This is a genomic window from Desulfovibrio desulfuricans DSM 642, assembly GCF_000420465.1.
Lineage (GTDB): Bacteria > Desulfobacterota > Desulfovibrionia > Desulfovibrionales > Desulfovibrionaceae > Desulfovibrio > Desulfovibrio desulfuricans.
Genome location: NZ_ATUZ01000004.1, coordinates 1 through 49642, shown reverse-complemented (window position 1 = coordinate 49642; position 49642 = coordinate 1). Strand labels below are relative to the sequence as shown.

The 49642-nt window shown below is 53.0% G+C and carries 40 protein-coding genes and 1 pseudogene; 22 read left to right on the top strand and 19 right to left on the bottom strand.

The features are described 5' to 3' along the window. The coding region (locus G449_RS17990) for an integrase core domain-containing protein (RefSeq protein WP_022657482.1) at positions 1 to 332 on the top strand (332 nt) is incomplete at its 5' end. A 245-nt stretch (positions 333 to 577) separates the two neighbouring features. On the opposite strand, the gene G449_RS0101185 is transcribed toward G449_RS17990, so the two are convergent. Both G449_RS0101185 and G449_RS0101180 read right to left on the bottom strand, forming a co-directional pair. Then, the gene (locus G449_RS0101185; protein ID WP_034604756.1) at positions 578 to 2776 is read right to left on the bottom strand and encodes a tetratricopeptide repeat protein; all 2199 of its coding nucleotides are present in this window, start codon (positions 2774 to 2776) and stop codon (positions 578 to 580) included. A 2-nt stretch (positions 2777 to 2778) separates the two neighbouring features. Next, positions 2779 to 4461 carry a sulfatase-like hydrolase/transferase gene (locus G449_RS0101180; RefSeq protein WP_022657480.1) on the bottom strand — a complete coding sequence of 561 codons (1683 nt, stop codon included), beginning with the start codon at positions 4459 to 4461 and terminating at the stop codon, positions 2779 to 2781. Between the two features lie 437 nt (positions 4462 to 4898). Between G449_RS0101180 and G449_RS18340 the strand changes: the two genes are divergently transcribed. Both G449_RS18340 and G449_RS17585 read left to right on the top strand, forming a co-directional pair. Beyond that, positions 4899 to 5183 carry a hypothetical protein gene (locus G449_RS18340; protein ID WP_159060403.1) on the top strand — a complete coding sequence of 95 codons (285 nt, stop codon included), beginning with the start codon at positions 4899 to 4901 and terminating at the stop codon, positions 5181 to 5183. Between the two features lie 25 nt (positions 5184 to 5208). Next, complete coding sequence (locus G449_RS17585; RefSeq protein ID WP_022657479.1) at positions 5209 to 7869, top strand: bifunctional diguanylate cyclase/phosphodiesterase; 2661 nt, start codon at positions 5209 to 5211, stop codon at positions 7867 to 7869. Here G449_RS17585 and G449_RS0101170 read toward each other — a convergent pair. Continuing rightward, the gene (locus tag G449_RS0101170; RefSeq protein ID WP_022657478.1) at positions 7853 to 9082 is read right to left on the bottom strand and encodes a GGDEF domain-containing protein; all 1230 of its coding nucleotides are present in this window, start codon (positions 9080 to 9082) and stop codon (positions 7853 to 7855) included. The two genes, G449_RS17585 and G449_RS0101170, sit on opposite strands and share 17 nt — an antisense overlap. A gap of 271 nt (positions 9083 to 9353) precedes the next feature. Here G449_RS0101170 and G449_RS0101165 point away from each other — a divergent pair, with 271 nt between their 5' ends. From G449_RS0101165 to speB (G449_RS0101130), 8 genes are all read left to right on the top strand, one after another. Continuing rightward, positions 9354 to 10085, top strand: a complete 732-nt coding sequence (locus G449_RS0101165) for a sulfite exporter TauE/SafE family protein (protein WP_022657477.1) — start codon at positions 9354 to 9356, stop codon at positions 10083 to 10085. Positions 10086 to 10356: 271 nt separating this feature from the next. Next, positions 10357 to 11193 (top strand): transporter substrate-binding domain-containing protein, encoded by an 837-nt coding sequence (locus tag G449_RS0101160; protein WP_022657476.1) that lies wholly within the window; start codon positions 10357 to 10359, stop codon positions 11191 to 11193. A gap of 85 nt (positions 11194 to 11278) precedes the next feature. Continuing rightward, the gene (gene speB / locus G449_RS15470) at positions 11279 to 12238 is read left to right on the top strand and encodes an agmatinase (protein ID WP_022657475.1); all 960 of its coding nucleotides are present in this window, start codon (positions 11279 to 11281) and stop codon (positions 12236 to 12238) included. Positions 12239 to 12491: 253 nt separating this feature from the next. Further along, the gene (locus tag G449_RS0101150) at positions 12492 to 13133 is read left to right on the top strand and encodes an amino acid ABC transporter permease (RefSeq protein WP_022657474.1); all 642 of its coding nucleotides are present in this window, start codon (positions 12492 to 12494) and stop codon (positions 13131 to 13133) included. Further along, a complete protein-coding gene (locus tag G449_RS0101145) occupies positions 13133 to 13813 on the top strand; it encodes an amino acid ABC transporter permease (protein ID WP_022657473.1) in 681 nt (226 codons plus the stop codon). Before G449_RS0101150 ends, G449_RS0101145 begins: the two co-directional genes overlap by 1 nt. 68 nt (positions 13814 to 13881) lie before the next feature. Then, on the top strand, positions 13882 to 14679 hold the full coding sequence (locus tag G449_RS0101140) for an amino acid ABC transporter ATP-binding protein (RefSeq protein ID WP_022657472.1): 798 nt from the start codon (positions 13882 to 13884) through the stop codon (positions 14677 to 14679). A gap of 80 nt (positions 14680 to 14759) precedes the next feature. Beyond that, a complete protein-coding gene (locus G449_RS0101135) occupies positions 14760 to 15359 on the top strand; it encodes a DUF1989 domain-containing protein (protein WP_027180591.1) in 600 nt (199 codons plus the stop codon). A 148-nt stretch (positions 15360 to 15507) separates the two neighbouring features. After that, positions 15508 to 16398 carry an agmatinase gene (speB, locus tag G449_RS0101130; protein WP_022657470.1) on the top strand — a complete coding sequence of 297 codons (891 nt, stop codon included), beginning with the start codon at positions 15508 to 15510 and terminating at the stop codon, positions 16396 to 16398. 155 nt (positions 16399 to 16553) lie between these two features. Here speB (G449_RS0101130) and G449_RS0101125 read toward each other — a convergent pair whose 3' ends face one another. The 5 genes from G449_RS0101125 to G449_RS0101100 all read right to left on the bottom strand — a co-directional run bounded on the left by G449_RS0101125 (position 16554) and on the right by G449_RS0101100 (position 22163). Next, positions 16554 to 17156, bottom strand: coding sequence for a DJ-1/PfpI family protein (locus tag G449_RS0101125; protein ID WP_022657469.1), 603 nt, complete (start codon positions 17154 to 17156; stop codon positions 16554 to 16556). Then, on the bottom strand, positions 17153 to 18127 hold the full coding sequence (locus tag G449_RS0101120) for a GlxA family transcriptional regulator (RefSeq protein ID WP_022657468.1): 975 nt from the start codon (positions 18125 to 18127) through the stop codon (positions 17153 to 17155). Before G449_RS0101120 ends, G449_RS0101125 begins: the two co-directional genes overlap by 4 nt. A 197-nt stretch (positions 18128 to 18324) precedes the next feature. Beyond that, positions 18325 to 19368: a tetratricopeptide repeat protein gene (locus G449_RS0101110; RefSeq protein ID WP_022657465.1), complete on the bottom strand. Its 1044-nt coding sequence runs from the start codon at positions 19366 to 19368 to the stop codon at positions 18325 to 18327. Between the two features lie 3 nt (positions 19369 to 19371). Then, a complete protein-coding gene (locus G449_RS0101105) occupies positions 19372 to 21099 on the bottom strand; it encodes an LIC12162 family transferase (protein WP_022657464.1) in 1728 nt (575 codons plus the stop codon). A gap of 2 nt (positions 21100 to 21101) precedes the next feature. After that, on the bottom strand, positions 21102 to 22163 hold the full coding sequence (locus G449_RS0101100; protein WP_022657463.1) for an N-acetylneuraminate synthase family protein: 1062 nt from the start codon (positions 22161 to 22163) through the stop codon (positions 21102 to 21104). A gap of 198 nt (positions 22164 to 22361) precedes the next feature. Here G449_RS0101100 and rdgB point away from each other — a divergent pair, with 198 nt between their 5' ends. From rdgB to G449_RS0101075, 4 genes are all read left to right on the top strand, one after another. Continuing rightward, on the top strand, positions 22362 to 22991 hold the full coding sequence (rdgB, locus tag G449_RS0101095) for an RdgB/HAM1 family non-canonical purine NTP pyrophosphatase (protein WP_022657462.1): 630 nt from the start codon (positions 22362 to 22364) through the stop codon (positions 22989 to 22991). A gap of 604 nt (positions 22992 to 23595) precedes the next feature. Then, the gene (fliD, locus tag G449_RS0101085) at positions 23596 to 26700 is read left to right on the top strand and encodes a flagellar filament capping protein FliD (RefSeq protein ID WP_022657460.1); all 3105 of its coding nucleotides are present in this window, start codon (positions 23596 to 23598) and stop codon (positions 26698 to 26700) included. A gap of 54 nt (positions 26701 to 26754) precedes the next feature. Further along, on the top strand, positions 26755 to 27402 hold the full coding sequence (gene fliS / locus G449_RS15465) for a flagellar export chaperone FliS (RefSeq protein ID WP_022657459.1): 648 nt from the start codon (positions 26755 to 26757) through the stop codon (positions 27400 to 27402). Between the two features lie 327 nt (positions 27403 to 27729). Continuing rightward, positions 27730 to 28746, top strand: coding sequence for a GGDEF domain-containing protein (locus G449_RS0101075; RefSeq protein WP_159060402.1), 1017 nt, complete (start codon positions 27730 to 27732; stop codon positions 28744 to 28746). Between the two features lie 104 nt (positions 28747 to 28850). On the opposite strand, the gene G449_RS15460 is transcribed toward G449_RS0101075, so the two are convergent. The 4 genes from G449_RS15460 to G449_RS0101050 all read right to left on the bottom strand — a co-directional run bounded on the left by G449_RS15460 (position 28851) and on the right by G449_RS0101050 (position 34660). Further along, complete coding sequence (locus G449_RS15460; RefSeq protein ID WP_022657457.1) at positions 28851 to 29408, bottom strand: phosphatase PAP2 family protein; 558 nt, start codon at positions 29406 to 29408, stop codon at positions 28851 to 28853. Positions 29409 to 29431: 23 nt separating this feature from the next. After that, positions 29432 to 30214, bottom strand: a complete 783-nt coding sequence (locus G449_RS0101065; protein ID WP_022657456.1) for an alpha/beta fold hydrolase — start codon at positions 30212 to 30214, stop codon at positions 29432 to 29434. Between the two features lie 207 nt (positions 30215 to 30421). Then, complete coding sequence (locus tag G449_RS15455) at positions 30422 to 31885, bottom strand: bacteriohemerythrin (RefSeq protein WP_022657455.1); 1464 nt, start codon at positions 31883 to 31885, stop codon at positions 30422 to 30424. A gap of 900 nt (positions 31886 to 32785) precedes the next feature. Further along, a complete protein-coding gene (locus tag G449_RS0101050; RefSeq protein WP_027180588.1) occupies positions 32786 to 34660 on the bottom strand; it encodes an ATP-binding cassette domain-containing protein in 1875 nt (624 codons plus the stop codon). Positions 34661 to 34972: 312 nt separating this feature from the next. On the opposite strand from G449_RS0101050, the gene G449_RS15450 reads away from it, so the two are divergent. Next, complete coding sequence (locus G449_RS15450) at positions 34973 to 35746, top strand: dienelactone hydrolase family protein (RefSeq protein WP_022657453.1); 774 nt, start codon at positions 34973 to 34975, stop codon at positions 35744 to 35746. A 187-nt stretch (positions 35747 to 35933) separates the two neighbouring features. On the opposite strand, the gene G449_RS0101040 is transcribed toward G449_RS15450, so the two are convergent. The 5 genes from G449_RS0101040 to G449_RS0101015 all read right to left on the bottom strand — a co-directional run bounded on the left by G449_RS0101040 (position 35934) and on the right by G449_RS0101015 (position 43492). Further along, positions 35934 to 37634, bottom strand: coding sequence for an LIC_10190 family membrane protein (locus G449_RS0101040; protein WP_022657452.1), 1701 nt, complete (start codon positions 37632 to 37634; stop codon positions 35934 to 35936). 9 nt (positions 37635 to 37643) lie between these two features. Next, positions 37644 to 38729, bottom strand: coding sequence for a bifunctional glycosyltransferase family 2/GtrA family protein (locus G449_RS15445; protein WP_034604750.1), 1086 nt, complete (start codon positions 38727 to 38729; stop codon positions 37644 to 37646). An 810-nt stretch (positions 38730 to 39539) separates the two neighbouring features. Then, the gene (locus G449_RS0101025) at positions 39540 to 41762 is read right to left on the bottom strand and encodes a UvrD-helicase domain-containing protein (protein WP_022657450.1); all 2223 of its coding nucleotides are present in this window, start codon (positions 41760 to 41762) and stop codon (positions 39540 to 39542) included. Continuing rightward, entirely contained in the window at positions 41762 to 42628 is an 867-nt protein-coding gene (locus G449_RS18335) for a hypothetical protein (protein WP_027180587.1), read from the bottom strand. Before G449_RS18335 ends, G449_RS0101025 begins: the two co-directional genes overlap by 1 nt. Before the next feature lie 657 nt (positions 42629 to 43285). Continuing rightward, positions 43286 to 43492 carry a helix-turn-helix domain-containing protein gene (locus G449_RS0101015; protein ID WP_022657448.1) on the bottom strand — a complete coding sequence of 69 codons (207 nt, stop codon included), beginning with the start codon at positions 43490 to 43492 and terminating at the stop codon, positions 43286 to 43288. Between the two features lie 102 nt (positions 43493 to 43594). Between G449_RS0101015 and G449_RS0101010 the strand changes: the two genes are divergently transcribed. Both G449_RS0101010 and G449_RS0101005 read left to right on the top strand, forming a co-directional pair. Continuing rightward, the gene (locus G449_RS0101010) at positions 43595 to 44254 is read left to right on the top strand and encodes a hypothetical protein (protein WP_022657447.1); all 660 of its coding nucleotides are present in this window, start codon (positions 43595 to 43597) and stop codon (positions 44252 to 44254) included. Between the two features lie 56 nt (positions 44255 to 44310). Then, entirely contained in the window at positions 44311 to 44727 is a 417-nt protein-coding gene (locus G449_RS0101005; RefSeq protein ID WP_022657446.1) for a hypothetical protein, read from the top strand. A 117-nt stretch (positions 44728 to 44844) separates the two neighbouring features. Here the strand turns inward: G449_RS0101005 and G449_RS0101000 are convergent, their stop codons facing one another. Further along, positions 44845 to 45447 carry a hypothetical protein gene (locus tag G449_RS0101000; RefSeq protein ID WP_022657445.1) on the bottom strand — a complete coding sequence of 201 codons (603 nt, stop codon included), beginning with the start codon at positions 45445 to 45447 and terminating at the stop codon, positions 44845 to 44847. A 201-nt stretch (positions 45448 to 45648) separates the two neighbouring features. Between G449_RS0101000 and G449_RS0100995 the strand changes: the two genes are divergently transcribed. Continuing rightward, positions 45649 to 46263 carry a hypothetical protein gene (locus tag G449_RS0100995; protein WP_022657444.1) on the top strand — a complete coding sequence of 205 codons (615 nt, stop codon included), beginning with the start codon at positions 45649 to 45651 and terminating at the stop codon, positions 46261 to 46263. Between the two features lie 51 nt (positions 46264 to 46314). Here the strand turns inward: G449_RS0100995 and G449_RS0100990 are convergent, their stop codons facing one another. Continuing rightward, positions 46315 to 46878: a hypothetical protein gene (locus G449_RS0100990; RefSeq protein WP_022657443.1), complete on the bottom strand. Its 564-nt coding sequence runs from the start codon at positions 46876 to 46878 to the stop codon at positions 46315 to 46317. Between the two features lie 843 nt (positions 46879 to 47721). On the opposite strand from G449_RS0100990, the gene G449_RS0100975 reads away from it, so the two are divergent. The 3 genes and pseudogenes from G449_RS0100975 to G449_RS0100960 form a co-directional block, all read left to right on the top strand. Next, positions 47722 to 48558: a hypothetical protein gene (locus G449_RS0100975; RefSeq protein ID WP_022657440.1), complete on the top strand. Its 837-nt coding sequence runs from the start codon at positions 47722 to 47724 to the stop codon at positions 48556 to 48558. Positions 48559 to 48907: 349 nt separating this feature from the next. Further along, the gene (locus G449_RS0100965; RefSeq protein ID WP_022657439.1) at positions 48908 to 49357 is read left to right on the top strand and encodes a hypothetical protein; all 450 of its coding nucleotides are present in this window, start codon (positions 48908 to 48910) and stop codon (positions 49355 to 49357) included. Positions 49358 to 49367: 10 nt separating this feature from the next. Next, positions 49368 to 49625, top strand: a pseudogene (locus G449_RS0100960) (transposase); the annotation flags it as partial. Positions 49626 to 49642: the final 17 nt, after the last annotated feature.

Sequence of the window (49642 nt, the reverse complement as noted above, 5' to 3'; positions counted from 1 at the left end):
TTGATAACGGGCCAGAATTTAGCGGTAACGCCCTGGATACCTGGGCTTTTGAACACGGCGTGCAGATAGAGTTCACTCGTCCAGGGAAGCCCACAGATAATGGACACATTGAAAGCTTTAACGGAAAATTCCGAGATGAGTGCTTAAATCAGAACGTGTTTCTGTCCCTGCACGATGCCCGCAGAACAGTCGAAGCCTGGCGGCAGGATTACAACCAGCGGCGACCGCACAGTTCCTTAGGCTGGCTGACACCGGAAGAATTTCGGGCAAAGAATATAACCTGCAACCCATTGGGAACCACTAACTTACAAGTGGTATACGCAGTGGGGTAAGGTCACGGCTACCTTCCCTTCAGGCTGCGCCAGAAGAGGTTTTACCTAGAATGTAAGCGCCAGCCCCACAACAGGGCCATGCTGAACAGCGTTGACTTTGAAGTTATCCCTGCCGCTGCCTGATTCATAGTTCAGCCCAACCGCACGATAACCCCAAAAATCTTAATTTCCCAAACCGTTACTGTCAAAACTACTGCTGCCTGCATGCACGGCAGCCGCAAATTTCACCCAGCGGCCAGGCAATATCATCTCTCACTGCGCCTGCTTGGCAGAACTTTTGCGCACGCGCTCTCGATATCTGTATTGCCGCTGATCTGGCGGATGGCCTGGGCGTAACGCGGATTGCCGCCTTGCATGTCAGCGGCCTGACACAGATACCCCAAGGCTTTGGCCCGATCTGTTCCGGCAGCAAGGAGACCAAGGTTATAGGCGGCGTCAGACATCGGGGCAAGGCGTAAAGCCTTGAGCAGCATCTGCTCTGCCTCTGCCCTGAGGCCGCGTTCTGCCAGTATCAGGCCAAGATTATAGGCAATGGCGGCATTGTCGGGATCAATCTCGTATGCTTTGCGCAAGGAAGCTTCCGCCCCGGCCATACTGCCCAGACGGGCCAGAGCCATGGCGGAATTGACATGGGCGGCGCTGGCGTCCGGCCGCATGCGCAAGGCGGCTTCATAGGATGAAAGAGCCGCAGCAGGGTCGCCCGAGCGCAGCAGGTAGTTGCCGCGATTATAACTGCCCGCCCAGTCATCGGCTCTGGCAGAAAAGGATTGCTCCAGTTCCTCTCTGGCCTTGGCAACAGCTTGTCGCGAGGATTCAGGGATATCCTGGCTCTGCACGCCGGCCAAGGCCTCGGCGGCCCGAACCCGCACAAGCCTGGAGGGATCGGCGCAGGCTTTGGCAAGGGCGTTCACTGTGGTTGCCTCGCGATTTTCGGCCAGCGAAGCGGCGGCACTGGCGCGAACCAGCTCGGATTCATCGTTCAGGGCAGCGTGAACCACCGGCCACTTGGCGCTGTCCGGGCAGGTGCGCAGCAGGCGCAACATGGATGCCGTGTAGACAGCATCTCGCCCCGGCTCCGTCAGGGAGGCAAGCATGGCTGGCAACTGGCTGAAGTTACGCTGCCGCGCATCCAGAATATGCCGGGCGCGGGCCAGCACAGGTGCCTGATAGTCTCTGGGCCGCCATTGGCGCACAAGGGCATCTGCCCATGCGGCATCCTTGTCCGGGTGGCAACCAAGGCAGGCGTTTGGCGAGCCAAAACTGGCAGTTGCGGCAGGCGTTGGCGGGCGCATGGAGTGGTCGCTCCGGCTCATGCGGGCAAAGTCCGTCTTGGGCATGTGGCATGCAATGCAACGGGAGCCGGGGCTTTCCGGCTTGTGCCGGGTGTGTTTGTCCAGCCCGGCCTCCTTGTCCTTATGGCAAGGCAGGCAGGCCTGATCCGGATCTTTGGACTGACGGAAACGCCCGCTGGAAGTATGACAAAAAATGCATTCCAGTTTGCCCGCGCGTACGCATGGGGCAGACAGCCATGAAGTGAAGGTGAAGTTTTCCCCCAGGTCGCGCCCGTCTGGATAGTAATCCTCATTTTCCAGCAGGATCAGATCAAAGTGGTCAAAAAAGCGCTCGCCCGGGCGGAACGAATCCGTGAGGGGCGACATTTTCGCATGGCACGAGGCGCAGGAATCATCGCGCTGCTGGCGATCCAGATCTTTTTTTATACGAATGATTTTCAGATCCGCAGGCGGCTTTCCCGGTTGCGCGGCAAGGCAAGCGTCATTGTGGGCCTGCGACGGCCCGTGGCATGTTTCGCAGTTGATGCCCGGTTCGCGCCATGTGGTGCTGTAGCTATCGGTTGCCGCATCATAATTGGTGGCCAGCTGACTGACATGGCAGGCGTGGCAGGAGGTATTGAAGGTGTAGGCGCGGTCGCGCCAGTTGAGGCTTTCGCGCCCGCCAGCCCGAAAGTGGGGGCTGCGCCGCGCCGTGCTGTCTGCAACCGCAAACCACTGGCGGTTACGCACGTCAAAAGCCAGAGGCAGGGTCTGCAAACGCCCGCGCTCAAGGGTTGTAAGAAAATAATAAACGTTTTTGCCGCCAAGCACCTGCGTAATGGCGTAGTCGTGCTTGCCGTCCGGGCCAGTCTCACGCACAAAACCCTGCCCCGGCCCGCAATAGGCGCGGTACACCCGCCCGCCGGATTCAATGGCTTTATCCTGCGGGGCCAGTTGCGCGCCAACCGTGGCATCTGAATACGGCTGCATGGCCAGCCCGTGGCGGGATGTGGACCAGAGGGAATAAAATTTTTCGTGGCAGCTCTTGCAGCTTTGCGAACCGGCAAATCCATCAGAGGCATCTGCCGCAAGGGTAGCGTCCGTCCAGCAAACAAGGGCAAGCCCCAGCAACAGGGCCTGCCCGCATCTGCATATATTCGCCGCTATTTTCAAGCCTAGTACCCTGGCAGGCGGAAATTGGGCGGATACTTTTGCAACACTCCACGATAGCGGCCAAATTCCGAATTAATGACATTCCCCACCGGTATGTGGCGAATACCAACGGAATCGTCTTCCTGCGGATTTGTGTACAGGTTGAACATCACAAGGCCGCCGGTTTTTTCCACGATGCCGCCGGTAAAGCCGCCATTGTAACCCTTGCGGGTGATCATGTCGGTGATCTGCACAGCCTTGTGCAGCTTGAACTCGTCAATGCGCACAGCCGCAAAGGTTGTGCCCAGCCAGTACAGAATGCTGCGCCGGTTGGAGTTGCCTTTGTCCGCCAGCAGGAAGGAAAGCTGGTCGATGCCGTCCACATAACGGTCTGGGGGCAGCAGCTTGGCAAGCTCTGTTCCGGGCTTGCCAGCGAGGGAAAGCGCCGTGGGCAAAATGTCCGCCATGTCAAAGAGACCTTCTGTCTTGCGGGGGGAGATCACGCCCTTGAAATAGGCAAACGTAGGCACGCGGGTGCCGCCTTCCCAGGTGGTGCCCTTGTACCCGCGGAACGGCGAACGGCCGTAGGGGGATACTTCGCCTTCCGGCCCGTTATCCGAGGTGAAAATGACCAGCGTATTGTCAATCTGGCCGGAATCTTCAAGGGCCTTCATCAGACGGGCGAAGACATCGTCCATTTCCACCATGCAGTCGGAATACGGCGTGCAGGCGCGGGATCTGCCCAGATACTTGTCGCTGGGATAGTTGTCAAAATGGCATCCGCGCGTACCAAAATACAGAAAGAAAGGCTTGGGATTTTTTGCCTGGGCCTTGATGAAATTTTCGCCGTAGGTCGTCAGGTCGTCATCCAGGTGCTTGATGCTGTCGAGATCAATAACCCGCAGATCCTTGCAGCCTTTTTCGCCTTTTTTGCACTGCACTTCGCTGTGGCTGAAGAGGGCGTTTTCAAACGCGGCAAACCGGGGGGGATTAAGGGCAATCTCGGGATTGGCATTAATGTCGCGCCATTCCGTGTATTCGTCAGAAACTGACAGAAATCCACGAAAATCGTCAAAGCCGACATTGTTGGGCAGGGAGCCTTCGTTTTCACCCATGTGCCACTTTCCTATGCCCTGAGTCACATAACCCTGATCGGAAAGCAGTTTTGCAATGGTGATGGCCCCATCCAGACCGCCTGCCTGCCCATACATGGGCGGGTATTGCAGGCCGTGATGCACCGGGAGCTGCCCGGTCATTATGGTGGCGCGGGTTGGCGTGCAGCTTGGCTGCGAATACGCCGAGGTCATGATAAGCCCTTCGGAAGCGAATTTGTCCAGCGAGGGCGTATCGTTGCCCACGGCTATGCCGCCGCCGTTAAAGCCCACATCCATCCAGCCTACGTCATCAAGCACAAAAACCAGGATGTTGGGCTTTTTACCGAACTTTTTTTCCAGCGCAGCCAGCTTTTCCCGAACGGTCTTGTCCTGCTCCGGATGGGGGATGACAGGCTCCAGATTGTCGGCGATTTTAACGCCTGGGACGGTAAGATACTGGTCGGGGTGAGGATACCCCTTGGCCTGAACGGGGCCGGATGACGTGCCCCTGTCGTTTTGCGCAAGGGAGATTCCTGAAACAAGCGCCATTACCCCCAGCTGCATGAGGGTCAGGGCAGAACACAAACAGATAAAACGCAAAAATTTATCCATGCTTCCTCCGAACAACAGTGCTTAGCTGAAGATGCTCGATAAATAGCATTGTAAATACGGCTTGACTAGATAAAAATATTGTTATTTCGCATCATTTGTAACCATAACAATTCTATAAACTTTATTTTCCCTTTACATTGATGCAATATCATTTCAGTACAAAATTGCTATCACGTTATAAAATATATCACATTAATCAAAATGATATTCTACTTTTTATATCAACGGTTCGCCATATTATTTTTATAAAATCCATAGATCAACACGCCATTCACAACAAACTAAGCGCGTAAATATTAATAAAAAAGATCTTTCACGATACAGTATCGTTACGAATCATAGTCTATAGAAGTCAGAATTTTTAAAAAAAAGACACAATACCATTACTGCACTATTTAACAGCATATTTTTTATGCGCTGCAAAGAGTTGAGCGAGCATGGCATGTATTTTCCAGTTCAGTCATAATGCCCAAACCTGCAGATATTTTATCAAGACAATGCTGTACGCAGAGCAGCTGCCGCCTTTGTATGCTTTGAATGTCGCCGTGCCACGGCAGCGCCGTCTCTTCAACAAAAAGTCTACTATTCTATGTAGTTATATTTTACCCAACTATTTTTATTCAAAAAACATACGGCATCATGTAAACTTGCTGCAACAGCGAGTATTTGGTGCTGCACCCGCACAGCAGCCGGGCGAATCGGCTTTCACAGCACCCGGCTGAATTCCTTCCAAATGATGGTGAGATCATGCCCATAGCAGAGCAAAGCACCAGAGAGAAGAACGGCGCGTTATGCAACTGCAACAGGCGCATGCTTGCCATCACGGCGGCGTCCCTTCTTTTTCTGCTGACGATCATCTGGTCGGCAACCCTGTGGGACATTGCGCGCTCAGAAAAAGAAGTTCAGTCTACCGTTGAAATCACCACCCGCACCCTGGCCCGCGCCCTGAGCGAGCACATGCTGTCCACAATCAAGCGCCTTGAGCTTGCCATCAAGGAACTGGATGCAGCATGGACTCCTGACCAAAATGATATCCGCACAGAAGCAGAGCGGCTGAAAAAAATTATCGGCGATCTGGCGCTGCAAATTTCCATAGTTGAACCCAACGGCCTTGTTGCCTATTCAACCCTGCCGCACATTGCGGGCATAAGCATAGCCGACAGAGAACACTTTAGCGTGCACCTCACCCCGCCCTGGCGGGAAATTCATGTTGGCAAGCCAGTTTTGGGCCGCGTTTCCGGCAAATGGACCATCCAGTTTTCGAGCCCCATTGTCCGGCAAGACAAACTTGTCGGCGTCATTGTTATTTCTGTTGAGCCAGACTACTTTGCCTCATTTTTTCGCAGCCTTGGCCTTGATGCGCAAGATTCCATCGATGTCATCCGCTCTGACGGCGCACTGCTTGTGCGCTCCACAGGAGCGGGCCTCATCTACGGGCATATCATCAGCGGCACAGCCTATCTGAATGCAAACTCCCCCATCAGCGGCAACTTTCGCCGCCCTTCGCAGATTGACGGCATCGAACGGATATTCGGCTATTACAAGATTGGCCAGTATGGGCTGACCTTTGTGGTGGGCAGCGCGGTGGGCAACGCCTTTGCGCCTTTTGAACAGATACGCACCGCCACACTGTGCGCGGCGGCGCTGGTATCTGCCCTGCTGGTGGCACTGGCCTTTCTTGCCTACGACAGCCTGCGCCGCCGCGATGAAGCCGAAAAACAGCTGGAACTTACGGGGCAGGTATTTGATTTCACTGGTGAGGCCATCTGCATAACAGACCGCGAAACAAACATCCTGGCAGTCAACGAATCGTTCTGCCGCCTCACGGGTTTTTCGCAGCCGGAAATTATCGGCAAGACCCCGCGTGTGCTGGCCTCAGGCCGTCACGGGCCGGAATTTTACAAGCACATGTGGGATCAGCTGTTTTCCAACGGCTGGTGGGAAGGCGAAATCTGGAACAAAAAGAAGGATGGCACCTTTTACCTTGAATGGCTGAACATCAAGGCTGTGCGCAATCTGCGCGGGGCCATAACCAACTATATCGGCGTGTTTGCCGACATCAAAAAAATCGCCGTAACCCAAAGACGCATTGAGTTTCTGGCCACGCACGATGAACTGACACAGCTGCCCAACCGTGCCGTGTTTTGCGACCGCCTGCAAAAAGCGCTGGATTGCTACCCGCCCACCAGTTGCCAGTTTGCTGTTGCCTTTATCGACATTGATGATTTTAAAATAGTCAATGATTCCATCGGGCATGCGGCGGGCGACAGCCTGCTTAAAGAAATGGCTATCCGCCTCACCACCGCGGCTGGCGCGGATGCCGTTGTTTCACGCTTTGGCGGCGATGAATTTACCCTGCTGCTGGAAAATGTGGACGACGCCAAGGCTGCGGCCACTGCGCAGCGCATCATTGAATCGTTGCGCCAGCCCATTTCCGTATGCGGCTTTGAAATCTACGCCGGGGTCAGCATTGGCATAGCCGTGTACCCGCAGCACGGCAGCGACATAAGCACGCTTTTGCAAAATGCCGATATTGCCATGTACCATGCCAAGGGGCAGGGCAAAAATACTTTCAGCTTCTTTAATGACGAGTTGCAGATCAAGGCGGCCATCCAGCTGCAGATAGAAAGCGGTTTGCCGCGCGCCATTACAGAAAATGAGCTGGTTTTGCACTACCAGCCACAGGTGGAACTGGATTCCGGGCGCATAATCGGGCTTGAAGCCCTGGTGCGCTGGCAACACCCCAATGACGGGCTGCTGTTCCCCGGCAAGTTCATTCCCCAGGCGGAAAAAACACGCCTTATCGACAAACTGGGCGAATGGGTTGCCGACAGGGCTGCTGCGCAGATCGAGCAATGGCGCGCCGCAGGGCTCAACCCGCCCAAGGTTTCCATAAATATTTCACCATCACAGTTTTTGCGTGGCGCGGCCTTGCCCATGATTGAGCGTATCCTCAACAAATATTCCATCCCGCCGTATCTGCTTGCCATTGAGCTGACGGAAAGCGCCCTTATGACCGACCCCAAGGAGGCTCGCCGCGCTCTGGGCAAGTTCCGCGATATGGGGCTGGAAATTTCCATTGATGATTTTGGCACCGGCTTTTCTTCGCTGTCGTCCCTGCGCCACTACCCCATCAACAGGCTCAAGATCGATCAGTCTTTTGTGCGGGATCTGGACGAGGCCCCGGATGCCTGCGCCATCACGCAGACGGTCATTGATCTGGCAAAATATCTGGGCATAGCATCCATTGCGGAAGGCATTGAAAACGAAGGGCAATTCACCAAAATCAAAATGATGGGCTGCAATATCGGGCAGGGATTCTTTTTCGCAAAGGCGCTTTCCGTGGAAGAGCTGGAAAAAAGAGGATTCGTCAGCACCGGGCCGGCAATTATCACGCGCGACCAGTAGCCCCCTCCGCTCCGGCGGAGTGCATCACTGTATTCTTGCCCCTGGCCTTCGCGGCGTACAGGGCGGCATCTGCCGCGCGCAGCAGCTCACGCCTGTTTTTCTTTCCCGTGGGTTCCAGCACCGCAACTCCGGCGCTCACGGTGACCACATTGCCATGCCTGCCAGTGGCATGCTCAATGCACATCTGTGCAAAAGCCCGCACCACTTCCTCCGCCAGGGCAAACGCCTCTGTAGCCCCCATGCCGGGCAGAATCAGGGCAAACTCCTCCCCGCCATAACGGGCGGCTACATCCGTAGCGCGCCGGGCATGCGCTTGCAGAACCTGCGCCAGCTTGCGCAGACACTCATCGCCTTCCTGATGGCCGTACTGGTCATTGTAGTTCTTGAAGTCGTCAACATCCAGAATCACAATGGCCATGCCAAGCCGCCCACGCACGGCCCGCTTCCATTCGCTCTCATACGCGGCATCAAACTTGCGCCTATTGGCAAGGCTGGTGAGGGAGTCAGTCTCCGACATATCCTGAAGTTCTTCGTTGGCGACCCGCAGTTCCGCTTCCATTCTGGCAAATGTCATGGCGATGATGCTAAAAGTCAAAATTGACGCAATGAACATTGCCATGAGCAACAGGGCCTTGGCCATCTCATCCGGCCCGGAGGGAAGGCACTGCACAGCGTTGAAGGCCTTGTACGCGCGCAGCACAAACACCGCCCCAAGGATAACAAACATCACCGACAGCAGGGATTGCGTCGCATGCCGTTTCCAGCCCTTGACCACATACGGTTCAAACCCGATGCGGAGAAACATGAAAGCCATGCCAAGGGAAAATACGGAAACTCTTGTGCAGGTGTCGAAATCAACAAACATATAGTAGGCTATCACGGCTGAAACAACCGCAAAAACACCATAATTTACTGCCATGCGACGCTTTGGCCTGACACCGCCGTACAGCAACAGGCCACGGAACAGAAAAACCCCGGAGAGCAGCATCAGCACTCCGCTAGTGTAGAGGGAAAGCATCAGATCAAAGGGACGGAAGTAGTTAAGAAACAGCCCTACAGACCAGGAAACCAGCCCGAGCGTCATACTTCCGAACCCAGGATAGGTTCGGCGGTACAGGTACGTGTACACAAGCACGGAAGACAGCGAGAAATAGAGAGCCGCCACGAGAACTGCCATGGTGAAGGCATCAAAGTTGCTCAAAAGATCAATCATTGGCAACTATCCGTAACGGTTGGGAATAAGCCAAAAATTTCAGAATGCCCCTGAAACATTGAGCAAGATTAGCATGTTGATGCACACCTGAAAAGGCGCAATAACTCCTCCGGCCTGCCAGGCACGGGCACGCCTTTTCCGCTACCGCCCCTTTCCGCTTGGTTGACCTGCACCGTGCTTCACGCGTAAGGCCAATAGGTGGCTGCAACCTGCCGTGTTGCCTGTTGAATACGTTCCACCCCGGCCCTGATGCCGGATCAGCGAAGGCCTTATGGATACTCCTGTTCTTGTAGTTGTGCTCGCCTGGTTTGTGGGCGGCTTTGTTTCAGGTGCAAGCGGCATCGGCGGTGCCATGATCGCCCTACCCCTTGCGGCCCTGTTTATTCCCATTCAGGTTGTCATAGCCCTGAGCTGCATACTTAATCTGGTTATGGACGGCGCGATCGCCGCCATGCATTTTCGGTACTGCAAGGTTCGCGCGCTGTACCCCCTGTTTGCCGGGGCCATCCCCGGCTCCATCATCGGTCTTTTCATTCTCCAGATGGTTCCTGGCAGCATGCTCCAGGGCATGACCGGCATACTCCTGCTGGCATTTGTGCTTTGGCAGAGCCGCTCGCGCGTAAGCCAGACCGGGCAGGAATCCTGGCTCAAAGGCGGGCTTGCGGGCTTTGCCTCGGGCGTGCTGGGGTCGGCCATCTCGTTTGACGGCCCCCCTGTGGGAGCCTACGGCCTTTATGCCGGGTGGACTCCACGGATATTTCTCGGCACGCTGGGCGTTTTTTTTATCATCAGGGCTTCGCTGACCTGCGTTCTCCAGGCCGGGGCGGGGTTATACACACCCGAAGTGCTACGCTACGCCGCATACGGCATGCCTGCCACGGTGCTGGGCACGCTGTGCGCTTTCCCTGTGGCGAAAAGAATCAATCCTGAACGCTTCCGCACCGTGCTGCGCGGCATCATTGCCGCTGCGGCTCTCGTCTGCATCTGGCGGGCATGGTTATAGCGCCCAAACCACCTGCAACTTTTCATCATTATTGGCCTCCTCGTGGAGGCCTTTTCTTTGCGGCAAAAGCAAAGCCCGCACCAAACAGGCGATTGCCCCAGCCGCGATACAAATTTGTAATCTACAGTGGCTTTATGAGGACAATAAAACAATATTGTTTTAGTAATCCCCTGTTATTTTAATTAAAAATATTTAATCATTTGGAATAAAACAACTTTTAACTTTGGCAATCATGTTGCAATACCCTCTGCAAAATCTGGAGGGTTTTCGTATGAATATGTTGCTGAAAAAGGTTGTCGTTGGTGCAGCGCTGGCAAGTTCGCTCCTCATGGGCGCCAATACCGCCCGTGCCGACCTGCTTGCGGATATCAAGGCCAAGGGCGAAATCGTCATCGGCACCGAAGCCCGTTTTACGCCGTTTGAATTTATGGAAAACGGCAAAATCGTGGGCTACAGCACCGACCTGCTTGAAGTCATCATGAAGGACATGCCCGGCGTTAAGGTCAAGCGCATGGATATTCCCTTTCAGGGCATTCTGCCCGGCCTGAGCGCCAAAAAATTTGACTATATCGTCACGTCTGTCACCGCCACCAAGGAACGCAACGAACACTACGCCCTGAGCGTGCCCGTAGCTGACGCCACCGTGGCCATGCTGGTACGTTCAGACAGCCCCTTTGCAAAGCCCGAAGACATGAGCGGCAAAACCGTGGGCTGCCAGACCGGCTCCGCCCAGATCAAGGCCATCGACCTGCTTGCCGAAAAACTTGGCGGCAAGGACAAGATCAAGGTCAAGGAATACGTGGCCTTTGACGAAGCATACGCCGACCTTGCCGCAGGACGCCTTGACGGCGTGGCGCAGTCCTATCCCAACCTTGCGGACGTTATCAAACGCCGGCCCGGCGTGTTCAAGATCCTCACCCCGCCCTTCGGCCCCAAGGTCTACTTTACATGGGTGGGCCGCAACGATGCGGACAGTGCAAGCCTTGCGGCTTTCTTTAATGACGGTCTGCGCAAGCTCATCACCAGCGGTAAAATGGCAGAGCTTCAGCAGAAGTGGTTTGGCTTCACCATGGAAATTCCCACAGAGCTGCCCGCTCCCGTTCAATAGCCTTTCCTTCCTTCACACATGGCCCCGGTCTTACGAGGCCGGGGCCTTACTTTACCAGTTTGCACATTATTTCAGGAGAATAGGTATGTGTCCGGTCAATTCCCTGCAATCCCCCCGGTTTTGCGGCATCCGCACCTTCATGCGGCAACCGGCGGCAACGGGCGAAACCCCGCAGGCCGATATTTCCATTATCGGCGTTCCCTTTGACAACGGCGTATCATACCGCCCCGGCACCAGATTCGGCCCTGCGGCCATCCGCGAGGCCTCAACCCTGCTCAAGCCATATTCGCCAGAACTTGATGTGGACGTGAACGAGAGCTTCACCATTGCCGACCACGGCGACATCGACACCATACCCGGCTATATGGAAGACAGCTTTACCGCAATCACCAGCGGCCTGAAGCCTTTTTTCGCCTCCAAAACCCTGCCCGTCATTCTGGGCGGCGACCACAGCATCAGCCTGGCAAACCTGCGCGCCGTGCATGCGGCGCATGGGCCAGTGGCCCTGCTCCATTTTGATGCGCACAGCGACACCATACCAAGCTATTACGGCAAGCCCTACAACCATGGCACCCCCTTTTACTGGGCGCTGAAAGAAGGCCTCATCCTGCCGCAGCATTCCACGCAGATCGGCATTCGCGGGCCGCTCTACAGCCGCAACGCCCTTGATTGGCCCCGCCAGCAGGGCCTGCGCATCATCATGGGGCACGAGGCACACGCAATGGGGCCGGAGGCTGTGATACGCGAGGCCCTTGCACGCATTGGCGACGCCCCGGTGTTTCTGAGCTTTGACATTGATTTTCTTGATGCGGCCTATGCCCCAGGCACCGGCACGCCAGAGGTGGAAGGTTTCACCACCTACGAGGCCATGACCCTTGTGCGCGGCATTTGCAGCAAGTGCCGCGCTGTTGGCATGGATCTGGTGGAAGTGCTGCCCGACAAGGACGTGGCGGGCATTACCGCTCTGGCTGGAGCCTCCGTGGTCTTTGCCTTTCTTGCGGCGCAGGTGGCCTTTCGAAGCGCACAGCCCCAAACCACATTATGATCGCGTGATGAAACAAAAATGTTTTGCATAAATCCAACATTGCGGAATCAAAACATTTTTGTTTTCACAAAGCTCCCCAAAAAATCAATTAAAACTTTGTAACTAGCTGTAAATAAACAATAATTACAAAAATGGCATCCAGTTTGCTCAAAACACCATACTGACAGGCGGGGAGCCGTGCCGCAGGGGAGTCCCTCCCACTGTTCCCCGCCGGAAACGCCCAACCGAGTGGATGCATCCACAGCAGGCTATCATGAACGAATGCAGCTTCATCCTTTCCATTATGCCGGAGCTGCTCCAGGGCGCAATAACTTCGGTTTTTGTGGCTATGGCGGCAATCTCGCTGGGTGTTGTGCTCGGCATTTCGGTGTGCCAGATGCGGCGGTCGCAGTTTTGGGGCTTCAAGCGGGCGGCGGGGCTGTACATCAGCTTTATGCGGGGCATTCCCGTGCTGGTGATTTTGTTTCTGCTGTTCTACCTGCCCTCGGCAGTCAATATTGAAGTGCCCTCACTGCTGGTTGCCGTGCTGGCCCTTGGCCTCAATACCAGCGCCTTTCAGGCCGAAATTTATCGCGGCGGCTTCAACTCCATACCCGTGGGGCAGATCGAAGCGGCCAAGGCTCTGGGCCTCAGCCGCATGCGTATTCTCACGCGCATCCAGCTGCCGCAGGTGCTGTCGCTCACAGGGCCGGAGCTGGTCAATGAATTCATCATCCTGTTCAAGAACTCGTCACTTATTTCTGTTATCGGCGTCACAGAACTCATGCGCCGCAGCGAACAGCTTGTGTCCACAACCTACAAGCCTGTGGAAGTGTATCTGGCAGCAGCCATTATCTATCTGACCCTGTGCCTGATTATTTCTCGCCTGGGCGAACGCCTCAAGGGGAAGCACTGATGGACGCCCTCACCACCTTTCTGGCCCGCTGGCAGAGTTTTTTGATTGAGAACGGCCCGGATTTTGGCGCAGCGCTCTGGGTGACCATCCGCATCAGCATGGTCGCCATAGTGTGCGGTCTGGCGCTGGGTTTTGCCGCAGAACTTGGCCGCCGCATCTGCCCCTGGCTGCGCAAGCCCGTTGCCTGCTATGTGGAGTTTTTTCGCGGTACGCCCCTGCTTATCCAGCTCTATCTGCTCTATTACGGCGGCCCCCGAATCGGCATTGTGCTGGATGCGGAACCCGCAGGCATGCTGGGCATGTCGCTCTATGCTGCCGCCTATTTTTGCGAGATCTTCCGCGCCGGATTCGAGTCCATACCCGAGGGCCAGCGCGAGGCGGCGCACTGCCTTGGCATTCGCCCCTGGCGCAGACTGTGGCGCATAGAATTGCCGCAGATGGCCCAGATAGTTCTGCCGCCCGCAGTCAACCAGATCATCACGCTTATCAAGGATTCAGCGGTGCTTTCCATCATCACCGTGGCGGAACTGACCAAGACTGCCACCCGCATCATGAACATCAGCTTTGAAATTGTCATGCCCCTGTGCCTGCTGGCGTTGCTCTACTGGATCGTTTCCGAGGCAGTGGCAGTTTTATGCGGCAAGGCGGAGGCCCGCCTGACCAGGCATTTGACGCGTTAGCTCAGCATCAGACCAGCACGGATTTTTACAGGAATCCGCGCCGCCAAGGCTCCAAAGGAGAACAGGCCATGAAAGAAACAATCACCCCTGCCATCAGAATATGCGATGTGCGCAAGCGCTATGGGCAGCACGAGGTGCTTCAGGGCATTGATATGGAAGTCATGCCCAAGGAAGTGGTCTGCCTTATCGGCCCTTCCGGTTCCGGCAAAAGCACCCTGCTGCGCTGCGTCAACTTTCTTGAAGTGTACGACGAGGGCGAAATTCTGGTTGAAGGCGCACTGATGGGCTACGAGGTGCAGTACAACGGCACCCGCCGCCGCGCCAGCGAAACACGCATTCGCGAAAGCAGGCGCGACCTCGGCATGGTGTTTCAGCATTTCAACCTGTGGCCGCACATGACGGTCATGGAAAACGTCACCGAGGCGCTCATTTCCGTTGCTGGCAAAAGCCGCGCCACCGCCGAGAAAAAAGGGCTGGAATGCCTTGAACGCGTGGGCCTTGCCGAAAAGCGCAACAGCTACCCCGCCCAGCTTTCCGGCGGGCAACAACAGCGCGTTGCCATTGCGCGCGCTCTGGCAACGGAGCCGCGCATCATGCTCTTTGACGAACCCACATCAGCCCTCGACCCCGAGCTTGTGGGCGATGTGCTGCAAGTCATGCGCAGCCTGGCCAACGACGGCATGACCATGCTCATAGTGACCCACGAAATGGGCTTTGCCGCTGAGGTGGCGGATCGGGTGGTCTTCATGGAAGGCGGTCACGTTGTGGAGCAAGGGCCGCCGGACAAACTTTTTCATACGCCGGAAAGCCCCCGCCTCGCGGCCTTTCTGAAAAGCTGGACGCACCGCAACGGACAGGTTGCCTAGCACCCGCAGCACTGCCCCAATATCCGTTACCAGCGGCTGTCACCATATCTGGCACAAGCATTTGGCAGGAGAACATGCCCATGAGCGAATACACCACCATTCCCGGCCGCTGCGGCGATGCCGCCATTGTGCGCGCCGGGGAACGCATCAAGATCGTCAACATCACGGGGGAGCAGGTGGTGGACACCTGGGCCTTCAACCTGCGCAACCCACAGGAATATATGTCCATGCAGCACATGCGGCCCGACCTCAACAAGGGCATTCCCGGCCCGGGCGACAGGCTGGTGACCAACTGCCGCCGCCCGGTGCTCACCATGCTGGAAGACACCAGCAACGGCGCGCACGACACCTTTATGGCCGCCTGCGACATCTACCGCTACATGGCCCTTGGCGTGCAGGGCTACCACGCCAACTGCACGGACAACATGTATGCGGCCCTGCGCAAACTGGGCATACAGGTGGATTTTTGCCCCTGCCCGCTGAACCTGTGGATGAACACCCCCATTGTGGACAACAAGGCCCACTGGCTGCCGCCCCTGAGCAAGGCGGGCGACTACGTGGTGCTTGAAGCCCATTTTGACTGCGTGGTGGTCATGTCGGCCTGCCCGCAGGATATTCTGCCCATCAACGGTAAAAACTGCGTGCCTTCTGACATCAAATACAAGGTCTACGCGGCCTGATTGCGCGGCAAAAAGACAAGTGGCCCCCATTGCGGCGGCGCACCATAACAGACCGAACTCTTCCGGCCCAAACATCGAGGTTTATATGGCTTCCATGCAACCACCCAGCGCGTCTTCGTCCCCACGTTTCTGCAACACCGGCAGCTTCATGCGCATGCCACGTATGGACGACCCCACGGGCATGGATTTTGCCGTTTTCGGCATTCCCTTTGATACGGGCAGTTCCTACCGCACGGGTTCGCGCTTCGGGCCTTCGGCTATCCGGCATATTTCAAGCATGATCAAACCCAACAACGTGATCTTCGAGGTCAATATTCTCAACGAGCTGACGGGCGGCGACTTTGGCGACGTCAATATTGTGCCCGGTTACATCGAACCTTCGTACGCCGCCATTACCCAGTTCATGCAGCCCCTGCTTGAAGCCGGGGCAGTGCCGCTGGGCCTTGGCGGCGACCACGCCATCACCCTTGCCGAGCTGCGCGCCGTTGCCGCACAGCACGGCAAGGTAAGCCTGCTGCATTTTGATTCGCACCTGGATCTGAACGAATCCGTATTCGGGCAGCCGTACAACCACGGCACACCCTTTCGGCGTGCGCTGGAAGAAGGCCTCATCGACCCGTCCACCTCTATCCAGCTGGGCATGCGCGGTTCGCTCTATGACCCGGACGACTTCAAGATCGCCGCCGACCTTGGCTTCAAGGTGCTGCCCGCGCACATCATGCGCGAGATGGGCTTGCCCGCGGTTATAGAAGCCATCCAGCAGCGCGTGGGCGACACAAAAGTCTTCCTCACCTTTGATATCGACTTTGTGGATCCTGCCTACGCCCCCGGCACCGGCACGCCAGAGGTCGGCGGCTTTACCTCATGGGAGGTGCTGAGCATGGTACGCGCCCTCAAAAATCTGCACTATGTGGGCTTTGACATTGTGGAAGTCATGCCCGGCATAGATCAGGCAGAGCTGACAGCCTATCTGGCCGCCAACATCGGCTTTGAATTTTTGTCCATCCTCGCATTTCAAAAAAAGAACGGCCTGCGTTAGGGCAGGTTACGCATGAAATGGGTTAACTGCTCTAAAGAACTCAACTGAATTTAAGCAACTTGCCATCACACGCACGGCGCAGCCCTGTTACCCTCACAGAGCTGCGCCGTTATATTTTCAGCCAGACAATCCCGTCTGGCATGGGCTGAAGCCGCTTAAACTTCGGCAGTGTACGGCGGGGCCGGATCGTACTGCAAAATTTTGCGCACTAGGCGGGCGTGATCCGGGTCATGAATCTGGCCCACAAGCCACAGGGCCATGTCCATACCCGCAGACACGCCCTGCGAGGTGACGATCTTGCCATCGCGCACATAACGCGCATCCGGCAGAGCCGTTATTTCCGGGTCACTTTCAAGGGCGTCCATGAGCTGCCAGTGCGTTGTGGCCCGGCGGCCCTTGAGCAGGCCGGCCTTTTGCAGGATCAGCCCACCTGTGCACACTGCGGCGAGGTATTCCACCTTTTCGTATTGCTGGCGCACCCAATCCAGAATGCCGGGGTCGCTCCAGGCGTATTCGGAAACTTCCGCAGTGCCGGGCAACAGCAGCACATCCAGCGGCGGAGCGTTTTGCAAGCTATAGTCCGGCGTAATGCGCAAACCGCCCAGTCCGCAGAGCGTCTGGCCCGTGCAGCTCAGCGTCACCAACCTGCCGCCACCGGCAAACTGGTTGGATGCCGCAAAAACCTGCATGGGCGCTACAAAATCCAGCTCCGCCACCTGTTCATAAATATATATTCCATATGTGAGGCCTTTTTTCATCTTTGTTCTCCTTTAAAAAAATGTCGGCTGTACTGGTGGGGACTCAGGCCAAGGCGGCGAATGAAGGCCTTGCGCAAACGGTCTTCGCTGCCAAAACCCACCGACTGCGCCACCAAGGCAAAGGAATCAGCCCCGGATTCAATGAGCTCCCGCGCCCGGATGATGCGCAAGCCTTCCACAAAGCGGGCGGGGCTGCTGCCGGTTTCTGCGGGGAATACCCGCGCGAACGACCTGGGGCTCATGTTCGCTACCTCGGCCAGGCGCTCAACAGTCAGATTTTTGCCAAGATTCGCCTCCAGCCAACGCACCAGAGGGGCAAATCTGCCCGCATTGACCTGCACGGCCAGCGCAGAGCTGTACTGGCTCTGGTTGCCTGGGCGGCGGCGGTACAAAAGCAATACGCGGGCGACTTCCATTGCCAGCTTGTCGCCGTAGTCTTCCTCAACCATATCCAGCGCCAGATCTATGCCCGCCGTAACGCCGCCGCTTGTGGACGTGTTGCCGTCGCGTACAAAAATGGCGTCAGGCTCCACGGTAATCTGCGGGTACAGCTCGGCCAGGCGGTCAGCCACCAGCCAGTGGGTTGCCGCCCTTTTGCCCTGTAGCAGACCACTGGCCGCCAGAATGAACGCCCCGCTGCACACGCTTGCTATGCGTGCAGACCGGGCCGCCGCCGCGCATACCTGCTGTATGATCTGCGGATTCTCCGATGTGGCTTCCGCATCCACTGCGCCGGGAACAACAAGAATATCCGGCGAAAGATTTTCGAGTGTTGTCTCCGCCGTCAGCACAAGGCCGGATGACGTACGCACAGGGCCAGGGGTGCAGGCGGCGAACACGGGCACATAGCCCTGATCATTTTTGTTGCTGTGCGCCAGAATATCCGTAGCCGCCGCAAAAACCTCCAGCGGGCCGGAGACATCCAGCGAGACAATGCCGGGATAAAGAAAAAAAACAACGCGCTGTTTCATGTGTGCAGAATAGAAAACGACCGCGCTGGCAGCAATGACAAAAAATAGCCTTTTTCTGCCACAATGGCGGCAACAGGGCCGCCGCCGGAACAGGCGGTGCAGATTGGCAGAAACAGGCAAAGGCCGTCCGGCATACTCACGTATGCCGGACGGCCTTTATATTTTTGAATGTCGGGCCTTCTGGCCCGCCTGGTTGTTTACTGTTTCTTTTTATCGCGGGTCTGTTTGGTGGAGCTGCCGGGAGCCGCAGCCTTGGCAGGAGCCTTGGTGGACATGCTGCGCAGGGCGGCCTTGGCATCAGGGTCTCCGTTCTTGGCGGCAAGCTGATACCAGCGGCTGGCTTCGGTCAGGTTGCGGGGAACGCCCGTCCCCTGTTCATACATGAGGCCAAGGCTGTACTGAGCGGCAGCTTCGTTCTGCTCCGCGGCCTTGCGGTACCAGTCCACAGCCTGGGTATAATCCTGCGCCACGCCGCGCCCCTGCTCATACATATAGCCGAGGTTGTACTGCGCTTCAGCATAGCCCTGCTCCGCCGCGCGTGTATACCACTGCACAGCCTTGGCGGGATCCTGGGCATAACCGCGCCCTTCGGCGTACATGTAGGCCAGGTTGTTCTGGGCTTTGGCGTGATCCTGCTCCGCGGCCTTTTCAAACCAGTGGGCCGCCTTGGTGTCGCTCTGATTTTCGCCCTTGCCGTTCATGTAGGTCCAGCCCAGAGAATACTGGGCCGAAGCCAGCCCCTGATTGGCGGCACGGGTGTACCAGTCAATGGCGGCAGCTTCATCCTTGGGCACGCCCTTGCCATAGGCATAGAGGTAGCCAAGATTGTACTGGGCCATGGCAAGACCCTGATCGGCGGCCTTGCGGAACCAGCGGGCGGCCTCATGGTAATTGCGGGGAACGCCATCCCCGGTAACCAGCGACGTTGCCCAAGAATTCATGGCGCTGACGTCGCCCTTTTCCGCCGCCAGACGGAAAAATTCCGCAGCGCGCGTATTGTTTTTCTTCACGCCCTTGCCTTCAAGGATCAGGCGGCCCATGACATAAAGGGCTTCGGCATTGCCGCTGTCCACCAGCGGCTTGAGCACGCGCACGGCCTGATCGTAATCGGCCTTGTCCAGCGCGGCCTGCGCCTCGCGCAGGGTCGAGGCGTCATCAGCCAGAACAGTGCCGCCCATGAGCAGAACAGAACAGAATACCGCGGCCACCAACAGCGACAACGAAAAAACACGAACTTGCATGTGTTACAGACTCTTCAGCATTTTCAGCCAGTAAGGGTTAGGACCGCCCGGAACGGTCAGGGCCTGCTGCGCGCAGTACGCCTTGCGCGCCTGCTGCACCTTATCGCTCATCCACCATGCCAGCGGATCACTCCAGACCTCGGCGGCCTTGGCGGCGGCCTCCTGGGGTGTTTCGTGCCATATACCGGCTTCGGCCAGCATGTCCAGCAGGGCCGTGGCATCGCTTGTCAGCGCCCAGGCCTCGCGCCGCCAGAACAGCACCATGGGGATATTGGCAACCAGCGATTCCAGCAGTGTTGTACCGTTGTGGTCCAGCACCAGCAAACGGCAGGCATAGAGGTGGTTTGACAACATGCCCGTGGCCATCCGCACCGAGGGAAAACGCTCCAGCACCCAATCCGCATCGCGCAGGGAGCCGGGAACCGGGAAATAGGGACGGTACAGCGAACAGGCCTGCACATCGCGCCCCAGAGCTTCAAAAAATCGAGCCTTATCCTTGCGGTATTCCACTATCTGCAAGGGCGAGGGATGCGCGTCAAGCCGATAGGGAAAGGCGGGCATTTCGGTGCCGACATACAGCAGGTTCTCGCCCTTCTGCCCCTGCCAGCGCCCTTCAAGGCCATCAAGCTGCGGATACGGCAGAGGAATAAAGTTGCCCGCACTGCCCTGATGCTGCTTCCAGCCCCAGGTGCCAAAGGCATGCTGGCTGTATTCCACCATCTCCACATCCGACACGCAGCGCACCTGCCCGTAGTCGCTGCCGTGCTGCACATACATGAGGCGGTTGCCGCGCCCCCGCCACTTGGCCAGCGACTGGCGGTAATCCGCATCTTCATAGGCCAGCACACTGGCAACGCGCAGGCGCGGCCCCAGCGGATCAGGCGTAAGACGGGCCGGATGCCTGTGGCTTGCCAGCAGTTGCGGCAAGGAAGCCATGAACAGCGTCACCAGCGTGCTGGCGAAATTTTCTGGCAGATCCGCCGCAATACCGGTGGCGGCGCTGCTGTATTCCGCCTGCGGTCGCGACCTGTCCGGCCCATGGCTGCGGTGCAGCAAGGCCAGCGAAAAACGCAAGGTCTGGGCAATGCTCATGCCCTTGAGCCGGGGGCAAGGCAGGTGCAGCATCAGCTTGCGCAGCACCTCACGCACCTGCTCCTTGCCGGAGAGCTTTTCCTGCTCGCCATACTTTTTTTGCACCACAGGCAGATATTCCATGCTCCAGGCAGCGGGAAAAACCTCTTCCAGCAGGCGAGAGAACAGCCAGTGGTTGTAGGTATGCCCCAGCGCCCCGTGCATCACAAAGTCCGGCCCGGTGGCAAAACTGAACGAGCAGTCCCTCGGCAGCAGCGGCACATGCAGCGGCTCCTGCCCCCAGGCCTGCACCATGGCCTTGACCCGCCACCAGCGCTCCACAACCTGCTTGGAAACATTCATTGCCCACGGCGTGAGCAGGGTTTCCCAATAGGCAGGGGGCAAATTGCGGGCATGCGGGCAGATACGCCCGGCAACATGAGGCAGCATGTCGGCACAGAGGGCCTTTACCTCCTGACAGGCCCGCTCCTGCAAGGGAATCTCGACCAGCGGCTCAGGAGCAAAGGTGAATTTTTTATCCCAGTCGGGAAAAAATTCTTCCTGCTCGGCAAAACACCAAGGCCCGGCCGCGCGAAAAACCGCCGGGTCGGCCTTGTGGGGCATGCGCCCAAGAACAAGGGTTATGCGCCCGTTGCTCATAATCAGGCCCTGTCAAGATCGGCCCAGGAAAGCACGGTATCTTCTGGCAGATCTCGGCGGGCGCGCATACCGAGCACCTCGTCGTAATTACGGGGGGAGATGCCATGCGCGGGGCGCTTCCAGGTAAGATCGGCAGCGGTCAGCAGCTGACCGGCAGGCACGGCCCGCGCCGTCACCAGGGAGCGGCGGGCATGCTGACGCGCGGGTTCTTCTTCCGGCAGGGCGCGCAGCTCCATACCGCCAACGCTGGTCAGCGTGGCGTTGAGGCGCTTGTAAAAATGCTTGAGGTCTTCCTTGTCCATGGCATGGTAATGGTCGTTGCCGGGCAAGGTTTTGTCGTGCGAAAAGTGTTTTTCGAGGATGCGCGCGCCCAGCAGGGTGGCGGTTTCAAGAATATGCATGTCGTTGGGCAGGGTGTGGTCGGAGTAGCCGATGACATGCTGCGGGAAATGCCGCTTGAGCGCGAGGATCATGCCAAGGGCCGCGTTTTCATCAGCAGTGGGATAGTTGAGCACGCAGTGCAGCAGGGCCAGCTTGTTGCCCTTTTCTTCAATCCATTCCACAGCTTCGGCAATTTCGTGCAGGTGCGCCGCGCCGGTGGAAAGAATAATGGGCTTTTTAAAATCGCAAAGAATGCGGATAAAGGGCTTGTTGGTTATGTCGGACGAGGAAATCTTGAACACGTCCATGAGGTCGTTGAGAAAGTGCGCCGACTCCACATCAAAAGGCGTGGACATGAAGACAATGCCCGCAGCATCGCAATATTTTTTGAGGGCTTCAAATTCGTTCTTCCAGAAAGAATCGTGCTTCTTGAAGAGTTCGTACTGGCTGGAGGTGGGTTCCTTGGAGGTATCCCAATAGGCGGGCGAATCCTTGGAGGCCAGGGTTCCGGCCTTGTAGGTCTGGAACTTGATGGCGTTGGCCCCGCCCTCGGCGGCCTCGTCAACCAGACGGCGGGCAATGTCCATGCTGCCCTCGTGGTTCACGCCAGCCTCTGCAATAACATAGGGAACGGGGATATGGGTTTCCTGAGTGGGGACGTCGAATATTTCCATGAGTTTCATGCTCATTTCCTCTCTGATGAATGATGGGTGAAAACTATACTCCCGCAAGATGCAAAAGAAAAGCACACGCTGCGGTACATTTGCATAACATTTTATAATAACAGTATATTTAAACTATCCAGGCGTGTTGCCCAACGCTCTTTACCTGCGGCCCGCCTGCGGATATGTTCTTTGCCCAAACCCATAAAGGATGCAGACATGGCGCACAGCAAAACACTTCGTATCGTTCTGGCCACGCAAAATGCGGGCAAGGTTCGCGAACTGGCCGACCCGCTGACCGAGTTCGGCGTGGAAGTTCTGGGGCTTTCGTCCTTTCCTGAAATTGGCGAGATCGAGGAAACCGGCACCACATTTGAAGAAAACGCTCTCATCAAGGCCCGGGCCGTGGCGGCCCTGACCGGCCTTGTGAGCGTTGCCGATGATTCCGGCCTGGAAGTGGACGCCCTGGACGGCGCACCGGGCGTATACTCCGCCCGCTATTCCGATGACTGGGAGAGCCTGCCCGGCGAAAGCCGCGATGCCCGCAACATACGCAAGCTGCTGCACGCCATGGCCGCAGTGCCCGCTGAAAAACGCGCCTGCCGCTTTGTCAGCTGCATGGCCGCCGCCAAGCCCCATGGCGATGAAATGGTTGTGCGCGGCACATGGGAAGGCACCCTGCTGGAAAGCCCGCACGGGGACAACGGCTTTGGCTACGACCCTATTTTTTTTGATCCCTCGGCGCGCAAATCCGCCGCAGAACTGACGCGGGACGAAAAAAACGCCCGCAGCCACCGGGGCAATGCCCTGCGCGCCCTGCTGGCCCGCTGGGCCGAATTTATGCACTAAGGCGCACGCACCAATGATGCGAACGGAACAAACCGCCCGCTAATATCACATGGCTACAAAGCTAAAAAATCAGGAGCAGGCGGGGCAACCCGCCGCTTCTCTTTTGCCCCGGCTGCAAGGCCAGCGAGCTGCACCCTCCTGCCCAGACGCAGCCCCCCCCAAGAGTACCGGGGAACCAGACCGTCATTTTTATGCCAGCCAGGGCAACAGCCAACCGGATCTGCTTATTTCCCACGCGCCGCCAGTCTCTAAACTTTTTCGCCTTTGCTCCGTTAAAATAACTGAGGTGCAAGACCCTCGGCAATTTTGCGTGGGGGCAAAAACTGCCTTTCCGGCAGCACGAAGCGAATAAAGCGCTTCGGATGCGCAAGCGGAAAAATACGACCAAGACGGGCATTCGCGCTATCTGCTGATTTTTTTCAGCATTTCCGGCATTGTCCCCCCCCGCCTGACGTATCCACCAATTTGCACGTATTTTGCAAATTTTGAGTGTCCGTCATGTCTCCGGCATGTATTGCCGCCATTTGCATGTATGACGGCTGGCGGTTCCCCTAGTTTGCGCATGCCCGCACCGGGAACGGCACATCTTTCTTGTGAGGCACCTATGGCCACCACCATATCCGGTTCCAGCGCCATATCCAACCTGAGCGGTTCGGATACTGACTTTGACAAGGTTCTCTCGGACCTTAAAAAAATTGAGTCCACGCAACTCAATCGTCTTACTGCGTGGAAAAGCGACTGGAAACTGCGCTATGATGCTTTTGACAAAGTTATTGAGCAGGTCAGCACCGCCAGCAATGTGCTTGCAACCCTTGCCAACAAAAACAGCTTTGTTACCAAGAACGTAACCAGCAGCGACAGCAATATTATTTCTGCTGTTGCCAGCGCCTCTGCGGACGACGTTCAGCATACCATCAATGTCAGCCAGGTGGCGAGCAACGCCATATGGGCCAACACCGGGCACGTCTTTACCAGCAAGACGGACATCATCAATACATCCGGCACATCGCAGACATTTTCATACCGCTATGCTGGCAAGGAATACAGCATGGCCGTTCCGGCCAATACCACGCTCGATTCCTTTGTGAGTATGGTCAACAATTCTTCCGACAACCCCGGCATCAAGGTCAGCATTGTTCAGGCCAGTTCCGGCTATGTTTTTCAGGTTGCTGGCAAGAGTACCGGCGCGGCCAACGATCTGGTCATTCACAGCTCCGGCCTTGTGGGCATGAGCGCATCTGGCGCATCCTCCACATGGTCGACCAACAGCGTGCTGGATGTGAACAGCACACTCACCAACCCCACAAAATTTGCCTACGACCTCATCATGGAGGACGGCAACACATTTTCGGTCAAAATCAACGGCGACAAGACCAACCAGGATCTTGCAACCGCCATTAATGCGCAGGTTGGGCGCAGCGTTGCCAGCATTGACGGCTCCGGCAATCTGCAACTTGCTGACGTCAAGGCCATGTATCGGCGCGATACCAGTACGCAGACATCGTTCAGCACCCCGGTCACAAAATTTTCCATGGGCTCAACGCCCACAACAACCAAGTTAACGGGCGCCCTGACTGTTGATCTGAACATCAACGATGGCGTCACCACTGGCACACGCACCCTGACCATTGCTGCCGGCACCACCATGAAGGATGCCGCATTGCAGATCGCCCAGGCTTCCGGCGCCAGCACGGCGGAAATGACCTACAACAACGCCACTGGTGGCTGGGAGCTGAACCTCTCCAACGTGAACGGCGCAACCCTTAGCTTTGCCGACAGCGCCAGCGATTCTGGCAAGATGACCTCAACCGTCGTTGCCGACCAGACCAAGCTTGGCACCAAGGTGGTGGGCGATTCCGGTTCGCAGAGCTTTACCGCCAGCACGGCTATTACCTTTGACAGCGCCAAGCTCACGCAAAAGCTTGGCGGCACAAGCGCTGACGGCACAAAAAATTTTACTTATACCATTGTTGACAACAATGGCGGCACGCAAAGCCTGACCATTGCGCAGGATGCAACCTATCAGGATCTGCTGACCCAGCTTCAGTCTTTTGGCGGCACATTAAGTGGAGATGGCAAAACCGTAACTTTTGCGAATACGGAAAAATTCTACCTGAGCGCTGGCGGCACCGGCGGCGGCATGGATGGAATCACCGTCAAGACAGACTCCACGGCCACCATTACCAACATGGCCGCAGGCTCCACACTGGAGACGCCCCCGGCCCTGACCTATACCTATACCGACAATAGCAGCTCCACGCCCAAAACATTTTCCGTTCCTGGCGGCTCCAAGATGGCGGACGTGATCGCCGCCGTCAAAGCCGAGGGGCTTTCTGGCTCCCTGGTAAGCGCGGACGGGGCCACAACCATTGACCTGCAAACAGGCACCCTGCCTACGACCGGCAGTTATTTTCTCAAGCTCAACAATATTGATTCCCTGAGCGGTCCGGGCATTACCGGCCAGGTGACATCGTCCTCCAACTGGAATATCCGCGGTGCGGCCAACGCCAAATTTACGGTGGACAACTGGCCCCTGACCATGGAATCCGACACCAACAGCGTGAGCAACGTGATCGAGGGCGTGGTCTTTACCATTCAGGACAAAGGCAGTGCAGCCATTACGGTCAATACAGACGTCACCTCGGTGGAAAAATCCATTCAGACGTTTCTTGATTCCGTGAACTCTGTCTTGATGACCATCAATGATTACACAAAATTTGACCCGAACAAGGACGTCACCACCAACGATCCCAAAAATACGACCAGCAAAAACTACAGCACCTCGCAACTGACCGCAGAAAAAGGCGGCCTGCTGCAGGGCAACTATGGCGTGCAGCTGTTCAAATCGCGCTTCACTTCGTTGGTCAACAGCGCGCCCCCTGGTTTTGCCAGCCGGACGTCTGCCTCTGATGTGCTGTCGGGCGATGTGCTTGCCAACCTCGCCAACATGGGCATCAAGGTTGAAACCGACCAGTCGAGTTCCAACTATGGGCTTTTGGTAATTGCGCCTTCGTCCGGCATTGCCGAGCTGCAGAAGATGGACAAGAGCAATTATGAAAAAATGATCAACAGCAACCTTTCGGATGTTGTGGATTTTTTCTGTTCCAGCGGCACCGGCACGACTACCAGCTCTGACTTTCGCTATGGCAGCCACATTGCGGGCATCACCAAGGGTGGTTCCTACGATGTGAACTACTCGGTTGATGCTGGCGGCAATATTACCAATGTCACGGTTGGCGGCGTGGCCGCAACGCGCGACACAAGCCAGCCGGGCTATTACTACAGCGTTGCTTCCGGTGATGCGCGAGGCCTTGCGCTCCAGATAGACAACCTCACCCCCGGCAACCACTCGGGCCAGGTACGCATCAAGGAAGGACTGATTCAGACGGTCAGCACCTTCCTCAAAAGCGAACTGACCTATACGGCCGTCAACGTCTCGGGCACCAGTACCGCAGAGCAGACGTCCGCAGCCATTGCGCTTAAATCAAAAAACGGTGCCTTGATGATTCTGAAAAACAACTATCAGAGCATCATGGAAAATATCGACAAAAAGATTACCCAGGAACAAGACCGGCTTGACCAGTGGGAATCCCGGCAAAAAAAGTATTTTGCCAACCTTGAAACCCTGCTTAAAAAATACAATACCCAGAAAGATCAGCTCACGTCACAGCTCAAGCAGCTTTCCAGTTCGTCAAGCAGTTCTTCCTAACCTGCATGAAACAACAATAAGGCCAGCCAAAGAACACCGCCATAAGGACACACTATGAACAAAGCGGCGCAAGCATATTTTCAGACCAAGGTCGGCACCACGGATCAGGGGCAACTTTTGCTCATGCTCTATGACGGCGCACTCACATTCATACAGCAGGCGCGCACAAAAATGATTGCCAATGACTATGCGGGAAAGGGCATCCTTATCTCCAAGGTCATCGATATCATTAACGAGCTTTCCGCTTCTTTGAACATGGACAAGGGCGGCAGTCTGGCTGTGAACCTGAACAACCTGTACCTGCTCTGCACGGCCCGTTTGCTGCGCGCCAACCTGAAAATGGATATGGATTCACTCAACAGTGTGGAATCTATCCTTTCGGGCCTGCGTGGCGCCTATGCCCAGATTATTGAAACCCCCGAGGCCCGTCAGGCGAGCAACGATATCGCCACCCGCCTGCAACCCCTGGGGACAATGACCAGATCCGTGCAGCCCGTCATACCGTCAACAGTTACCGCCGTGCCGCGCTCCCATGCTCAGGCGGCCTATGGCCGTAGCGCCATGCGCCCTGCAGCCCCTGCGGCTGAGGCACCCAGCCAGACGGCCGATGCCCAGCGCGCGCATGTGCAGTCTTTTGACCAGGCCGCGCCGCAGGCGGCAGCGCCACAGCCGCGCCTGCCCGGCGCTTACGGCAAACCCTAGCATAACCCAGCCTTGCCCTGAACAGGGAGGCGGATAGCAGCATTACGCAAAAAGCGGCGGCACGTACGTGCCGCCGCTTTTTGCGCTGACATGCAGTCTGCCGAAAAATACCACCGATGTGTATGGCAAAAGACGGCAATGCTGCTTTGGGAAATCGATTATTATCCTCTTTGACAGGCTTATCCAGAGAAGCTAGTCTTCACAAAATTTTTAAAGAGCATCCGCTCAAAGTTTATCCATATTTTACTGCACTGCGAAACAAGCGCCATGGTGAAATCCAAAGAGTCTTCTGTTAACTGCAAAAATACATATCTCAAATTATTTGATATGTTTGACAAAGCAGGTGTTCCGCCAGAAACGCGTTGGCGTTCCCTGCTGCTTTTTTTCAGGGAAATGAAGGACTATCATTTTCTTGATGAAGAACAAAAAATTGCCATTCTCGCGCAGATGGAAGAACTGTTGAAAAACAGACACTACTCTGATGAACAGCTTGTTTCCACAATCCGCAAGTGCAGTGAAATATTCAGCAAGCCAATTGTGAATCAGCTCGACAGCATGGTTCACGAAACGTCTTCCATCATAGACCAGTTTTTCATCAAGCTGTCTTCGCGCTACGGCGACATTGCCCACCTTGAAAAAGAAAGCCTTTCCATTGTGGCGGAAAACGGCGATGGCACCGTCATGCTTGAAAAGCTGCAATCAGCCTTTCACCGGGTCAAGGTTCTTTTTGAGGAAGACATCTGCAACCTTGAAAACCTCGCCTTCATTGACCCCCTGACTCAGGTTGCCAACCGCCTGAGCCTTGATCTTTTTATCAAAAATTCTACGGCCCGGTGGCACGAAGAAGGGCACCCCCTTGCCCTGGCCCTCTTTGATATCGACCACTTCAAAACCTTTAACGACACCTACGGCCACCTTATCGGCGATCAGGTGCTTAAGGTTGTTGGCTCGCACCTCCGCAGGGCGCGCGAAGAAATTGATACAGAGACAGATGCCCTGGCAGCGCGCTTTGGCGGCGATGAGTTTGCCCTTGTGGCCTCCGGGGCCAGCGCGCATATGTTGCCCGAAATCATCAGCCGTTTTTGCAAGGCCATCAAAAATTTCAACCTGCTTATCCGCGATACGGAAGGCAATGTTGAAAAAAACAACCTGCACATTACTGTCAGCGCCGGCATAGCTTTGCTGGATGCCAAAGCGCCGCGAATCCAAACGGCAGAACAGCTTTTTGACCGGGCGGACAAAGCCCTGTACCACGCCAAGCACAATGCCCGTTCACGCGCGGTGGTGTTAAAGGCCAACGATCAATACCTGATTCTGGACGAGGAAAATCACAAGGCTGTCTAGCGCCGGGGCAATGGCCCGCACTTGCGCACCATTAAAAAAGGCGGGGAAACCCGCCTTTTTTAATGGTGTCAGAAAAATCAGCCGCATGCCCGCCAGTAAAGGCTCTAACCTGCTCCCCCGTTTTTTACAGCCCAGCCGCCTCTGGCTCGCTGAAAGCAGAAATTTACCGCCACGGCGGCAAGGCAAGCCGTCAAAAATGCCCCCGCCATATCCAGCGGATAATGCACCCCCACAAAGATTCTGGCCCAGGCCGTGATGAACCCCAGCAGCATGACAAACAGTGCAATGCCACGCGAACCCTTTTGCAGAAGCAGCGCAAACGCCATCGAAAACAAAAAAGTGGCGTGCAAACTGGGAAAGGATGATGTGGGTTCGTGGGCAATCAGCATTCGCCCAAGCCCCAGCACAAAGGGCCGGGGATTATAGTGAAATATTCGGATCAGGCAGGCTGAACCCATGGCCACCGTCACGGTCAAAACCACGCGTAAAGCCAGAGCAACGGCAAACCCGCGCGGCTTTTGCCGCACAACAGCCAGCAGAGTCAACACCACAGTGATACCTATGGGCCACTCTGCCAGCGCGCCCCCTACCCACACTGCAAAGGGGGATGCCGCATCGCTGGCGTTAACAGCAAGAAAAATCTGGTGATTCAGTGCAATCATGCTCTATACCGGGATACAACAGGTCAGAAAAAATCCGCATTATGCGCGCTGAAGCGTGTTGTCAAAAAATCCTTGAACACGGCTACGGCTGAGGCCGCAGTGTTGCTCCAGGCAAAATCCTGAAAAACAAAATGTCCGCAATATGGCAGCATAAGCAGGGAGGCATCCGGGATCAGTTTTTTCATGTCCACAAGCTGCTCTGGCAAAACGATATCCCGATCGCCGCCCACAATGAGCGTTGGCGTTTGCAGGGCTTGCAAAACTTCAACTTCAACAACGCAATCCCTGCTCCACAGCTCTTTTGTCTTACTGATAAAGCTCTCAAGCATTGGAGCTGGGTTCAGCTCGGCATACTGCTGCGCAACTTCCGGCATATGCTCCTGAACAAAATCCGCAGACAATACTTCAACCGTTTCCAGCCAACCTTGCGACATCCCCGACACGCCAAGATAATTGGCTGATATGGCAATGAGGCTCTTTACCTTGCCCGGCAGGCGGCTTGCCATATGCAAGCCGAGGTTCGCCCCATCGCTGTAGCCAACAATGTGAAAAGGCGGCAGATCAAGCGCCTGTGTGAAAGAAATCAGTTCCTCCGCCATCAGGCCATACGCAAAAGGCGCGTCTGTATCCGCTGTTCTGCCGTGCCCGCGCCGGTCAACAGCGACAACACGGAAGTCCTTTGCCAGTTCCGCCAGCAGAGTTACGTAATTTTCGCAGGTATCCAGCCCGCCGTGCAAAAAAAGAAGAGGTTCCCCCTGCCCTTTTGTTGTATAAAACCAGTTGATTCCGTCAGTTGATATTTGCATTGCTTGCACTCCGATATCTTCTTTTTTGCTATATTGGCTTGTTTCAGTGGCTTATCAACTTTAGCGTGTCGCCGTTAATGCCCTGAGCCGAAAAATCTTTTCGCGAATACTCACACAACGCGCCCCGAACTTGTAAACAAAAAGAGCCGGGGCAGACCATACTCCGGCTCTTTTTGCACATATCAGAGTTTGCTTTTCAGGCTACTGTCACTGCACGCCCTTGCCATTGAGAAATGGGCCATAGCGTTTATCCGTACCCATAATATGGCCCACGAGCCACTCTTTCAAAAAACGCATGATTTCCATGGTGACCTTGGCTCGACCACTTTTAAGCTCCTGCTCAAAGGCCAGAACTTTTTCTACCAGATCACGGTGCGCTTTTTTGTGCGCAGGCGCTTCTGCGTAGCCATAGCGGTCAAAAAATTCTTCTTCCGTGGCAAAATGCTTTACCGTGTATTGCTTCAGCCTGTCCAGCACGCCTGTAAGCACCTCTTCTGAACGGCGTTGCCGCATGGCGGAATTCAGCTCATTGATAAGGGCCACAAGAGCCTTGTGCTGCTCATCTATCTTTGCAACCCCTACAGAAAGATCGTTTGTCCAGCATATAAGCTGGTCAGAATCTACAACGCCGCCAAGATTTCCCTGCCCCATGGCGCTGACGATGGCGTCCAGTTCTTCTGCCTGACCAGATATTTCCACAAGCACGCGAATGGAATTATTGACGTGCTCCGCCGTTTCCTTTGCGATGGTGTTGACTTCAGCCGCACCTCTGCGAACATCTTCACTCGCCGCGGTCTGCGCCTGACTGGACGCCGCGATGGCAGAGACTTCGTTGGCGGCCTGCTGAACAAATCCCGCAATCCTGTCCACATCTTCAGCGGCCTGTTCGGCGGCGCTTGCGCTTGTAACAATATCTTGCGCAGCGGCATCCACAGCCTGAACATTTTCGCGCGCCTTGGCCTGAATATTTCTCAATGACTCGCCGACCTCGCTGGTGGCCTTCATTGTCTTTTCCGCGAGCTTCCGCACTTCGTCGGCGACCACGGCGAATCCGCGGCCGGCTTCGCCTGCCCTGGCGGCCTCAATGGCGGCGTTCAGGGCCAACAGATTTGTTTGATCCGCGATGTCGGAAATAACTCCAAGCACAGCTCCAATGCCCTCGGCCTGTTGCCCAAGATGGGTCATGGTTTCCTTGAGCAGCAGAATACGCTCCTTAACCTGATCAATAGAAAGAACTGCCGAGCGCACCCCTTGTGCGCCCGACACAGCCCCCTGCTGCGCCAACGCAGCGTCATCTGCAGCTTTAACGGTATTGAGCGCTATACTCTGAATGGCGGAATTAATCTGCTCTATGGCTTGCGAGGCTTCATGCATTCTTTCCCGCTGATGCACCACATCGCGATCCACATTCTCCATGTTTTGACCAAGTTCGCGGATACCGGAAAAAATACTCGAGGATGCAGTGGCCGCTTTTTGCGAAGCGGTACGCATGTCATTGAGCAGTTGCCGCACCTGCGCTTCCGCAGCGCGGCTTTCCTGCAATGCAAGCTCGCTGTCTGCCGCGAGCCGGTGCGCTTCATCGCCTTTATGTCGGGCATCTTTAAGGGCCTGATCCAGCGAGGCGACCATAGTGCAAATACTTTCGCGCAGGTCTGAGTATTCTTTGGGCATGGAACACGCTGGATATGCTGCGGGGCGGCCACTGGCGATCTCTTGTGCGTAATCCCGTATGCTGCGTAAAGGAAGTATCAGCTGCTTATAGACCGTCCATATTAAAAAAAGACCAGCCGTGGCCGCCAATAAAAATAATGCACCGTGTATTATAAACGATGCATTAGAAATAACGCCATATGTGAATGATGCTGCGCCACCGCACATCAGCACGACAGCAGAAGAAAACAACCGGAATGAAAGGCTTGTTCCTGATGCAATAGCCATGACATATCCTCTAATGTAGTCGATTGTCGATTTTCAGGAAGCAAAAACTGTCTCGATAAAAATGCAGGCTAAACAACTCAACAGGGACATTAATAACTTTTATATATAATTATACAAATTTAAATGCAACTGCCACTAAAGAAATACGTTAGCTTCCTATCTTTTAAATCGAGGTCAAAGAGCCTACCCATTCTTGAGTAGTCTGTTTAATAAAATTAAAAAAATCGCTAGAGATTCACCGCCCCATACATTGACCATAGCATCAACCTTGTTTGAGACATAACGGATGCATTAAATTTTTTATTAGTTGAAAAAATAATTTTTTTGGAAATAAACAAAATAACTAATGTCAGACTGAACAAAATAACGAGTATTAAAACTTCCCACTACAGCAACAAAAGAAAGCATGCGCGCTTCAAGCTCACACGTGCCCATGATAGTCACGTGTGATATAACGTCGCAGATGACCGGGAGCATGCTTTCACATAGCGAACGCATAATTGCGGAAGCTGCACTCCGGTAAGAGTGCAGAATGGTACGGGGGGGGAGGCTGCTTAACTCGAAAAAAAGACTGGAGCCGCATGTACGGCATTGCACCATACATGCGGGCTGACGCTGGCTGGGGAGTCCGCCCTATCCGGCCAGTTCACCAAGCTCTTGCAGGCGCTGCTCCGCAAATTCCCAGCGCAGCAGCAGTTCGGTTTGTTCGGTTTCCAGCGCCACCAGCCGGTCTGTGATTTTGGCAAAAGCATCTGGATCGCGGGCGAACAGTTCCGGATCGGCAAGTGTTGCTTCCAGAGTTTTCTGCTCCTGCTCCAGAGCGTCCATGCGCTCCGGCAGGCCTTCCAGCTCCTTGCCCAGTTGTTCAAATTCCCGCTGTTCCTTAAAGCTGCGTCTGCGGGGCTTGTCCGAGGCGAGGCGCTGGTTTGTGCGGGCGGGTTTTTCTTCCGGCTTGCGCTCCTGGGCAGGGATCGAGCGCTGGCGCAGCCAGTCGGTATAGGCACCAACATACTCGTGGGCCATGCCGTCGCCCTCCAGCGCGATGACGCTGGTGACAAGATTATCCAGAAAACTACGGTCATGGCTGACCACAAGCACGGTGCCGGAATAATCCGCAATCAGCTCTTCGAGGAGATCAAGGGTTTCCGCATCAAGATCGTTGGTGGGTTCGTCCAGCACCAGCACGTTGGATGGCCGGGTAAAGAGCTTTGCCAGCAGCAGGCGGTTGCGCTCGCCGCCGGAGAGCACCTTGACCGGCAGGCGCAGGCGGTCGGGAGTGAAGAGAAAATCCTGTAAATATCCTGCCACATGGCGCGTACTGCCTCCCACCGTGACCACATCGTTGCCCTCGGCAACGCTGTGCATGACGCTGGCTTCCGGGTCGAGCGTTTCGCGTAACTGATCGAAATAGCTGATTTCCAGATTTGTGCCGAGGCGCACCTCGCCTTCTGTGGGCTGCTGCTCGCCCAGCAACACGCGGATAAGCGATGTTTTGCCCGTGCCGTTTTCGCCAATCAGGCCCACGCGGTCGCCGCGCTGAATGATTGTGGAAAAATTGCGGATAAGCGGCGGCTGACCAGGGTAGCCGACTGAAATATTGTCGGCCTCAATAACCAGCTTGCCCGAGCGACCAGCCTCCTGCGCGGCCATACATACGTTGCCCTGCCTGTCGCGCCGCTCGGCGCGCTCGGCCCGCAGAGCCACAAGCGCACGCACCCGGCCCATGTTGCGCGTGCGGCGGGCCTTGATGCCCTGCCGAATCCACACTTCCTCCTGCGCAAGTTTTTTGTCTTGCAGTGCAAAGGCGCGCTCCTCGGCGGCAAGGCGTTCCTCGCGCCGCTCGGGGTAGCGGTCGAATCCGCAGGAATAGTTGTGCAGCTTGCCCCGGTCGATCTCCACAACACGCGTTGCGAGGCGCTTGGCAAAGGCCCGGTCATGGCTGACAAAAATCAGGGTGCGGGCCTTGCGCAGCAAATAATCTTCCAGCCAGGTGATGGTGGCGATATCCAGATGGTTGGTAGGTTCGTCCAGAATGAGGTCTTCGGAGCAGATCAGCGCCCGCGCCAGAGCCACGCGGCGCTTGGTGCCGCCAGAGAGCGAGGTAAAATCCGCATCGGGATCCAGCCCCAGATGATTGATGACGGCAAGCACATCACCGTAGCGCTCCCAGCCGCTGCTCAGCTCAAGGCTGTGCTCGGCCCCGGCATGGGCTGCGGCAAGGGCCGTGCCCTCCTCGCCCAGAACCTCCGCCACCAGAGAAAAAACCGTGCCGCGCCAGCGTTCCGGCACATCCTGCGGCATCTGGCCTATGAGCGTGCCTGGGCGGATAATCATGCCGGAATTGGGCTCCATCTGCCCGCCGAGCAGCGCCAGCAGCGATGACTTGCCCGCGCCGTTGCGGCCCACGAGGCAAAGCCTGTCGCCCACTTCAACCGAAAAATCCGCCGAATCCAGTAGCGGCTTGCCGCCGAGGTTCAGGGTAACACCCTGCATGCTCAAAAATGCCAAAATATTCTCCAACGCTTTGATATGATTCTGCTTGGGGCTGCCGCTGCTCTGGGTTGCGGCTGCCCTGCGGATGCGTGCTTTGCGTGCCCTGCATACCGGGCGGCCAGCGCTGTGCGCAAAAACGCGCTGCACCTGCGCCCCCGCAGAGGCGTATCATTACCCCAGCGGCGAAACTGACGCAACGGGCCGCTGACAAGCCTGTGCGCGGCACATTCCGCACAACACGGATGCAAAGGTGATCTTGTCTTACCCGCACAAAGCGAGTAGCCGAAAGCATTGACGGAATTTCACTCATTACCCACGGGCGGGAATATGCGGAGCGCAAAAATCTTTTGCTGGTGTTTTCTCTTTGTGTTTTTTGGCGGATTTGGCCGCGCCCTTGCAGGCGATATTCAGGTTCACGAGGGCACGCAAACAACATCCCAGGAGCCGGTTGTGGTTAAGGCCTTTCTTGCTGGTGGGCAAGGGCCGCACCCGGCTATCATTGTGCTGCACGGCAGCCAGGGGCTGGATAAATTCCGGGCATTTTATGAGCGCAACGCCACACAGCTTGCCCACGCGGGTTTTGATACCTATGTGCTGGATTATTATAATGAGCAGGATGTCGCATGCTCCAAAACTGTGGAAACGCGGCGCGCAAATTTTTCAAAGCGCATAGGCGCGTGGTCGCAGATGGTCAGCGATGTTGTAACAGACGTGCTTGCGCAAGGGCACAAGGCGCGCCCCGTTGGCATCGTGGGTTTTTCTCAGGGGGGCTATCTGGGAACATCCGTTGCCAGCAAGGATACAAGAATCGCGGCGCTGGTTGTGTTCTACGGCGGCATCCCCGCCCAGCGCAGGGCTGACGGCAAGCACCCCATTACCCACATGCCGCCCTTGCTGGAACTGCACGGCGATGCGGATACCGTTGTGCCCATGGAAAGAGGCAAGGAACTGGTGGAACTGACCCGCAGCCTTGGGCAAACCGCTGAGATGGTCATCTACCCCGGCGCAGGACACGGCTTTAACCGCTCTGCCGCCACAGACGCGGAGCAGCGGACGCTGGAGTTTTTTCAGAGGGTGCTGATGGGCAAACAGATGATGTGACCATCCTCCCGAAATGAAGCATTCTTGCGGCAAACCATCTATCTGTGCAAGGAGTGTTGCCTGATGCACATGGATGCCGATCACGCATGCCGACGGCCTCCACAAATTGACAGCGCTATCTGCGTAAATAGCAGCTAACCACCGCGCGCATGCAACCGAAAAATTGCATATTTTCGTGTAGCAGAGATCAGGGCGAAACGTAGCCAGCAAAGTGCGACTGACAATCGCGGAATCCATTGGCCCATTGCCGAGGATCACGCAGGCAGAAGCCACAATTCGGCTCACTGGTGCAAGGCACTGGGCCGTTGGCGCAGCCCTTGCCCTCGCCGCGCGGCACAAAAACGTCAAAGGGCTCTGCTCCGTCATCCGGCTGAATACGCGCGGGAGCGGCATTGCCCAGCACCGCAGGAGCGGGCGCCAACCAGTCACGTTCGCTGTGGTGCGAGCCGCGCTGATAAAAAAATACAAGCAGGCCAAGCAGCGAAGCACCCAAGGCCCACAACACCACCCGCACTCTGGGCGTCACGTCCGATGCAGTCTGGTTTCTGAAAAGGCAGGCCACTCCGGCAGCCAGAAATATCCAAAAATACGCAGAGCCAAAACGAATTTCGGGAGCGCTGCCAAACCATCCCGCAAGACTTGCCAGTGTCAGCCCAAGAATGCACCAGACTACCGCGCCTCGCTGGCGCACGCATGCCAGCAGCCAGACAATGCACCCAAGGCCCAACGGCGCAAAGCCGTTGTACCACATTTCAAACGACTGAATCTGGCGCTCAAACCAAGAGGGGAACCAGAACCCCAGCCCTTGCCGGAGGCTTTCGTGGTACAGCCCATTGGGCATTCTGGCCCAGCCGAGAATGCACTCCAGACACTCCCGCGCCTTTGCTTCCGCCATGCGCCAATCAACGGGAAAGGGGAAAATGGTCGATGGATACACAGGATACCCTGTGAGCAGCACGTTTTTGGCAATCCAGGCACCCGCTGCAAAACATGGCAGCATGCAGACAAGAGCCAGACGCCGCAGACGCCCCCGAGGAAAATCCTGCCATACTCCCCAGGCGGCAATCCCCGCGCAGCCAGCCACAAAAAGCGGATTCAACGGCTTGAGCAAAAAAGCCGTTGCCGTCAGCACCAGAACACAGTGCGCCATGACCGTTCGGTTATCTTTCTGCAAGAGAATCCGCAAACAGATGGAAAAAACAACCGCGCACAAAAAAAGCGCCGCGTTATCGTAGTACAGCGAGGGACGCATATCGCGCAGGTAGTATGCCACCATGGGGATGAGGACTACTGCGTAGAGCCTGCGCCAGATAACCGTGCTTGTGGCGACTTCGGCAACGCACCAGCCCACGGCTCCAAGGCCCAGCAAACCCTGCATGAGGTAGGCGCTGCGCCCAAGCAGTGCCCCTTGCTCAAACAGCGCCGCCAGCACATGCCAGGTGGAGTTCATGCCCAGGCGGAACTGAAGATTGCCAATACCCGCTACCGTGCCGTAGTCGTGCAGATAGCGCACCAGGTTCAGATGGTAACCTGGCGTATCGCCTCCGCCGCCGTCCTTAAATTCCGCATAGCCGGTTTTATAGGCCAGCAGCGCTATAAGAACCACGGTCAGCGCAGATCCCAGGCCGCTCAGACCTGCTTCTCGAAAACCCTTGCGCCAGAGCCGCCAAAGGCCCAATCCGCTGGCCCAGAAGCACAGCGCGGCAGCAGCCCCCTGAAGCGGAACAAACAGAGAGAGCAACAAGCCTGTAAGCCCGATGGGGAATATCCCCGCCCAGAATGCCAGAAAGGGATTTTTGTTTTGCAGCCCCAGTGCCTCCAGCAAAAACACGCCAGCCAGCCAGAGCAGCAGGGAGCACGTCAGCAGTGCAACAGCCAGAAGCAGCATCTTCCGCCCCTAGAACACGCAGAATTTGCGCAACAGGAAATTGCCCACAAAGCCCAGCAATGTTGACCAGACCTTGCTCCAGTAGGGCGAAATGCCGCAGAAGATAAACCCGGATGTAATGGCGTAGTCCACGCAGCCCATAAGGAGCACACAGGCAATGTAGATGGCAACCTCGCGTGGGCCGGACCAGCGCGCCTTGTGGCGGAACAGCACCGTAATGCACAGCAGATAGTTGAGTCCGGCAGCCAGCAAAAAGGCAATCCAGATGGCAGCGGCAGCGCTGAATCCAACGCCGAGGAGTGTTGAAAAAATGCTGATATTGGTCAGCGCGCACACAAGCCCTATGCACAAATAGATGAGAACCTGCATAGGCAGGGGCGCGCAGTGCGCGCTGTAGTGCAGAATGCAGTACAACGCGTGTATGCCATCTCGCCAGCCGATTTTTTTGCCTTCCTCGTAGCCGCGCGGCTCGTAATGTATGGAGCATTCATATACGCGGAACCTTTTTTGGGCTATCAGCGCCGTCACCTCTGGCTCAAAACCAAAGCGCTCCTCCTTGAGCAGCGGAGCGATTTCGGCAATGGCGGTTCGGCTGAAAAGCTTGTAGCAGGTTTCCATATCGCTGATATCAAGGCCTGTGAACATATTGGAGATAAAGGTCAGCGTGCGGTTCATCCAGGTGTGCCAGAAAGAAAGCACCCGCCGTGTTTGCCTGCGCAGGTATCGCGAGCCGTACACCACATCGGCATCGCCCTCCACCAGCGGCACAAGCAGCTTGAGATAATCCAGAGGATTATATTCCTGATCCGCATCCTGAACGCCCACGTAGTCACCTGTTGCGTGCAGAAAACCCGTTCGGAGCGCCGCGCCTTTGCCCTTGTTGACTTCATGCCGCACTACCGTGATCCCCGGAATCTCTGATTCCAGCTCACGAGCAACGGCGAGGCTATTGTCTGTGGAGCAATCGTCTACAACGACAAGCTCCAGGTCAATATTCCGCTCACGCAGTGCAAGGCAACGACTTACACAATCACGAAGGGTACGTTCTTCATTATAACAGGGGATGACAAGCGAAAGGCGGATGGGTGCATTCATGTTTTGCTCACAATAGTGCAGAGGCAGCAAAAACCCCGTGCTAGCATAGTGAATAGTCAGTTGGCGCTGGACTATAATTTAAGCAATGTTTTTATTACATTGCCCTGAAAAGGAATCTACTGAGTGGAGCTAAGATTTACGCTGCGACTATTTAGCCGATATGCTTTTGATTCAGCAAGCACAAAATCGATGCCGCCCGCGTTGAAAAAGCAGCAACCGGCCACATGGCACATGAACGAAAACACCCTCCCCCGATTTTTCTTACAGATGGAGCAACGTATAAATGTCGATTTGTGGTTGGCTCGCTCACTCGTTAAAAACATACCATTTCAGATGCGAAAACGGCGAGTTGCCATCTAAAGCAACTCGCCGTTTTTATTACGCATTAATGGCGGAGAGGGTGGGATTCGAACCCACGTAGGAGCTACTAACCCCTAACTCGATTTCGAGTCGATTCAATTAGTTTTATGACAGATAATGATTTCAGCTAGTTGTAATCATTTCAGCACTATATTTTCATCCAGCGTCATGCAGATGCATACCCATAAATCGAAAAAGTATGCACAGCGGTATGCACGAGTTCACCACAGAGACCGGTGCAATTGTGGGTTCTGACCCAAATCTAAAAACAGAGATGACTAGCAACTTCTAGCAACTCCAGACCCATAAAATTTAGCGGCCATCTTCAATTAAAAAGCATACTAACCGCCTATCGGATAAGAATGCATTGTTGTGGCACGTAGAAAAATGCCCCGATTTAAATAAATCGGGGCATAATGGCTCAAGAACTCACGATGTGAACTATTTTCATTATTCTGGCAAAAGACTCTTTTCAAAAAGTGCTACTGACAACTGAGGCGCGGCTCCACCACAATCGTCCGCTGCGTGCAATTCGAGCTTACTTTTTGCTCGACTCGCGCCTAAATATATTTGTGACGCAAATTTTCTTGATAGTGAAGTTGTGCACGCTGAGCACGCCGTCTCATTTTGATTCACATCCACTACATACACATAATCAAATTGCATTCCAGCAACAAATTCAGGCATGCTGTAGACACATTTTTTCTTATCCACAGGTATCGATGTTGTCCCATCTCTAGAATTTAACACCAAAAATGATTTGTTATCTTTAATTTTTGATGCATTTTGAATAAACTTTTCCCGACTTACAGACAAAATAGCAATCGCAAGCTTTGTATTCTTCTTCTTTTCTTTGCTTGCCTTGTCGGTAACTGTTGCAAAAAGTAAGTTTGAATTTTTGTGTGTTTTTATAATAGGGGTTGGCCCGTCAACATTGTGGACTTTTCCAATTTCTGGCCCCCAGTCTGCGTACAAGTCAGCTCCCGGAAACTGCCTTTCAAGACTTTTCATAAACATGGCGATTTGTGGAGAATACCTAAAATTATCTGTAAACTCTATTTTTTTGATGTCACCTAACCCCGATATTTTCCAATACGAACTTTGATTCTTATCGCTTAACCCCAAGAAAGTGTCTCTAGGAGATTGACGGAGATCATAGGCCATAATTACAAGTGGCGTTTTGTCACAATATGGTTTTAGCAGACGGACAAAAGCCAGCCTTTCTTGCCGATTGAACAAATGCAGTTCGTCAACTACCACAAGGTCGAAACCCTCGTCGGGCCGTAATGCCTCCCACGTAAAGCTATCAAGGTATCGTAAAAAATCTGCAACAAGTTGATCACATCCAAGAACCGATTCATGACGCAACTTTTCGACATATTTTTGATATAGCCTGACAACAACAATTTTGTCAGACTCATTCTCCAACGGCATCATCCATTTATATCGGCGTTCCTTCAGATATCTCTGTTCAATATCCGATGTTTTGTGAACACCATAAGAGTCTATTACACATGAAAATTCATTCAAAAGCTCCCACACAAAACTTTTCCATTCAGTAGAACCAGCAGGAGAGCCAATTAATGTTCTAAAAGTTTCAGAACAACTTGCCCTGTAGGCATCCCAACTATTCGTAATGAAATCAGCAAGAACTTCTTCCAACAGTATGGACTGAAGCTGCATTCCATCATGCCCATCCAGTGACACTGGAATAATTTTTTCAAAATCGTAGTTTGAAGTACCTTGTGCATATGAATAAATCGTTTCAATTACAATATTCTCATTCTTTATATACTCTTGCATACCATCATCTAGAGACAAAAAAAGTGCTTCAACATCATTTTTTGTTCTAAGCGCGTGGGTAAGAAACAATATCCGAAAATTCTCACCATTTTTGGATTTTTCCTGAAGTGCTATGGCACATTTGAGAACAAGCGCAAGTGTTTTACCACTCCCCGCAGGCCCTTGAAGCCGCAAACTACTCTTAATATCTGCCAGTACAAACTGAAGCTGCTGTACCGTTAATTTTTTTTTCCATTCCTCGATACTACAGTCAGCAAATTCACAAGTAAAATTTTCATTAAGATTAAAATCTTCATTTTGAAGTCTTGAAGACTCAATCTCTGCATTTTTTTCTATAGCTTTTGGGAGATTTTGCAGTGCTTCTGAGAGCAAATTATGATTATTAGGATGGGGAAGATCAATGCTGCTTTCGGGAAGAAATGCATATGCAAACACTTGCGGATGTGGCTGACGTGATTGTTCAAGTACAATTCTGCCTGCATTAATTTTGCCCCCTTCAGTCTTCCTGATATATTTATCAGCCTGAAATGAAAGCAAATTATCACTTCTAAATGGTTGCCACGACGGGGGAATTTTGTTGCGTTTGTTCTCAAAAATCTTTTGGGACGCCTTTAAAATTCTACCGAAAGCCTCTTCTCGTGAGCCTTCCGCCACCCCTTCAAATGGGCCATTCTGTTCTAGCGATATAGTAAGTATGCCTTCTTGCGACTGCAAATTCCTGGACAGGATATAGCCATGATTATCCACCTCGCAACAGAAAAATCTTTCTGAAGAAGATGGAACCATTTTAGTTTTGAAAAAATGTGCAATGTCGATCTCGCCATTGCTAATAAACGGAATAGCTTTCGCGTCTAAAGAAAGTGTTAGCATTACTTTGTTTCCTTAGTTTGTTTCAAACCTTCAATAGCGTTATCCTGCATTTCTTCATACTCATTCGGGATTCCGATCCTAGAGTACAAATGTGCAAACATACTTGAAATTGCAAATTTTAAAGTAGGATGAAGCCTGCAAACTCGAACATATTTCCCACTCCTTATATCTGCAACCTTCGTTGAAGTATCGCTCTTTTTTAATGGTATAACGTTTCTCAAGATCACTACGCAATCAATTCCATTTAAAATTGCCACTTTAGGCAACAGGAAAACATCTTTTGGCAGCATATCCCTGTTGAATTTTGATTTTACATAGCTTTTGCTATCTTTAACAATCGCCTTATCATATAAAGCTAAAGATTCAACATATGATTGTAGCAGACATCTGTTATCATGGGATGAATTATAAAGTTTTTTAAGCAATGAATAATTATTTAGCGTAGCGATAAACTTTTTTTGCTCTTTTGCCTCTATGCTTAACTCGCTACAAATATCAGTTGCCGGGCAATGCTCAACCCAATTTAGACAATCAACATCTTCCATGCAGACACCTTCTCCACGATGTGCGGCATGAAATTTTTGTATTTTTTTTATGACATCCTTCTCTTTACTTTCAAATAGAGATTGAAAATGTGAACTCGGCCAAATGTTATATATATAATCTCTTAAATGAACAATTCTCAAAGCAGCAAAAGATTCACCACACTTACCTTTATCAATGTCACAATCAGCCGTTAAAATGTAGTAAAGCTCTAAATTCGAAGGAGGTGTTTTGGCGCATTCACAATTTGCAAAAATGTCCCCTTGCAGTATAAAATCTTCCGGGGCGACAGGAAGATAGGGCTGAAAACTTGTGCTTAGCATGTGTTTCCTAGTATTTTAGTGTACATAGTTGCGATTCTATTTTTTTATAAATTACAATCTTTACCCCAACTTGACAACTGCTAGCTCCATCAAAAAAATAAGAATTGTCGCACCTTATATTTTCTGCGTTTTTATCGAATTTTTCTGCAGTTCTATAATAATCCGCAAAACAAAATGATTCCAATAACAATATAAGTGATATAATAAGAGTTTTATTACGCGTAACTTGCGCGTATGCATCTACTTTTTGTTTTTTTCGCACTAATGACCATTATTGCACATCCCGTCATATTCTTATTACAAATTTCCATTTACATCTGAAGAAGTGCGACGCAACACATAAAACACACCGATATCCCGCTTTAGCAGGTTCTTGTTGAGCAAAGGCATTCCTGTTACCCCCTGAGATTCACATAGGACATTTTTCTATTAAATTTAATTAAAACATATGTTTATTTAAAATTATCTCTGTTTGACCGACTCCACTCAATGCCCTCGCCTGAATCAATCACAGCCAGCAGCTATAGACACTCCTAATTAGCGTTGAGCAAGGACGGAACGGCCTGTTCCGCTCATCTAGCAGATTGCCCCCCCCCTTACTCTAAGTAACGGGAGGCAATACCCGCATGAGTGGTGCCCCAACTATAGGCGGGTACTTCACTTTTTCACATGGGTGAACAAGTCGCACACCTCAACCCCTAACGCCCTTGCAAGCTTTTCAAGCGTAAGCAGCTTGCAAGTTGCAATTCTGGCATCTCTCGCTCTTGCGACAGTGTCAGGTGCGACTTTTGAGATGTGCTGAAGCTCTTCGTACGTCATATCTTTGCCCTTCATGATACTGCCAAGATTACTAGTAAAAGGCATACATCCTCCTTTTTCACTTGGATGTATCCTAGAATTTCTTGACAGCCACTTGGCTATAGCATAGTGAAACTCAAATGCCGCAAATCAAATAAGGGGAAGACTATGGCAAAAAAAAATAACGATCTTAATGAATTGATAGTGCTTGTGCTGCAAGTTGCTGGCGGAATTCTCTTTTCCGTTTTCCTTTTGAATAGTTACCTGACATTTAAAAGGTATTCGGAGCGCTACGCACTGAAAAGCGCAGACATGCGCGTTTGCGACTCTGGAAATCCCCTTCGGTTCATAACCGTCGCAATAGGTTGGAGCGTACTGCTAATACTTTCAGTCATTGCCTTTCTTGGCTCGGTAAAAGGAATCCACCTAAGTTTTCAGTATGCAGCAGTATTTATTTGCTCATGCGCAGGATTGATTGCATCACTGGCAGGCATGTTCGTTGTGTCAATGCGCATAGCAACAACGCAAATTGGCGTTCTTGTCTTTAAAACAAAGGGAACCGTAGTTATTCCCGCAGACCCGCATAACAATACCTTAGAAGACAACATCTTCAGGCTAAAAGCTCTGAAAGATTTGTGCTCAATGGAAGAGCTCCCTGTCAGTGAAATCAGCAAGGTAACACGCCAAGGGGGCACCAAAGTTTTTATTCATGGCTCGTTTGGTGCGCGTTGTGTTGCATGGCGTGACAAGCAAAAACGGGACGAATGCATTTCCGCGCTCGAAATGGCTTGTGGGAGGCGTTTGAGCAGCATGGATATGGGGCAGTAAGCTCCACATGATTGAGCTTAGCACGTTGAATATTTCTAATCGCAAAGGAGAATACAATGAAAATGTTGCATATTACATTATTAGCTGCCATTTGCTTATTGTTTTCAACTGCTGCAATTGCAGACAGCTTAAGTGATTGTCCGGTTAGCAAGATGCTTGTAAAGTGCCCAGAAATGACAGTGCCGGAAGATTCGCGAAGAATAACTGCGAATGCTTTTATCAACGGCATCTCAAAAGTCGCTGATAACTTGGGAGGCATTCTAAAGGCTACAAGCTGCCAAAAAACGAGTCAGAACCAGTACCGAATTGACATGGAAGGCTCAAACCCTTTGATAGCCACACCGATCAAAGAAATTTATGAATTTCAAGTAAAAAACAATTATGCTGTGCTTAGCTATGTCTATAGGACTAAAGAGCTTACGCCTTACGAGATCGAATTTTTTTGTCACCGCATTATTACTGCCATTTATTAACAACTTCCCGCCAGTGATGATAAACGCCTAGACAGCATTGAATAATGACCACGCTTTAACAAGCACTCGGAAAAGCTCACTAGGCTTGTCGTGATGGGGAGGGTTCCCCCCTCCCTCTCACACCATCAAGAGATCATCGTCCAACATATTCAGCAGAAAATCGTACAGCTCTAAAAACAACCCATCTTGCTCTAAATCCCCCCCTCGCCCCGGCTCTACCCCTTCGCATTCCGTCAGAGATACCGCAATGTCGGCATTACACAGGGCGGGCACGGCACTATCCCACCCATCATGCAGAGCAAAGAAACCCCGCACAAACTCGCATTTTAGGTATCGGACTGCGTTGCCCGCATCAAGGGCATCAAGAAGGCGGTTGCTGCTGTCGATCATGCCGACGATATAAACGGAAACCAGCGGTTCGCGCTCATAAAGACCTCGGCACTCAGTGACCCAACACGACAAGGCAGGAATGTATTCAGGGGTATCAGCCTGGCTGGCATGAATAACGTCCAAAAAACCTTGAACTTCAGGAAACTTGTCATGGACAGCATCTGCCGCCGCATTACCAATGTCCCCGATGCCAATGAATGCGATGCGCTTATGGCGTTGGAGTTGATTACCGCCCTGTGCTTTAGCCAAGTGGGTCAGTTTGGTGGTTATGGATACCTCAAAGTCTTTGATGCTCGACAGGATGGAATTTAACTGTAGTGATCCTTTCATGTTGATACTCTCCTTATTAATTGTGATAATAAACTGAACGATTAATTTTTTTGGCAGCAACTAGACTCATATTTTCATACATATTGACAATTTTATGATATTATGATATAATAACTTTGGCGCTAGCCACAATCTAAAGAAGCCATTTGAGCAATTCAAATGGCTTCTTTTTTATCAAATTTAAAAGATATGGAGTTCTAGATGAATTACACTAAGGAGATGTGCGTATTTTTGCTGTCAAACAAAGAACTGATCGAACAGGAAAGTTTGACAGAACACGTAGAGGCCACTGTCTTCAAAGCCATCAATAGGGCTATTTCCAATCGCTTGGGCGAGCGGTCGCCGTGGCGCACTCGATTCGGGCTGGTGGTGGAGGATGAAGACGGCAACGATGATACCGTGTTTGCGCCACTGGATTGGCCCACAAAACCTGGCCATGCCGACTTGGCTGTTTTCAGGCTGGCGGAGACTGACCCCAATGCCAACAGCTATTGGCTCGGCAGCGCACTTGGACTCAACAGCTGCACGTTATGCTTTGAATTTTGGATGGACGGCAGACCGGCAGGCCCATCCCGGTATAAAGTCAAACAGCACTTGGAGGCTTTTCAAAAGGAAAAGGAGGTCCTTCAAAAAGCTGGATTCCAGTTCACCAAGCGCGGCACCCTTATCCTACCCTTTTCCCTCGACCCAGTTGTGGTTGCCAAAGAATTCCCCGACCTCAAAAAATCACTGGAACCCATGACCGCAGCGTTAGAAAACGTGCTCAAGCTTATGCCGGAGTTCGATAAATTTGTTAAAAACACCCTACCCGCCTAACGGTAGCGACATGAAAAAGGCTCTCCATTTAATCATGGAGAGCCTTTTTATTCATATGAATTCGAATTTTTTGGCATAAAGCAATATAAGCCAGAGTGGCATGGCATCATCGTCTTTAAAGATACCTGTTTCTTGCGAGGCTTTCTTGCATCGCCCGCCGGGGGTACCTTTCTCGATAATCTCAGGGTTATTTTTAAGGAATTTTTTCATTCTGTTAAACTCAGATTGCTTATTTTTTTCTAAAAAATCCATGCCAATCACTGTAATAAGCCGCTCAAGTGCTAGTATTCTATTTCTTTCCGGAGTCCGCATAGGCTTTGAATTATGCGCAGCGACGACGCTGCCAAGAACTTCTTCTGAAAATCGTGAATTGCTATAGTAGATTATTGCTTCCGATACGAAACTATTCAGCGTTTCTCCTGTGTCCTTAAGCTCCATTTTTACAGCATCTAAAACCGAAAGTGCCCCAAGAGAATACGTATAACTCCTAGAATCCCCCTTCATTTTTAAATCGCTGACTTTAAGATCTTTGATATCCGGCACCACAACGGGGGCCTTTTTTCCAGATTTTGCCTTCCTCTGCGTGTCATTTAACACTGCGCTTTTCCTTGCCATTTTACCCTCCATTTCATGTTGTATGCCCATATTCAGCAACAAAGAAACCCTTGGTAAAAGTATTGTTAAAAACAATGCTGATAGCAATGGTCAAAGCAAAGTTTTCATCATTTAACCAAAACATATTGAGGTCGCGTAAAGAAGAAAGGCCTTATGGTTTTAGCCCAAGGTAATAGTGTCATGTAAAATAGAACAAATGAACAACTGATTTGAATTATACTAGTTAACGGTTAATATAATATTATTCATATAACTAGTTATCTCTGCATATAGTTACTGTACTAATAGCTACATTCAATCACTACTCAATACGTTCATTAGCACATAGCCATCAAATCATTGTCATGATAATTGTTAATAATTCATGATGCAATAAATCTTTAAGGCAAAGATTGCTTTTTGAATTCATTATTTTCATGATCATTTTTAAATATTCCTTCAAAAGCAATGTTTTTAGCCCTGAAATGAACAATGTTAAAAACATTGCCTTTACCATTGTTTTGATTCTTTCCGTGCCACATTTCAACTTGCCACGACTTGATGCCTACACAGCATAGTTTTTACCATTGCAAAAAACTATGTTCTAAAACTCTTGTTCAGCGTAAATTTTGCAAAAAATTAAAACAATCCACAAAACATTGCTGAGTGCATTGTTTTTATAATTGTTTAGTAAAATCAAAATTTCCGTGTCGAGTAATAATGTAATATTTTCAGCACTATTGACTTTTCTTAAATTTATGGTATACTGCATTCTGCTTTTTTTATTTTATGGAGGTACACATGACTTAAGACCCTTTCTTTTTCATATTTATATATAGATATGCTTAAGAACAGGAGCTCAACATGAGCGAAAAGAAAAAAATGAATCTGTCTGAAACCATCATCAGAACCCCCAATCCTCACGCAAAATACACTGCAAGGACTTGCGGGCGACTGACGATGATTTGGAGAAGTGATCCCCAATATCTCACGCACCACAACGAGCCATATCAGGGATCACTTTTTAACGGCGGGCAATACAGTCGTTTCGCAAAAAAATTTGCGACGATTGAGAATGAGCCGGACTGGTTCATTACGCTGAACTTCGACACTAACGTGTGGAAGAGAATTGACGAAAACACCTGCGAAAGAGCGTATGACGTCTTTCAGGCGTACACAAACCTAGTCATGACGAATTTCCCTGGTGCTTGGTTTGGGTGGGGCGCTGAACTTGCCTTCCGCAACACAGGTTTGCATTTCCACACTTTCGGCTCTTTCGGCCAAGAGCTAGAAAGAGAGCAAAGGGTCTTTCTGATGAGAACCTGGCTGGAGATGACGGGCAGCACAAATAAGAGCGCGTTTAAGCCAGTAAAGGCTGAAAGCTCGATTCGTGGCTACCTTTTTTCACCAAAGAAGAAAGCCCGAAAAGAGCAATTCAGGGATATGTTTCCCGGCCGGCACATGTTCGGCATAGTTGGCAAGAAAAACATCACCTTCGCCAAGGCCTCGAAGGCATACCCTATTAGCCACGAAAAGAAGCTGATGATTGAGCGGCTTGTTCTGGACAGGGTGTACTTACGCAACAACCTCGATCCAACGCGCTTTCTCCAGTACGTTAGGCGAGAATTTTACCACTTCTCATTTTACCCAAAGGAGGTTGTCGATGAGATAAGACAAATTATTAAAGACCGTAAATACTAAACAATTGTTGCCCCGGCTGAAGTACCAGCCGGGGCAACTTAATTTATATAAGGCTTGGTATTTGGAAGGAGAAGCAATGAAAACAGCATTTCTTGAGATGAACCATATAAACGCTAACAGATATAAAGAGATTAAAGATATTTTCATGCATCAATGAACCCGCAGTGCATGACATACTTAGAATTAGCAGATTTTTTAAAATTATCGCCCGGCACCGTCAGAAACAACTGGCGAAGCTACCCCCATTTTTTTGTCACTCCCACTTCCTTCAAAAGTGAAAATTTGCGGGGCGCGCGATTTAACCAAGATGACATTTTGCAATATTTTAAAATATTGACGGAGAACAGCGATGGCAATACGCGAAATCGTGAAAAAGAATGGAATCGTGTTCCAAGCATACTTCAAGTTTCAGGGGCACCAGTACTCAAAGATTTGCTACAGCCGAAGAGAGGCAAAGGAATGGGAGCAAGTCGCAAAAGTGGCCCTAAATCAGCAGCAAGCTACGCCACCGAGTTTGATGTTTTCCCATGCTAGTAGGGTATACTTGCAGGACTGCAAGGTGCGATTGACGCCCAACACGTTTCTTGAGCAAAAACGCCACCTCTGCGAATTTGCGGCTTTCCTTACAAAGGATGTCGCCATGACTGACATTACGAAGGCCATCGCTACCAGTTTCATACGCTCAACAGAAACTGCGCGTGGTGGCAAGGCTGCTGATCGCCGCATTCGCACTTTGAAAGCCCTCTGTGACCCTCCCCCCGAAAAGTATGCCATTGAAAAGTTAGTGTTCCTGACATAGGAGCACAAGAATGAAACGTAGCAGATTCACCGAAGAACAGATTATTGGAATTTTGCGGCAAGCCGAGGCTGGAGTTCGCGTTGTCGATCTATGCCGTCAGCATGGCATCTCGGATGCGACCTTTTACAAGTGGCGCAGCAAGTTCGGTGGAATGAACATCTCTGACGCAAAGCGATTACGCCAGTTAGAGGAAGAAAACGCACGGCTGAAAAGACTTGTAGGCGAGCAGGCACTTGATATTGTCGTCCTAAAGGACGTGATCTCAAAAAACTTTTGAAGCCCGCA

Excerpts from the sequence above, each read along its gene's own strand:
- G449_RS0101065 (WP_022657456.1), bottom strand. The coding sequence starts at position 30,214 with ATGCAAATATCAACTGACGGAATCAACTGGTTTTATACAACAAAAGGG.
- G449_RS0101180 (WP_022657480.1), bottom strand. The coding sequence starts at position 4,461 with ATGGATAAATTTTTGCGTTTTATCTGTTTGTGTTCTGCCCTGACCCTC.
- G449_RS0100990 (WP_022657443.1), bottom strand. The coding sequence starts at position 46,878 with ATGGCAAGGAAAAGCGCAGTGTTAAATGACACGCAGAGGAAGGCAAAA.
- G449_RS18335 (WP_027180587.1), bottom strand. The coding sequence starts at position 42,628 with ATGCTAAGCACAAGTTTTCAGCCCTATCTTCCTGTCGCCCCGGAAGAT.
- G449_RS0101140 (WP_022657472.1), top strand. The coding sequence starts at position 13,882 with ATGAAAGAAACAATCACCCCTGCCATCAGAATATGCGATGTGCGCAAG.
- G449_RS0101075 (WP_159060402.1), top strand. The coding sequence starts at position 27,730 with ATGTTTGACAAAGCAGGTGTTCCGCCAGAAACGCGTTGGCGTTCCCTG.
- G449_RS15450 (WP_022657453.1), top strand. The coding sequence starts at position 34,973 with ATGCGGAGCGCAAAAATCTTTTGCTGGTGTTTTCTCTTTGTGTTTTTT.
- G449_RS0101010 (WP_022657447.1), top strand. The coding sequence starts at position 43,595 with ATGGCAAAAAAAAATAACGATCTTAATGAATTGATAGTGCTTGTGCTG.
- G449_RS0101170 (WP_022657478.1), bottom strand. The coding sequence starts at position 9,082 with ATGATTGATCTTTTGAGCAACTTTGATGCCTTCACCATGGCAGTTCTC.
- rdgB (WP_022657462.1), top strand. The coding sequence starts at position 22,362 with ATGGCGCACAGCAAAACACTTCGTATCGTTCTGGCCACGCAAAATGCG.
- G449_RS0100995 (WP_022657444.1), top strand. The coding sequence starts at position 45,649 with ATGAATTACACTAAGGAGATGTGCGTATTTTTGCTGTCAAACAAAGAA.
- G449_RS15445 (WP_034604750.1), bottom strand. The coding sequence starts at position 38,729 with ATGAATGCACCCATCCGCCTTTCGCTTGTCATCCCCTGTTATAATGAA.
- G449_RS0100975 (WP_022657440.1), top strand. The coding sequence starts at position 47,722 with ATGAGCGAAAAGAAAAAAATGAATCTGTCTGAAACCATCATCAGAACC.
- G449_RS0101100 (WP_022657463.1), bottom strand. The coding sequence starts at position 22,163 with ATGAAACTCATGGAAATATTCGACGTCCCCACTCAGGAAACCCATATC.
- G449_RS0100965 (WP_022657439.1), top strand. The coding sequence starts at position 48,908 with ATGGCAATACGCGAAATCGTGAAAAAGAATGGAATCGTGTTCCAAGCA.
- G449_RS0101165 (WP_022657477.1), top strand. The coding sequence starts at position 9,354 with ATGGATACTCCTGTTCTTGTAGTTGTGCTCGCCTGGTTTGTGGGCGGC.
- G449_RS0101015 (WP_022657448.1), bottom strand. The coding sequence starts at position 43,492 with ATGCCTTTTACTAGTAATCTTGGCAGTATCATGAAGGGCAAAGATATG.
- G449_RS0101105 (WP_022657464.1), bottom strand. The coding sequence starts at position 21,099 with ATGAGCAACGGGCGCATAACCCTTGTTCTTGGGCGCATGCCCCACAAG.
- G449_RS18340 (WP_159060403.1), top strand. The coding sequence starts at position 4,899 with ATGGCATGTATTTTCCAGTTCAGTCATAATGCCCAAACCTGCAGATAT.
- G449_RS0101135 (WP_027180591.1), top strand. The coding sequence starts at position 14,760 with ATGAGCGAATACACCACCATTCCCGGCCGCTGCGGCGATGCCGCCATT.
- G449_RS0101150 (WP_022657474.1), top strand. The coding sequence starts at position 12,492 with ATGAACGAATGCAGCTTCATCCTTTCCATTATGCCGGAGCTGCTCCAG.
- G449_RS0101040 (WP_022657452.1), bottom strand. The coding sequence starts at position 37,634 with ATGCTGCTTCTGGCTGTTGCACTGCTGACGTGCTCCCTGCTGCTCTGG.
- speB (WP_022657470.1), top strand. The coding sequence starts at position 15,508 with ATGCGCATGCCACGTATGGACGACCCCACGGGCATGGATTTTGCCGTT.
- G449_RS17585 (WP_022657479.1), top strand. The coding sequence starts at position 5,209 with ATGCCCATAGCAGAGCAAAGCACCAGAGAGAAGAACGGCGCGTTATGC.
- fliS (WP_022657459.1), top strand. The coding sequence starts at position 26,755 with ATGAACAAAGCGGCGCAAGCATATTTTCAGACCAAGGTCGGCACCACG.
- speB (WP_022657475.1), top strand. The coding sequence starts at position 11,279 with ATGTGTCCGGTCAATTCCCTGCAATCCCCCCGGTTTTGCGGCATCCGC.
- G449_RS0101120 (WP_022657468.1), bottom strand. The coding sequence starts at position 18,127 with ATGAAACAGCGCGTTGTTTTTTTTCTTTATCCCGGCATTGTCTCGCTG.
- G449_RS15460 (WP_022657457.1), bottom strand. The coding sequence starts at position 29,408 with ATGATTGCACTGAATCACCAGATTTTTCTTGCTGTTAACGCCAGCGAT.
- G449_RS0101160 (WP_022657476.1), top strand. The coding sequence starts at position 10,357 with ATGAATATGTTGCTGAAAAAGGTTGTCGTTGGTGCAGCGCTGGCAAGT.
- G449_RS0101145 (WP_022657473.1), top strand. The coding sequence starts at position 13,133 with ATGGACGCCCTCACCACCTTTCTGGCCCGCTGGCAGAGTTTTTTGATT.
- G449_RS0101125 (WP_022657469.1), bottom strand. The coding sequence starts at position 17,156 with ATGAAAAAAGGCCTCACATATGGAATATATATTTATGAACAGGTGGCG.
- fliD (WP_022657460.1), top strand. The coding sequence starts at position 23,596 with ATGGCCACCACCATATCCGGTTCCAGCGCCATATCCAACCTGAGCGGT.
- G449_RS0101005 (WP_022657446.1), top strand. The coding sequence starts at position 44,311 with ATGAAAATGTTGCATATTACATTATTAGCTGCCATTTGCTTATTGTTT.
- G449_RS15455 (WP_022657455.1), bottom strand. The coding sequence starts at position 31,885 with ATGCCCAAAGAATACTCAGACCTGCGCGAAAGTATTTGCACTATGGTC.
- G449_RS0101025 (WP_022657450.1), bottom strand. The coding sequence starts at position 41,762 with ATGCTAACACTTTCTTTAGACGCGAAAGCTATTCCGTTTATTAGCAAT.
- G449_RS0101000 (WP_022657445.1), bottom strand. The coding sequence starts at position 45,447 with ATGAAAGGATCACTACAGTTAAATTCCATCCTGTCGAGCATCAAAGAC.
- G449_RS0101110 (WP_022657465.1), bottom strand. The coding sequence starts at position 19,368 with ATGCAAGTTCGTGTTTTTTCGTTGTCGCTGTTGGTGGCCGCGGTATTC.